Below are 57671 nucleotides of genomic sequence, written 5' to 3'. Positions count from 1 at the left end.
CCAAAGCGGTATTAGTAGGCGTTGATAAAGCTGCCCGTTCTGCTTTGAGTGGCACATTAACGGTATTTATCATTAAACAACTCAAAGGCGCGGGTGTTCACGCTTTAGGGGCAAAATCTCACAACCTCTATCCTCAAGATACCTTAACCGCGCCTCATATTGTCACAGCTTTACAAAAACGCGCTTTACCTGTGGAAGCATGGCAAACAGTCCGCACAAACGCCGAACGTGCCGGAGGTGGCCCCGCAGCGAAAACTGTAGTTACAGAATTTGAATTACCTTTAGCAGACATCGGCGAATTACCATTAGAAGAATATGCAGTTGGCGGAGATCCAAAAGTTTCCACCACCGCAATGGGAAGGTTAGTCGGAATAATCGGAAATAAAGATAAAAACTTCCTCGTCACTAACGCCGATGGTAACGCCGCTTCAGGAATTGGTAATATTAATGAGGCATTAAAAATCATTCACCCCACAGCAGATGAAACCTATCATCAAGCCCCCAGAGGTCAAGTTTACGAACCTTTGAGCGAAGATGCCTGTGCAGGTTTAGCAGTTGGTTTATCCTTAATGGGGGCGAGAAGTTTGTGGTGTTCTTATGAATCTTTTGCCATCAATGGTTTACCAATTTGGCAAACTGTCACCCAAGCAATGGCAGAATTAAGAAGAAAAACACCGTCAACCATTACCTTATTTACTGCCGGTGCATTAGAACAAGGTCGCAACGGTTGGACACACCAAAGACCAGAAATTGAAGCCTATTTTGCTTCGATGATGAGAAATGGAAATGTATTTCCTGTTTTTCCCCCCGATGCTAACAGTATTCAAGTCTGTTATGACTGGGCTTTAGGAACAAAAAATAAAGGAATTGTCATTACTGCAAGTAAGTCACCTTTGCCCATTAGAACAACATTAGAACAAACCAAACAAGGGTTAGAAAAAGGCGCGATTTTATTACATGAAGTTGCGGGAGGAAAGCAAGTTGTATTTGCTGTAATTGGCGATATGACCTTAATTCCCGTGTTTGAAGCCGCCGCATTTTTAGAGACTGAAGGTATTGGGGTAAAGATAATTTCTGTTATTAACCCCCGGCGTTTATATCGTGCTAATGATACAGCTTGGGATACTTGTTCTGAACCTGATGGTGGGTTTTTGAGTGATGCAGAATTTGCTAGTTTGTTTGCTGGTGATGCCTTAATTGGTGTGACTGGTGGTGCTGGTGCGATGTTAGAACCTATTATGTTACGCAGTACCAGCAAGCGGGATATTTTCGCTTGGAAACGTGGGGAAACTACCGCAAGTGCGGGTGAGTTGATGGCGTTTAATGGGTTGACTGCGGAAGCGTTGACTAAGCGGGCTATTGAGTTAGTGCATTAAGCGTTAAATTGCGTTGCTGATATTTATGATGTATGAAAACAATTTTTGACCTTATATCAAAATGTTTGTAGAGACTCTTATCATCCAAGGTGTCTATACCCAAGATTCATCTTTGAGTCAGCAACGCACCCGCTTGCACAGAAGCAGAATATTATCTTGACAGAAAAAGAAACAAGATGCTTAGTTAAGTTATCAAATTGATGTATAATAGTTACAAAATAACCTCGACAAAATACGCAAATATCAAAAATGAATATCAATAACAATGACTTTTGCTTTTGTACTTTAGCGTTAGGTAAAGAATACCGTGATTTAGCATTACTTTTGGCTGAAGATATTTCTGTGTATGCCCCAGGTATTCCCTTTGTGATTCTCACTGATAAACCACATTACTTTAGTCAGTTTGAACAGGTTCAATCCTTTCAACATAGTCAAAAAAGCGTAGGCTGCTACCAAGATAAAGTATATGTCATTTCTAAAGCATTATCTTTGTTCAGTTCCTGTATGTTTATGGATGCAGATATGAGGATATTAAAAGAATTTCCCCAGTTTCAATGGTTGCCAGGTATAACAGCCAGAAGTTGTTCAAGTATTAAAAAACATTTTGCTACTAAAATGACAAATAATGTCAATACAAATAAAAAATACCTAGTTGTAGAAAAGTCTGCTCACCACTTAAATTTGAATTTGCAAGATGAAAATATTCGCTTTGTACATGAATTCTTATTTGTAGTAACCAGAGATGAAGGTAAAGAAATACATTTTTTAAAGCTTTGGGAACAGTTGGGTAGATTTTTTGAACTAAATGGTATGTATGATGGGGAAGGAAATACAATGGGACTAGCAGCAGCTAAAGTTGGACTCACCATAAGACATGACACTATGGAAAACTTGGATTTTTTTAAAGATAAAATTGAGCGTGTCAGAATCAAATATGGACAATCTGAGCCAGAAAAAAATCGTATTTTTTTTGAAAAACGTGAAGAGATATGCCGCAAGAATCATCCCCTGATTAAAAAAATAATTACCAAAATTACTACAAAAATTATGTTTTATTATCGTTATATAAACTTAAGATTAATCACTAGAAACGGATTAGAACTTGAACGATTTAATTAGACAATTTTGAGCAACGAAATTCAACAATAAAACACAAAATTCTAGCATCAATAACGGTAAGGATTCAGGTTGCAGGGGATTGACAAGTGTGATATGTGAGGCAGAAGATAGCAGTTATGGAAACAGACCTGCCCTCAAAACTAGACAGTGAAACATTGAGACAATTCGCAACAGAACAACTGGTAGAGATTATCATTGAGCAGGCAAAAGGTATAGAGCAGCTAAAAACTAGACTAATAGAACTGGAATTGGATAACGATTGATTTCCCTACCAAACCTGAGATTGCAATTGCGAGGATAAACTGTTATTACTCTTTGTAACTGTCGTTACATTATAGTCAGTTCCATTCACAGTAAAAATAGCAGTGAGTAGGTTGGGTTGACGCAAGGAATTCCAATATCACCCAAACCACCCCATCATCAAATATAGCAATCCTAAATGATACGTGAGAGTTCAAAAAGCCTCAAATACTTATAAAACAAGGATTTTTATCTAGGTATTTTCTCAGGATTGAGGTAGGATTGCTATATGTGGGACAGAAATCATCATTATGTAAGCATCTGTTAGAATAGGGAAATTAAAGTTAACAACAAAATTATGATTGAATTACAATAATTACAAGAATAGGTATTAAAATTACCAATCAAAGAAGGTTGGCATCTCATACGAATTATACTAGCATCTATTCAACAAGAAATCCTATCTTCTATTCCTGAAAAACCCACCATAGAAACCTTCTTTGAACTTGCTCTCTGTAATCAAATTTTAATAGGTGTAATTAGCTTAGAATCAGAAAATACAGTATAATGGTAGGAAAAATAACTCAAAGAAGGCAGTAATTATGGATATCAAACTTGCAGAAATATCTCAAGAAATTAACAGCTTACCAGAAGAAGCACAAATCTTACTACTTGATTTTATTCAATTACTAAAAAAACGTTATCTACAACCAGAAAATCATCATCAAGAAAAAACTATCTATGAAAAATTTGATGAAATTGGATTAATTGGTTGTTGTTCTGTAGATGAAAATTTATCAACCACATATAAAGAAGCTTTATCTAATACATTACCCAATAAATATGATCATAGTTGATACAGGATTTTGGTTAGCTCTCATTGACCAAAAAGACACCTACCACGAACAAACAAAACAAACTTTTAAAAAATACAACGAACCATTAATTACAACATGGTGTGTTGTCACCGAAACCTGTTATCTTTTACTAACTCGCAAAGGAGTTCAAGCGCAAATTACTTTTTTAAACAGTCTGCAACAAGAATTATTTACAGTTTTTAATTTAGAAGCTCACCATAATCCGCGAATTATTCAGCTAATGGAACAATATGCTAATTTGCCAATGGATTTAGCTGATGCTTCCTTAGTAATTTTAGCAGAACATTTAGGACATGGGCGCATTTTTTCAGTAGATCAACGTGACTTTAACACCTATCGTTGGAAGCAAAGTTATCCTTTTGAAAATTTGCTATTTTGAGCTAATTAATTTATAGCGAGTAGGTTGGGTTGACACAACAAAACCCTACATCACCCATAACATCTAAACAGTAGTCCCCTCTTGGCAAGGGTGAACGACGCAACCGATGGGTAAACATTTATGCAGCCACACAAAGAAACGGTATAAGACAGTAAAAAATTTATATTAAATTAGTAATATATTATACTAATATATATTTCTGCCTGATACTTACAGCTTTTCACAACTATTCATGTTTGCCAAATTCAATGCCACCTATCAATATCAACCTGGTGGTAGTCTTCCCCCAGATGCACCTACCTATGTGGTGCGTCAAGCTGACACCGAACTTTACCAAGGGTTATTAGCGGGAGAATATTGTTATGTTCTCAATGCTAGGCAAATGGGTAAGTCTAGCTTACGAGTACGGACAATGGAAAGTTTACGTGCCACAGGAATTGCTTGTGCAGAAATTGAGTTGAGTGGCATTGGTAGTCAACAAATTACTCCTTCCCAATGGTATGGGGGCATAATTCAGGAATTAATTAGTGGTTTTAAGTTACAAATTAATCGACGTAGTTGGTTAAAAGAACGGGATGATCTTTCTCCTATCCAATGTTTAAATGAATTTATCGAAACAGTTTTATTAACCCAAATTCAAGAAAAAATAGTTATTTTTATTGATGAAATTGATAATGTATTAGGGCTGAATTTTTCCACAGATGAATTTTTTGGACTGATTCGCCACTGTTATGAAAACCGGGCTTTGAATCCAGCTTATCGAAGGCTTTCATTTGCTCTGTTGGGGGTGGCTGCCCCTTCTGATTTAATTCAAGATAAAAATTTTTCTACACCTTTTAATATTGGTAGAGCGATTGAATTACAAGGATTTAAATTGGCTGAAAGTCAACCTTTAATTCAAGGATTGATAGGCAAGATTATTAACCCAGAAGCGGTGTTAAAAGAAGTTTTGTATTGGACGAATGGACAACCTTTTTTAACTCAAAAGTTGTGTTGGCTAATTGTCAATAACTGCTGCTGCAATTCTAGTACAGAATGTCCTCCACCACCACCAGGGGAAGAAAAGCAGTGGATTGAGCAAATTGTCCATAGTCAAATTCTTCAAAACTGGGAATCTCAAGACGAACCGGAGCATTTAAGAACTATACGCGATCGCTTGGTGCGGAATACACCCAACAGCGAAAAGCTATTAACCTTATACAAACAGATTATTAAACAGGGGAAAATCCCCTCAGATCATATTCCTGAATATTTGCAATTACGGCTTTCAGGACTAGTTACTCAACATCAAAGCAATTTAATAGTCAAAAACCCAATCTACGCCAAAATTTTTAATTTAGACTGGGTTAATCAACAATTAACAGCATCAAAAGTTGATGTCTATTCAGGTGATTCAACAAATGTTGTCTCTGCGGCTAATATACCTGAGTCTGCTAACACGCTTAAAAATACAGACAACCCCATCAATTTACCTTGTTATCCTAGTGGAGCAGTTCCCCTTGGTTCACCTTTTTATATAGAACGCTCAATAGTGGAAACTCAGGTTTGTGATGAAATTAGAAAACCTGGTGCTTTAGTGAGAGTGAAGGCACCGAGAGAAATGGGGAAAACTTCTTTATTGTTGAGGATGTTAGATTATTCACTTAAACAAAATTATCATACAGTCAGCTTAAGTCTAGAACAAATTGACGATGTAATTTTGCGTGATTTACATCGGTTTCTGCGGTGGTTATGTGCCAATATCACCAATCAATTGCAAATGGAATCAAAATTAGATGATTACTGGGATGAAGATATTGGCAGTAAAATTAGTTGCTCTTTATATTTAAAGAATCATATTTTAAAACAATTGAAGAAACCCCTAGTATTAGCAATAGATGAAGTTCAATATATTTTTGAACATCCTGCCGTTGCTAAAGATGTTTTACCTCTGTTTCGTTCTTGGTATGAAGAAGCAAAAAGAGACCAGGTTTGGAGAAATTTACGCCTAATTATTGTCCATTCCACGGAAATTTATGTACCTCTACAATTAAAACAATCTCCTTTTAATGTGGGCTTACCAGTAGAGTTGAGTGATTTTAGTTTAGAACAGGTACAACATTTAGCACAACGCTATGGACTCCACTGGACTAACTATCAAGAAGCCCAGGAATTAATGTCTTTGGTGGAAGGACATCCGGCATTTGTACACATGGCTATTTATCATCTCAGTCAAGGAGAAATTACTTTACCGGAACTTCTAGAAACAGCAGTAACACCAACTGGAGTTTATGCCTATCATTTGCAGCGACATCAAGCAACATTACAAGAACAGCCTGAATTAGCTCAAGCATTATATACTGTGATTAATTCGACCGAACCAATATCATTAGAACCCAGTATGACTTATAAATTAAGCAGCATGGGATTAATTAAACATTTAAAAGATAAAGTAACTCCTAGTTGCGAATTATATCGAAAGTATTTCAAAACAATAAATCATATATAAATATGCTCAATCAACCAACCTTTAAACCCCTTTACTCTGTAGCAACTATAGAACCAGAGCAGATATTTCTTCTCTCTGAGCGAGATACAGTGTTATTGAGCGATCGCTTTTCCTATCGTATTGCAGCTTTACTAGAACAGCAAAGTTATACCGTTGAAGAGATTATTGACATCATTCAACTGGAACTACTACAACACATTTCCCCAGAAAAAACCGAATTTTTTCAAAGTGTTCTTGATGTCAGTGTTAAAACCCAATATGCCCTATTTCAACTAGAACAACAGGGTTATTTAGTAGAACAAGACGACTCACTACCCTCTCAATTAGCGATTTTCTGCCATCATCTTCACCTCACACCCCTAGTTGCTGCCCAAAGGTTACAATCGACAAAGGTAGCAGTCAAAGCCTTGGGATCACTTGCCACCGCAGACTTCACCGACCTCCTAGCATCTGTGCATATTCAAGTAGGTGATGCGGGAGATATCACCGTTATCTTAACCGATGACTATCTACATCCAGATTTAGCAGAATTTAATCACCAAGCATTAGCATCACAATCTCCCTGGATGTTGGTCAACCCTCTGGGAACAATTTTGTGGATAGGCCCCATATTTCAGCCCCAGCAAACCGGTTGTTGGGAATGTTTAGCGAGTCGTTTACGTGATAACAGACCAGTCACTAGATATCTGCAAACACATCAACAAACTTCCCTCTCTCCTCCTCTAGGTTTCCTTCCTTCCACAGTCCAAACAGGCTTAGGAATGGCAGCGACAGAACTGTTTAAATGGATTATTCAAGGGCAAAATCAACGATTAGCGGGGAAAATTATTACCTATGACACCTTGACCCTACAAACCCAAGACCATACCCTCGTCAAGCGGCCCCAATGTCCTAGCTGTGGTGAACTCCAGGGGAAAGAAAACATACCGCGACCAGTGGTTTTAGGACATCGGAAAAAAGCTTTTACTGCTGATGGAGGACATCGCTATTGTTCACCCCAAGAAACTCTCAGAAGATATCAACATCACATTAGCCCCATTACAGGTGTGATTAGAGAACTGAGGAAAATACCAGGCAACGGTTTAACCCACACCTACATTGCTAAACATCATTTTCTCAGCGTTTTTGACAATATCGAGAGTTTACGTCAAAATTTGGGTGGTCGTAGTGGTGGTAAAGGTCGGACGGATACCCAAGCTAGGGCTAGTGGTTTCTGTGAAGGGATTGAAAGATATTCTGGGGTATTTCAAGGCAACGAAATCATCCACAAAGGCAGTTATCAACAACTGGGAGACAAAGCCATTCACCCCAATGCTTGCATGAATTTCAGCCCAGAACAATATCAAAATCGGGAAGAATGGAATGCCCAATGTCAAGGATGGTTTCAAAAAGTCCCAGAACCCTTTGACGAAGAAAGAGAAATTGATTGGACACCTGTGTGGTCTCTCACTCACCAAGAATTCAAATATTTACCCACAGCTTACTGCTATTATGGCTATTCCCCACCCTATAAACCCGATTGTTGGGCTGATTCCAATGGGTGCGCGGCAGGTAATACCATCGAAGAAGCCATTCTCCAAGCATTTATGGAATTAGTGGAGCGAGATAGTGTAGCTTTGTGGTGGTATAACCGCATATCTCGACCAGCGGTAGATTTGGATAGTTTTGATGTACCTTATTTTCAGGAACTCAAACAATATTATCAAAGCCTTGACCGCGAACTTTGGGTACTAGATATTAGCAGTGATTTAAATATTCCTACCTTTGCAGCCATTACACACAGAAAAAATCGGGCAGTAGAAGATATTGTTTTAGGTTATGGCACTCATTTTGACCCAGTTATTGCCATCAGTCGAGCCTTAACGGAAGTAAATCAAATTCTACCCAACGTCTTACCTTGTACACCAGATGGTCGGACTATTTATCCCCAATCAGGCGATCGCTTGGCGATAGAATGGTGGCAGTCTGCAACCGTGGCTAATCAACCATATTTGTTACCAAACCACCAAAGTCACACAAAACTTGATCGCGATTATCCCCAAATAGCCCACGACGACCTCCTCGCAGATGTGCAACTTTGCCAGCAAATCGTAGAACAAAAGGGACTAGAAATGCTAGTGCTTGACCAGACCCGTCCTGATGTGGGACTCAGGGTAGCTAAAGTCATCATACCGGGAATGCGTCATATGTGGAGACGCTTAGGTTCAGGAAGATTGTATGACGTTCCTGTACAGATGGGTTGGTTACAACAGCCCCTCACACAAACCCAACTCAACCCCTATCCTATGTGGATGTAATACCCATTCAAAATTCAACACTTTTTCCTTCCTTCCTATCTCCTCAGTCATCAGCCTTTCACCACAACTCATACAACCATGCTGCATGGATATAAAATCATTGACGCTGATTCCCATGTAATCGAGCCTCAGTACATGTGGGCTAAGTATCTACCCCCAGAATTTCGCCACTTTGCCCCCTCTCCAGATATGAAAATTCAAGGACAATCAATCTTGGGCAAGATATCACAACCTGTCCTAGAAGAGGGCAATAAGCAAATGATGAATGCTCACCCCAATGCTTATTTCCAACGATATGATCCCGAATCCCATCTGCAAAATATGGTACAGATGGGCATTGATATCGCATTTCTGTATCCTACCTACGGACTCTGGATATTCGCCATTGATACCATGCCACCCGAAGTAGTAGGAGCCTTTACCCATGCCTATAACACTTGGTTATATGAGGAATTTTGCAGTTATGCACCAGAACAATTAAAAGGCGTAGGAGCAATTAATCTCCATGACCCAGAGCAAATGGTGTCCGAATTACATCGTATCGCCGAATTTGGCTGTAAAGCCGTCTTTTTACGCCCTAATCCCGTCAAAGGGCGACTTTTAAGCGATCCTGCCTATGAACCATTTTGGACAGCCTGCGAGGAATTAGGCATAGCAATAGGAATTCACGAAGGAACCCACAGCCGTTTACCCACCACAGGTGCAGATCGATTTCATACCCGTTTTGCCATGCACGCCTGTTCCCATCCCCTAGAGCACATGATGGCCTTATTAGCCTTAATTGAAGGTGGGGTACTAGAACGTCATCCACAATTAAAGGTATGTTTTTTCGAGTCTGGTTGTGGCTGGGTTCCTTACTGGTTATGGCGATTAGATGAAGAGTATGAAAATTTACATTGGGAAGTAAAGAGTCATGTAAAAATAAAACCATCGGAGTATTTCCTTCGCCAATGTTTTGTGGCCATTGAGCCGTCGGAACCTTACTTAACCCAAATTATCGACTTGATCGGGACTGACAACTTAATCTTCGGTTCAGATTATCCCCATATGGATCATAAACCTAACATTGTCAACACATTATTAGGACTTGATGGTTTATCTCCAGCCACAATCCAAAAAATAGTTTGGGATAATCCTTGCCGTTTCTACAGTTTGACTTGAACTATTTCCCAACTTGTTAATCAGCAATAAGGTCAAATATTACCATGCGTCAATCAGTTAAGTTGTGTGCTTCCCTAGATCCCCTCAAAACAAGGGATTGGTATAGAGATGATAGCCTTTACCAAATACTATTAGTGACTCCTCGTGCTCAGAATAATTCCCATCAAGTACCACCAGGCCCACATATTGAAACAACAATAGTCACTAAAACCAGAGGAGAATTTAGCTCCTCGGAATATCAGCTTGACTATAGCAGTGTCAGAAAGCTCAAAAAGTTAGAGTATCCACGTGTAGGCGATCCTGAAAAAATAGGTTCATACCTACCATCCCCTGGTTCAGTTTTGGCAAATGGTTTTGTCCAAGCCTTGGCAGCAGAACAATCTAGTGATGAAAATGACTATGCCAGTGTCGAATTAAATAATTTTTATAGCCCTATTCGCAATTTACTTCAGACTCGGCAAATGTCTCAGTTAATTGCTAAAACATGGGATGCCTATTTAGAAGCCAATAAAGACCATCGATACATCTGGAATCAATTCACTAATGGCCAATGGAATAATATCCAATTTGACCTATTAGATGGTTTGGTGGCCAGGGAAATTTTCCTGATTACACCAAATTATCCCCCTGATCATTTAATACCAGACAACCTAGATCCTTACTATCCACTTAAACCCAAACAAGACCCTGATGAAGCATCAAGACTATTAATTTTACCTAGTAGTCTAGCTTGGCAGGGTATAGCTTTGAGTCTCCTCTTAGCGGGACAAGCATACTATAAACTTGGTGAACCTGGCCAAGAACAGTACCACCAAATTTATCCGCCTATTTTGAGTACGGGCGAAATCGTCACAGAGTATAGCTTAGAAGTAAGTTGGAATATCTTTCAGGGAAATGTGAGAGAGATGTCAACTAGTCCAACCAGTAATTCTTTAGCTGCGAGAGTGGTTTTTCCCTATCCTCCCATCCCCTCTGAATTAAATCTACCTGCCCAGCATATTAAAACATGGGCTTATGCCTCGGATAAAGATGGAGACATTCCCTTTTATGATCAGACAGATGATGGAAAATATCTGGTCAATGTTTTATATTATACTCCTCCCTATCCCTACATTCCTTTAAGTAGCTGTTCTTAAACAAGACAAGAGTATTTGCATCTCAAATTTTAACAAAAATACAGGTGATAGAAAGTAGTTAAACTATTCACTATTACCTGTATTTTTTAGTATTATATAAACTTATGAGTTATTTTTATTACCTATTAGATATAATATGGACGAAAATACAATTAACTACCAAATAATTGACAAAATCTATGAAAGTGCTAATTCACTGGTGTTTCGGGGAATATTAGAACCAGATCAACAACCGATTATTTTAAAAATCCTCAAAGAGAATTATCCATCTCCCTCTGAATTAACAAGGTATAAGCAGGAGTATGAAATTACTCGTTCCTTAACTACAGACCGAGTTATTAAAGTTTATGGATTGCAGCGATATAAAAATAGTTTAGTAATGATATTAGAAGATTTTGGCGGTCAATCGCTGAATCTGTTGATGTCTAAACGCCAGTTTAGTTTAGAAGAGTTTTTAACGATTGCCATTAAAACCACTGAAAGTTTAGCAGATATCCATAAAGCTAATATTATTCATAAAGATATCAACCCTGCGAATATAGTTTATAACCAAAAAACTGGACAACTGAAAATAATTGATTTTGGTATTTCTACTCAGTTATTTCAAGAAAACCAGAAAGTCTGTCACATCAATCAACTAGAAGGAACTTTAGCTTATATAGCTCCTGAACAAACAGGGAGAATGAACCAAGGAATAGATTATCGGAGTGATTTTTATGCCTTGGGAGTCACTTTTTATGAAGCGTTGACTCATCAATTACCCTTTACCACTAAAGATCCAATGGAATTAGTCCATTGTCATATTGCCCAACATCCTAAAACTCCTCATGAACAAATTTCATCTATTCCCTTAACTTTATCGAATATTGTCGCCAAACTGTTAGCAAAAACACCAGAGGAAAGATATCAAAGTGCTTGGGGTATCAAAGCCGATTTAGAAAAATGTTTGGAGCAATTAAAGAGCCAGGGTAAAATTTATCAATTTTCTTTAGGTAGCCAAGATATTGCCGATAAATTTAATATCCCACAAAAGTTATATGGTCGAGAGCAGGAAATTGGGCAATTATTAAATACTTTTGAGCGAGTAAGTCAAGGTAATACAGAGATGATACTAGTATCTGGTTATTCAGGTATTGGTAAATCTGCTTTGGTGCATGAAATTCATAAACCAATTACCTATCAACGAGGATATTTTATTCAGGGCAAATTTGATCAGTTACAAAGAGATATTCCCTACGCAGCTATCACTCAAGCATTTCAAGATTTAATTCGTCAACTACTGAGTGAACCAGATATAGTTTTACAAAATTGGCGCAAGAAAATCTTAGAAGCTTTAGGCAGTAATGGTCAAATTATCATTGATGTTATTCCTGAACTAGAGAAAATTATTGGTAAACAGCCAGCTATTGAGCGAATAGGTGCGACTGAATCACAAAATAGGTTTAATTTATTTTTTACTAGATTCATCAATGTTTTTAGTCAAAAAGAACATCCATTAACAATTTTTCTAGATGATTTACAGTGGGCAGATTTACCATCTTTAAATTTAGTGGAAAAGTTAATCACTAATAGTGATATTCAATATTTATTAATTATTGGAGCCTATCGAGATAATGAAGTTAACCCCACTCATCCTTTAATTCAAACTTTAGAGCAAATTCACAAAACAGCAGCAAAGGTAAATCAAATAGTTCTTCAACCGTTGGCAATTCACCATGTTAATCAATTAGTTGCCGACACCTTACATTGTTCTCAAGCATATGCCCAACCTCTAGCAGATTTAGTTTTAGCTAAAACCGGAGGCAATGCTTTTTTCTTAAATCAACTATTGCAAACTTTATATCAAGAAAAATTATTAGTATTTCATAATCCTAGTCACTTAGATAATCAAGAAAATCAAGATTGTTTTTGGCGATGGGATATTGAGCAAATACAAAATATAGGGATAACGGATAATGTAGTTGATTTAATGGTCAGGAAAATTGCTAAACTTGACCAAACTACTCAAAATCTTTTAAAATTAGCTGCTTGTATAGGGAATGAATTTAATTTAGAAATTCTGGCGGTTGTTAATAAGAAATCTCCAATCATTACTTCACAACAATTACAACCAGCCCTAAAGGAAGGCTTAATTATACCCTTAAGCAATGACTATAAACTCCCTCTGCTGTGGTCTCAGGACGAAATAGCCAGTGATACTGAAGAAATTTCCCCTTCTTTCATTCCTCAATATCCTCAGATTATCCCCTATAAATTTTTGCATGACCGAGTACAGCAAGCAGCTTATAGTTTGATGGGAGCAGAAGAGAAAAAAGCTCTACATCTACAAATAGGTCGTCTTCTGCTCAAGAACACTCCAGTCAATGCCTGGGAAGAAAACATTTTTAAACTTGTTAATCACCTGAATGAGGGAACTCAGTTAATCAAGAAACAGTCAGAAAAGAATCAATTAGCTCAATTAAATCTACAAGCAGGGAAAAAAGCTAAAGCATCTACCGCTTATCAATCTGCATTAAATTATTTACAAACTGGTATCAAGCTATTAGGGAAGAATAACTGGAAGAAATATTATCAGTTGACCTGGGAATTGCAGATAGAAAATTTAGAAATGCTGTATTTTAATCAGGAATTTAAACAATTTGAACAGCTATCAGCAATGCTTTTAGAACAAGCTCAAGAGGTACTGGATAAAGCCAAGGTCAATCAATTAAAAATTTCCTATTATTATACAGCATTTAAACCTGAGCAGGCAATAGATACAGCTATGTCTGCTGTGAAAGAACTTGGTTTAAATATTGCTCAACCCTCTAGTGATGTGGCTGATAAAATTCAACAACAACAAGAGGCAATTCAACTATTTTTACAAACCAACAATTTAGCGGATATTGAAGATTTGGTGAATTTGCCTGTCATGAGTGATCAAGCACACACAGCTATCATTCTCATGTTACAGCAGACATTAACCGCGATTACTACCACTAATTTTCCTTTATCTATAGAAGTATTATTAACATTAATTAATCTATCTCTTAAATATGGGAATTCGCCACCAATAGTCTGTATTTATGGCATGTATGGGACATTATTATGTAGTTTAACCCAAGATATTAATAGTGGAGATAAGTTTGGGAAGTTAGCGATTAAGTTGCTAGAAAAATTTAATCTTAGAAAATTAGAACCTCCTGTTTTACATATATATTATGGGAATATTTGGCATTGGAAAGGATTTCTGAGAAATCCTCTAGCCTTTCAACAATTAATTTATGGTTTTAAAACGAGTATAGACACGGGAGATAATGAGTTTGCTAGTTATTTGGCAATTGATTATTGCTGGCTGAAATTTTTAAGTGGATATAATTTAGAGGAATTGCATGAAGATTGCCATAAATATTCTACATTTATTCAAAAAACAGCCATTGCTTATTCCCAATATTGCATAGAAATATTACAAAATTTAGTCATTAATTTATTCAGATATGATCCTGAATATGAATATGGAGTTATGGTTGGTGCTACTCCAGAAGAGGAAGCAGGATATTTAAAAAATTGGGAAGAAAGTAGTAGTGCCTGGTTACTCTTTTTTGCTTATTTTGGCAAAACTGTTTACTTCTATATTTGCAAAGATTACCTTGCTGCTGCTACCACTGCTAGGAATGCAGAAAAATACGTAGCTGCTGCTGGCTCCTTTTTAACTGCTCCTCAACATACTTTTTATGCTTGTTTAACGTTGCTGGCCTATAGTCAGATTTGTGGTGAAACCAACCCGCAACAAGAATTAATGGAGCAAGTAGATAAAAATTTAGAAAATATCAAAATCTGGGCAGAATATTGTCCAGAAAACTTCCAGCATAAGTATGACTTGTTGGCAGCAGAAAAAGCCAAAATCATGGGTCAAAATTGGCAAGCTCAAGAACTTTATGAAAGGGCGATTCAAGGAGCAAAAAAATCCGAATTTCTCCATGAAGAAGCTATAGCCTATGAACGAACAGCGGAGTTTTATTTGGCTTTAGGTAGGGAAGAAATCGGTCAATTATATTTGCGGAATGCCCATCATTGCTATACTCGCTGGGGAGCGATAGTTAAAGTCAAACAATTAGAAACCGAATATCCTCAATTATTAATTGGTCTTGGTCAGGAAAGAACAGTTCAAAGTTTGAGCACTACGGTGTCTACCACCGGTAAAAGTGGAGATTTGCTTGACTTAGCAACAGTCATGAAAGCGTCTTATGCACTTGCGGAAGAAATCATTCTCAGCAACTTGCTAGCTAAATTAATGAAAATCATGATTGAGAATGCAGGGGCACAAAAAGGGGTTCTGCTGTTATATTCCCATGAACAGTGGTTGATTGAAGCGATCGCATCTGTGGATTGTGAGGACATGACTATTCTTCAATCCCTACCCTTGGATTCTCTAGATCCTGTTCGTCAAACTCCTCTCCTCTCCTCTGCCATTATCCACTACGTGGCCCGTAGTCAGGAAAGCGTGATTCTCCATGATGCTGGTCAAGAGGGACAATATACCCGTGACCCCTACATTGTTGCTACCCAACCGAAATCAATTCTCTGCACTCCCCTCCTTAATCAAGGGAAATTAAGTGGCATTTTATATTTAGAAAATAATCTCACCACCGGGGCTTTTACTCCTAATCGAGTGGAAGTTTTAAATATTCTTTCTAGTCAAGCAGCAATATCTATTGAAAACTCTCGCTTATATGCCACTCTCGAACAAAAAGTAGAAGAACGAACCCAAGAACTCACACAAACTTTAGAAGTTCTCAAAGCTACTCAAGCCAAATTAGAATTTGAAAATGCCCTTCTCAAAAGTGACGAACAAGCCGCAGAATATGATTATCAAGTTGGGGGAAGTTTACCTATTGATGCTCCTACCTATGTGGTGCGATCAGCAGATCGTTATCTCTACAAAGCTTTAACCAAAGGCGATTTTTGTTATATCCTCAACACTCGACAAATGGGTAAATCCAGTTTGATGGTGCGGATGATGCACCACCTACAGCAAGAAGAATTGTGTTGTGCTGCTATTGATATGACTCGTATTGGTAATGAAAACATTACCCCAGAACAATGGTATAAGGGTTTAATTGTGGAACTATGGCAAAGTTTTGACCTGTTCGGTAAGGTGAATTTAAAAGCTTGGTGGCAAGAACATCTCAATCTTTCTCCTGTACAACAATTAAGTAAATTTTTAGAAAATGTACTGTTAAAAGAAGTGACATCTACTGATAGCGATGTTCCCCCCAAAATCATTATCTTCTTTGATGAAATTGATAGTGTTTTAGGCTTAGATTTTCCCGTTAATGATTTCTTTGCCTTGATTCGTTCTTGTTATAACCAACGCAGTATTAATCCCGAATATAAGCGATTGTGCTTCGCGCTATTTGGGGTAGCAACTCCTAGCGATTTAATTACCGATTATCGACGCACACCATTTAATATTGGTCAAGCAATTCAATTACATGGTTTTCAACCCCATGAAGCTCAACCACTGCTGGTAGGATTAGCAGATAAAGTTAGTAACCCCCAAGCTGTCCTGAAGGAAGTGTTATTCTGGACTAATGGCCAGCCATTCTTGACTCAAAAGATTTGCCAGATGATCCGCTCCTGTGGTGCTACTGTGCCGGAAAAAAGTGAAAAAGACTGGATTGAAAACTTGATTCGCACCAACATTATAGAATATTGGGAGGCCCAGGACGAACCAGAGCATTTAAGGACAATCCGCGATCGCGTCCTCAAAGGTGAACGGCCCCCTCAACCAATGCTGGAACTATATCAACGAGTTTTAGAGGAGGGACAAGTGCCTGCGGTTGATAGTCTGGATGAGAAAGAGTTGCTACTATCAGGTTTACTAATTAAAGAACAAGGTTTTTTAAAAATACATAATCGAATTTATGAATTAATTTTTACTAATAGCTGGATTGAGCAGCATACATGCTAAATTTTATGCAAAACTTCACTCCAGAGCATCATGGCTTTTAACTTAGAAGAGGCAATTAAAAGCGCCAACCAAGCAGTTTTCGCAAAATTTTATAGAAGCTTAACTGATGTTGAAATAATTGTGCTTAAAGGTGCTTGGGAGCGAGAAGACTACGACCAAATTGCGGCTAAACACCAATACGCAACTAGTTACATTAGTCAAGATGTAGCGCCTAAGTTATGGAAAGTCTTGACAGATGCCTTAGGAGAAAAAGTCAAAAAAAGTAATTTTAAAGAAGCTCTAAAACGACGTTGGGAAAAACAGTGTTGGGAACGACAATTTGCTCATGAATCTCTGGTATTGAACGTGCAATCAATCAATGGTAATCATCAGAAGAATAATGGTTCATCTAGCAAAAATAATTTTGTACCAGATGTCATGCCATCACCATTAAAATTGAGCGAATCACAATTTTATGTGGAACGCGATCCCATAGAATCACTATGTTATGAAACCTTGTTACAGCCTGGTTCCTTGATGCGAATCAAAGCACCAAAACTCATGGGTAAAACTGCGCTGATGGAAAAAATTTTAGCGAAAGTAGCCCAGCATGGGTATCGCACCGTCAGTTTAAGTCTGGAAATGGCAGATCGGAAAACTCATCTCACTAACCTCAATAAATTTTTGCGTTGGTTCTGTCTGAATCTCAGTCGGGAAATGAACTTGACGAATCAATTAGAAGACTATTGGGATGAAGAAGGAATTGGGGCCAAGGTTAGTTGCACCACTTATTTGGAAGAATATTTATTAGCAGAAGCAGACAGACCCCTGGTGCTGTGCCTAGATGATGTGGATTTGCTATTTCCCTATCCTGAAGTGTACGAAGACTTTTTTGGACTCTTGCGTTCTTGGTATGAGAAAGCCAGAAGTAGGGAGAATTGGAAAAAACTGCGATTAGCGATCGCTCATTCTACCGATGTTTATATCCGCCTGAATATTAACCAGTCCCCTTTTAATGTAGGATTGCCCATAGAGCTACCAGAATTAACTAGAGAACAGGTACAGACATTAGCCAGGCAATATGAGTTATCCACAGATTCTAACCTCATAGACCCCCTAATGGAATTGGTAGGTGGTCATCCTTACCTGTTGCAACAGGCATTTTCTCACCTGAAAAGTTTTCCCCATATCACCCTAGAAGAATTATTAGCAGAAGCTGCCACAGATGCAGGTATTTATCGTCATCATTTACGAGAGCATTGGTTGAGTTTACAACAAGAACCAAAACTGATGACAGCCTTTCAACTGGTCATTACTTGTAATGCACCAGTGAGATTAGAAACAATCTCTGCATATCAGTTACAGAGTATGGGTTTAGTCAAACTGACAGGTAATGAAGTGGAACCGCGATGTCAGTTATATCGCTACTACTTTAGTGATGTGATGAGAAACTAATTGAAATTATGGACTATGGTTGCAATGGTGACAGTGGAAAAGAGACATCTGGGGAAAACGAATGTAGAGACTTTCCGTGGAACGCCTCTACACAGGTGATGTCATATTTAAATCAAGACTCTGCCGATTTAAGATGCGGTTGTGCCTACAAGTTGAACGATTTTCATCGATTTGGATCTGGAAAATCTCTGTTTTTGTTCTACCGTTGGATTAAAAGCGATCGCCTCGCCCTTGTTTGTCTTAAATTCCAGCGGCACAGTTTTGGACTTTCCTGCTTGACCATCTTGGCTATTCTCCCCCAGAAAATATGCCTCTAACTGGTCTCGCAGTATAGCCCGTGCTTGGGAAATGCGCTTGCAGACATTTGGGTAAGAAATATCTTGACGTTCAGCAATCTCTTGATAGGATAGCTCGTGATAGAAATGCAGGATGAAGGTTTCACGCAACCGATTCGGTAAATTAGCGATCGCTTCTTGAATAACAATCTTTTTCTCGTCTCTCTCCAAGGCATTTCCTGGTGTATCTAGCTGAAATACCTTTCCTTGCTCCTCTTGAGACGTATAAACTTCTATATCTTCTACCCGCTTAGCACTGCGATTGCGCTCACGATGAATATCTACGCATAAATTGTGAGTCAGTCTTGTCAACCAAGCTTTAAAGTTGGTGATGTCCTCTCCATAATGTTGCACCTTTTCCCAGGCTTTGATCATAGCCATGCTCAAGGCATCCTCAGCATCAGCAGAGTTACCATTCATCCATTTTAGACAGCAATAATATAAATAATCTTGGTTTTGGTGCCATAAATGCCAAAATACAGAACCAACGTGGTCAGGGCGATCGCACAACTTTGAGGTAACACTTGCTTGAGAGTGGAACATAACTTTTGATTTGATAATGCAATCAAAACTCCTGACTTCAGCCCTTGGGTTGAGGCTGTCTGGTCAGTCTCAAACTTCCAATCCAGAGTGGATTACTATGCATTATCCTTGGCTGACTCAATCAATAGTTGAGTTAAACTCAGCACTACTCACCATCAGTTAAATTCAGCTTGCCACCTCAAAATTCAGTTAATTTCAGGTTTTTTTGAAACTAGTCCTTGGACATCATAAAACAAGCATAATAGCACTTATCTTCAGATTGTCAATGTTTTGGTAACAGCCTCTATAGATAGTGAATAGGAACTACCTATCTGTGTAACCTTTAAATTTCCCCACTTCTGGCTTTTTTCTTAGCACGTTTTTGTTTGTACATCAGTTCATCTGCCATTGTAATCAGATGATCTAAACAAACAGGTTGGCTATGGTCGTAATTCACCACACCTATACTCATGGAAATATCAAAGGGGTGATGGGACAACCGATTGTAATCCTCAATAGAAGTTTGCATTCTCTGAATCATCGCTTCTTCACTAGAGTTATTAGCTTGCAGCAATACGACAAATTCATCACCACCTAATCTCGCCAAAGTATCGGAATCACGAAAATTTTGCTTAATCAAATTGGCGGCTGTGACGATGGCAACATCACCTAATTCATGTCCCCAATTATCATTGATTTTTTTCAATCCATCTAAATCAATAAACATTAAACAAGTGGAAATATGACTAAGATGGGCTAACTTTAATTGTTGTTCAGCTACTGCAAAAAATCCCCGGCGATTATAGAGTCCTGTTAATTCATCAGTCAATGAAAGCCGATGTATTTCAGCTTCAGCAGCTTTTCTTTCTTCAATTTCCTGTTGTAAAGCAATAGTCCGTTCTCTAACACGATGTTCTAATTCAGAATATACTTCTACATTCTCAATAGCCACAGATGTAACATCTGCTAAAGCTTGTAATATCTTAACTTCTTCTAAGGTAGGTTGATGATAATCTGCCCAGTAAGTACCAATAGCACCAATTGGTTCTTGGGTGCGAATTGGTACCATAACCATGCTTTTTACAAAAGTCGATTGGTAAGCCACATAAGGAACACGTTCATCAACACTGACATCTTCAATAATTGCAGGTTGACGATTCAGCATAGCCCAACCACCAATGCAAATATTCATGGGAAATCGCTGGCCTTTCCAAAGAGGAGCAATGGCATTCTCATCAGCATAGTAACAATAACCACGATCGCGCAGTACAAAGCTAGCACCCTCTGATGCCGTGAGTTCTCGTGCCGCTACTCTGACAATTTCCATAATTCTGTCTAAACTACGAGCAAGAGAAAGGTCTTGAACTACCAGCAATAAACGTTCCATTGCCCGTAGATATTGCTCAATGGCATTGTTGCTTAAATCTAACCAGATGGGATAATTCAGTGATGAAGAAATATTTGTTACCATTATATACCCTGAAAATAAGAAGTCAAAAGATGGTAATGTAATCCAGTATATATTTGATTTCGTCGAAATATTTATGTAAAAATATCTCAGTAAGCACTCTCCAATTTAAGCTATAATCTTGACTGGCTTACAGAGGCATACTTAACGTGTAAATTTATTTTTTTCTGAATTGAGAATCTTTTACAAAGTATGAACAGGACTTACCCAACAGATCCCTAAAACCCTCTTGAATCGTGGCTTATGCGTAAGTCCTAATAAAATTGAATCTGTAGTTAAGAGAAGAGGGAGGGAAGGATAGAGTTGCTAAGAAGCATTGCCACTCGATACTTGATGAGAGTTTGAACTCCTTCCCTATAGCCTATTCTCCCTGATTATTTACAGCTTGTTCAATAACTCCTGGGTCAATTGCATAAATGCTTTAGATCCTGCTGAACTGGGACTCATTAACACCACTGGCATAAAACTATCAACAGCTTTTGCAACATTAACATCAACAGGAATTTGTGCCTGACAAATAGTTTCTACACCAAAATCCTCAACAACACGGTGCATAACTTGTTTGTAATATCTGCCAGTTAGCAAATTAGTATTGCACATACTAAAGACAATGCCTAACATTTTAATATTGATCTTCGCTTCATGTTCATGGCTGTCTTTTAATTGGGCAATTCTCCTTTCTAAAAGTTGAATTCCCACCACAGATAAAGGCTCTGGTTTTGCTGGGAGAATATAAAAATCGCTAGTAGCTAATGCACTACGAGTCATGAGATTATAGCCAGGGGCACAATCTAGCATAATAAAATCATACTCATCGCGTACTGGTCGCAAAATGTTATTAATTAGTACCCTTTCAAACCGATTCCAAATGGCTTCAAAATCTTGCTCACCTAAAGCTACAGATTGATTATGCAGCATTTCGGAAACGACAAATTCATCATATAAATCAATATCTCCCGGTAACAAATCTAGCCCAGGTAGATTACAGACCTTTGATTGAATAATATCGTGAATATTGATTTGGGAATTGGGATCAGGGTTAATTACCTCATCAATCAAATATCTAAAGGTTTTTCTTTGTTTACGACGTTTGGCAAACTCCAAAGGAGACATTAAACTGAGCGTGGCACTAATTTGGCTATCTAAATCCAGGACAAGTACCCGCTTACCATAATTTTTCGCTAAACAGGTTGCGAGATTGACGGTGAGTGTAGTTTTCCCCACTCCACCTTTCATATTGGCTGTGGCAATTACATATCCCATTGCTTTATTCCTTGGCTGACACGTTCCCATCTGGTAGGGTACATATTATCTGATCGATTTAGACTTTGACTATTTTCGACTGATGGGAATTTTTCAAGCTAAATTCATTTCCACACCCAAATGCTGCCAAGCACCATAATTAACATGGTGTATCTAATCAACGTTTTACCCCTCATCAACCCATGACCCAGTCTTGCCTTTGAATTTGATACTATGATCCAAGGGGTTGAAAACAACAAAATACCTAAAACCACTATGGCAAAGCGTAAGAAAAGCAATCTCCAGTGGATTAAAGAAACCCTGGAATTAAAACCAGACCATCATTGGCAAGGTACTCCTGGTTATAAAATTTTTGTAGCTGGTAGGGGAGCAGTTCGCTTCAATGTTCCCGATAATTGGGTGTTTGAACCACAGGAAAAATCATTCAAGTTTCGTGACAAACAACCTCCTGATGATGATTGCTGCCTAGAATTATCTTATAATCACCTCCCTCCCAATGACTGGACTTTGTTTCCTCTCAAACCAACTTTGAAAAAAATCATGGAAAATGATAAACGCAACGTGATTGAAAGGGGAGAAGTGATAACGGTCAAGCGTCAAACTGCCAGAATCATGTGGTGTGAGATTAAGTTTATTGATACGCAAGCTGAACCAAGGGAAGCATTTTCAAGAACTTGCGTCGGTTTAGGCTCGAATATTCAGTGTTTAATTACTTTTGATTATTGGGCAGATCAAGCCGAACAACTGACACCTATTTGGGATGAAATAATGCGTAGTCTTACCCTGGGGCTATATATTCGTGACCCAAGAACTGGTTTAGCTTTCCCTGATTAGATTTAAATTATGATGTGAGCTTATGATTGCGAACCAAATAGATAAATGTGCAGAAATTATTAGCCAGCAGCGAACATTTTTCGCTACAGGCAAAACCAAAGATATAACGTTTCGCTTAGAGCAATTAAAAAAGCTTGAGCGAATGATTATTGAAAATAAATCAGCTATTATTCAAGCTTTATATGCTGATTTACATAAATCAGAGTTTGAAGCTTATTCGTCCGAATTGTTTGTCATTAAAGAAATCCGCAAGGTAATTAAAAATCTAGCTAGTTGGGCTAAACCACGCAAAGCACCTGTGGAAGTAGAATTATTTCCTTATCGCGCTCAGATTTATCCTGAGCCTTTGGGGGTAGTATTAATTATTGGTGCTTGGAATTATCCATTTCAGTTAATTATTTCACCTTTAATTGGTGCCATTGCAGCGGGAAACTGTGCTGTCATTAAACCTTCTGAACTTGCTCCCCATACATCCCAATTATTAGCTGAAATTATCAGTAAATATTTTCCATCTGAATATCTGGCTGTAGTTGCAGGTGGTGTAGAAGTTAGCCAAAAACTGTTAGCAGAAAAATTTGATCACATCTTTTTTACTGGTGGTACAGCCGTGGGTAAGATTGTCATGGCTGCCGCTGCTAAAAATCTTACCCCTGTTACTCTAGAATTAGGTGGTAAAAGTCCTTGTATTGTTGATAGCGATATTCACTTAGAACATACAGCTAAAAGGATTATTTGGGGTAAATTTATTAATGCTGGACAAACTTGTATAGCTCCTGATTATCTGTTAGTAGATAAAAAAATAAAACCGAATTTAGTGCAGGAATTACAAAAATGTCTCCAAGCATTTTATGGAGAAAATCCTAGCCAGAGTCCTGATTATCCCAGAATTATTAGCCAGAAACACTTTCAAAGATTAGTTAACTTACTATCATCAGGCAAAATTATTCTCGGTGGAGAAACCAAATCAGAGGAACTATATATAGCACCGACCTTAATTGATGACATTTCTGTCAATGCTCCTATTATGGAAGAAGAGATATTTGGCCCGATTTTACCAATAATTGAATATACCAATATCCAGGAGGCTATTGATTTCATCAATTCTAGACCCAAACCTTTAGCGTTATATTTATTTTCACAAAACCAAAATTTGCAGCAATATATCTTAAATACAACTTCTTCTGGAGGAGTTTGTATTAATGATACTGTGATGCATTGTGCTGTTTCCTCCTTACCATTTGGAGGTATAGGTGATAGCGGTATAGGTAGCTATCATGGCAAACATAGCTTTGATACTTTTTCCCATTACAAAAGTGTCCTCAAAAACACATTTAGCTTGGATTTGAATTGGCGTTATGCGCCATATAAAGGTAAACTATCTTTTCTGAGGAAAATTATTGGGATTTAATCAATTAGTTAGGTTGGGTTAATCAACCCTACTTAATTGCAGCCGTGCAACCATTTCCGCTCTTGCAGATACATCCAGCTTCCGAAAAATACGTTTTAAAGTCTGCTTGACCGTATTTTGGCTAATCCATAACTCGGTGGCAATTTCTGCATTTGTCAAACCTTTGGCTACCAAAGCAGCTATTTGCAATTCTCGTGCAGTTAAAAATATTTCCGGTTTGGGCAGAAATAACTCATCTTGACAGCGTAAAAGTGCTAATTTGGCAGAAATATGGGCGCAGATAGCACTCAATTTTAACAAGTCTTGCGTATTATAAGCTGGATTGCCACTGGTGCGAGCAAATTGAACTGTACCAATTAACCTTCCTTCTCCAACAATCGGCCCAGTCATAATATGTTCGTGGTCATATATTTTGCCACAACCAATTTGATACAGTTCACTTTGCTTCCAAGTGGCTTCCGTGAACATGATTTGTTCGTGAGCGGGTGCATGATGGTAAACAACATACTCCATCACTTTATCTAAAGCTGCACCAACCGTAGAGTAGTAATCAATAAAGCTATCTGGTAAACCTTTGAGATAAATAGTGCCTTGTTGTCCGGCTTTACCATGTATATAAATACCCCAGTGTTGACTACCAAACAACTCTCCTGCTGCATCCATGTAATGTCCACATAGTTGATTCACTGATGAAGCATTTGTGACTTTTTGAATCAACGATGGTAAAGTCTCAGACATTAGCAAAAATGTACTCAACTGGGTAATTGGCAGCCAACATATTCAATTCTAGGATCACTGTAATCATTACAGCAACTGGAATTTAAGTATGGAAAGTCAGCCTCAACATACAATTGGTTTAGTTATTTACCCTGATATGACCCAACTAGATATTACTGGGCCACATCAAGTATTTGCATCTATGCCCAATACTCAAGTTTTACTATTGTGGAAAACACTCCAACCAGTGGTGAGTAATGGTGGACTCACGATTTTACCGACTACTACCTTTTATGAATGTCCCCAACTTGATGTATTGTGTGTCCCTGGTGGTGTCTTTGGGGCCGTAGAAATGATGCAAGATGCCCACATATTAGCATTTTTACAAAAGCAAGCACAGTCAGCTAAGTATGTGACTGCTGTGTGTACTGGTTCTTTAATTTTGGCAGCTGCGGGATTACTAAAAGGATACCGTGCAGCTTGTCATTGGGCGTTTCGAGAACAGCTGACATTCATGGGTGTAGAAGTAAGTAACGAAAGAGTAGTAGTGGACACTAACCGGATCACTGGTGGTGGGGTAACAGCAGGAATTGATTTTGCTTTAACTATTGCGGCTATGTTGTGTGGAGAAGATACAGCCAAATTTATAGAATTGATGTTAGAGTATAATCCAGCACCTCCTTTTGGGGTTGGTTCACCAGAAAAAGCCCCCTCTAGTCTGGTAGAAGCTGTGTTCCAGGTTGCTAAACCTTTGATTGAAGCATCACATACAGCTAGCCAACAAGCAGGTTTTGGTTTAGATATAGAAAACTAAGACGTTACGCACTGTACAAATTTACCATTTCTTCCTTCGTGCTCTTCGCATCTATCCCTGCGGGACTCTACGCGAATGTGGTTCGTTTATTTTATGGCTTGTATAAGCTAAAATACAGATAAAAATAAACTTACACATTTGGGATGCTCCCTCCCCTGCGGAGGGGTCATCAAACTTATGGGAAGGTCGTAATACAGATTTTCGACCCTATCGAAACTGTATTTATTAGCTATTCCCCAGAAACTTGTAATAACAAATTTCTTTTCCGCGGCCCATCTAATTCAAAGAATAAAATACTTTGCCATGTTCCCAAACCTAATTTACTATCAATAATTGGGATAACTTCGCTGGTACTTAACATCATCGCCATCAGGTGAGAATGGGCATTTATTGGTTCATCTTCTGGTACATCTCGCAAATGTAGGTCGTTATGTAAATATTTATCTGTTTCTGGTGCAAGTTTGCGTAAAAATACTTTTATATCTTCTAATAACCGCACTTCATTTTCATTAATAGCTAAAGCCGTTGTCGTGTGGCGAGAAAATACTAAAACTTGACCATTGTGAATACCTGTTGAATCTATAAATTCTTGTACTTGAGGAGTAATATTATGAATATTGATTCCTTGATCAGTGGTAATTTCTAGAAAGTGATGAATTATTTTCATTGTTGTTAAATAGATTCAGGTAAAGTGAAGTTTTTAATTATTAATTATTAATCCTTTCAGTCCGGTCACTAATCTTTCTATCCCTGCTTTAGCTGCATCTTGTTGTAAAGCACCATAAGCTACGCGCAAATAACACCCTTTTTCCATGCCAAAGGTGTTACCTGGGATGACTGCTACTTTATATTCCTGAATGAGTTTTTTCACTAATTCCAAATCATTCATGTCAGTATTGACCTTCAGGAAAAAGTAAAATGCACCATTAGCAGGGGTAATAGTACAGATATCTTGCAGTTCGTTAAGTGCATCGAGAACGACTTGCCGAACTTGAGCGATCGCTCTAATATGGTCTGTGAGGTAGTCTGCTGTTGCTGATAATGCCCCTACGGCAGCATATTGAGAGATTACAGGTGGACAAATCAAAATCGTATCTTGCACTTTTTTGACTGCACCTAACAGATGTTGGGGAATGACCATATACCCAATACGCCAACTAGCAAAACCATAAGCTTTTGATAAGCTAAACAAAGAAATAGTATGTTGGCTGCTGTCAGGAAATGCACCAGGGGAAATGTGCTTTACTCCTGCATAGGTAAAATATTCATAAGCTTCATCACTGATATGATAAATACCATGATTTCTGCATATTTCATTGACTTGTTGTAATGCAGTTTGTGAATAAACTACCCCTGTAGGATTGTTGGGAGAAATTGTGATGACTGCACGGGTTTTGGGGGTAATTGCTTGGGCTATGGCTTCAGGAAGTAATTGATAATTAACATCAGTTTCTACCAAAATCGGCTGACATCCAGCCATTTTAATTGCCATTTCATGATTGAAATAATAGGGCGTATTTAAAATAATTTCATCGCCCAGAGATGTAATGGCTAAAATAGCATTCATAAATCCCATGTTGCTACCTGCGGTAACAACAATACAATTTTCTTCGTTAATTTCGATATTGTTAAATGTTGATAATTTGGTAGTTAATGCTGTTAATAATTGGGGAATACCGACAACTGCTTTGTAGAGATGATTAGTGGCATCATTGAGGAATTTTGGCAGAATTTCTATAGCTTCTGGTGGTGGGCTATAGTGAACTACACCTTGTCCCAAGGAAATAGTGCCAGGTGAATTTTTAATGAGTTCGCCAACAACGGGAATAATTGGCGATTGTACCGCCTCCATCCGAGAAATTAAGTTGTTATACATATAATTAATGAGAATATATTTTTAATTATTTATTTAATTACTGAGTGGGGGAGGAAAGCGAATATCGGTATTAAATTGAGCAATATTGGCACTATGATAAATCGGTAAAACATATTCTAAATTCTCATGGGGACGGGGAATAATATGATGGGAAAGTATTTCCCCTCCATTTACTTTCACAACTGATTTTAGTCCTTGATTGACTGCTACATTCACCTCACCTACTTCACCCCGAATAAGTATGGTAATTCTCCCCAAATCTGTATTTTCATAACCAACAAAGGTGATACGGGCCGCTTTACACATTGCATCTGCGGCTTCCACTGCGGCAGGAATTCCATATACTTCAATCATCCCCAATGCTAGTGTCAAACTGACTTCACTCCCATGAAAAGTTAATCAAAATATCCACCAATCAAAAATCACTAACTGGACCTTTGGGAATGCCCACAGGTGATAAACCAGCGATCGCTCTCAAGTTCTGACAGCGAATTAATTCGCTAAAATCTAAAGTAGAGCGTCCTTCTATTTTCGCTACTGTCTCAATTGCCGTTAACAAATGTTGGGCGGCTTCTGACTCTGAATAACCGCGACGCTGTGCCACTCGAATAGCCACTGTATCAGCATTTAAGGCAGCATCATTGGATTTATTTCTACGCCAAATTTGCCATGATGCGATCGCACTTAATCCTCCCGCAATTGCTATCCCCACTACATCTGATTGGACAGCTTCCACCACTCCACCTAACAAACCTGCCAAGACTACACCTTGATAAATATCCACCTGTAACCACTTCACCCCTGTCACCCAGCTAACCATCTGTAGCAACAATAAATCCCGTTGTGGTTTCGTTAACCGTCGCCACAAATCAAAATTAATATAAATTGGTCTATCTTGGCTCAATGGCAGGGGAAAGGCTGCATCAATGACTTTATTTTGCTCTGGTTTACTGACGATTTTGGTCATCATTCGTCCAGAAGCTGGCATCACATCTAATAACCGACGAATTTCAACACTAGGCTCCATAATTTCTATTATTAGCCATAATGTATGTATCTTAAATAACTAGACTAAAATTCCTAAATTACATGGACGCTTTCGCTCCCATCCCACCAGAATGGACAAATCAAGCTATTCATGCCTATGAATTTTGTTGTCCCAAATGCCGATCCAGTAGTCTAGATGCTTTACGAGTATGGATCAATAGGCGATCGCCTGTCAGCACCCCAGAGCATCGTCGCAAATGGCAGGAATTCTACCATTGTCAATGTGGTTGTGCTTGGTGGGCTTGGAGTAGCGATCGGCCGCCAACGGATTTGAAAAGAGAAGGTGACAGAAAGAGTAGAGGAGAGGGGGAGTAGAGGAGAGGGGAAGGAAAAAGAAAATATTCTTTTCTTCCTTGTCCCCCTTGTCTTCCTTATCCCCCTTGTCTTTCTTGTCTCCCTATCACCCCTTGTCATTGATTATGCCTACAACTTAGTCCCACACTCAGAACAGAAATTATGCTTGGGTGAGTTTTCTGTGCCACAGTGACTGCAATAAATGGGTTCAACCGCGGTTTTTGGTTCTTGCTTAGGCAAACCTAGCATTTGAGCATTACTCTTACCAGGTGCAACCATGGGATAGCAGTTTTCATCCCTGGTGACGCGAACATCGACAATCACAGGCCCCTGGTGTGCCAGCATTTCGGCAATCTTCTCTTTCAACTCATCCCGATGGCGAATCACTATACCCTTGATACCATAGGCCTGAGCCAATAACTCAATATCTGGCATCCCTACTTCCATATTTGAGCATGAATAACGCTCACCATAAAAGGCTTGTTGCCATTGCCGTACCATGCCTTGCCAACCGTTATTGATAATTACGGTTTTGACACTGATGCCATATTGTGAAAGGGTGCCTAGTTCCTGTAGACACATTTGGAAACTAGCGTCACCACTAATACAGATCACCTCTTCATCTGGGAAGGCAACTTTCGCACCCATAGCCGCAGGGACACCAAAGCCCATTGTCCCTAACCCGGCGCTAGAAATCCAACGTCTGGGGCCATTTTTGAGAAACTGTGCTGCCCACATTTGGTGTTGACCCACATCTGTGGTGTAGAAAGCGTTGGGTGCTTGACTGCCAACTTCCACAATCACTTCTTGGGGAGAAATACTATCGGGATGTTGAGGTACAACCAAGGGGTACTCTTGCCGCCAACGGTTAATCAAGTTTAGCCACTCTTGATTTTGCTTCGGTGTGGCTTTGGTATTGGCATCTTGACAGCGACGCAGCAAATCTTTGAGCACGTTCTTCACGTCACCGACAATGGGAACGTCAGGAATACGATTTTTACCAACTTCTGCGGGATCAATGTCAATATGAATTACTTTAGCGCGGGAGGCAAATTCATCTAACTTACCTGTTACCCGGTCATCAAATCTGGCACCGACGCAAATTAATAAATCGCAGTCTGTCACGGCAAAGTTAGCATAGGCGGTACCGTGCATTCCCAACATACCCAAGGACAGGGGATGATGCTCATCAAACGCACCAATACCCATTAATGTTGTGGTGACGGGGATATTGAATAATTCTGCCAGTGCTTTAATTTCTTCGTGGGCTGAGGAGGCGATCGCACCTCCACCTACATATAGTAGTGGTCTTCTGCTTTCTTGAATTAACTGAATTGCCGCGTTAATTTGTCTGGGGTTACCTTTGACTGTGGGACGATAACCAGGCAACTTCACCGATCCCGGTTCCACAGGTGTATATTCAAATTCTTCTAAGGCCACATCTTTCGGCACATCAATTAAAACTGGCCCTGGTCTACCTGTGCTAGCAATGTGGAATGCTTCCGCCACAATACGCGCCATATCTCTAGGGTCACGTACTACATAGGAATGCTTAACAATCGGTAGTGTAATTCCATAAATATCTGTTTCCTGGAAGGCATCTGTACCAATAGCTGCCCTTGGTACTTGTCCTGTCACCACAATCATGGGAATGGAATCCATGTAGGCGGTGGCAATACCTGTAACTAAATTGGTTGCCCCTGGGCCTGATGTTCCGAAGCACACACCCACTTTGCCAGTGGCACGGGCATAACCATCAGCCGCGTGAGATGCCCCTTGTTCATGTCTGACCAGAATATGCTTAATCGTACCAGTTTCTTCTACTTTATATAGGTCATCGTAGATTGGCAAAATTGCCCCACCTGGATAGCCAAAAATATACTCAACGCCATGTTTTAGCAAGCTGTCTAGTAAGGCAAAGCCACCTGTAACTCGTTGCGGAGTAGCTGTTGCAGCACCAGAGTTAGGGGAATGGGATTGATTTTCAGATTGGGGGATACTGGTTTGGGAAGGCGATGGCACGGTTAACCTCTGACTATAGCAAAACTTAAGAATTATTTATGTAGTTAAAAGTTCATTTTAGTTTAAATCTTAGTATCTATGGTGATAAAGTCTTGATTTCTCAACCATAGAAATGATCATAACTTGCTTTTAAATCACATCCTGCAAAACTCGCCGTGTATTTTTCCAAGCCCAAATACCTACAGCTACCACCACAAAACTCATTCCTACTAAAACCACCCGTAGTCCCAACATATCAGTCAATGGTCCGGTAATAGCTAGAGGTAAGGACAGGGCTATATTTACAGCATGATTTTGGAAACCAAACACTTTTCCGTGCATAGTTGGTGGTGTTTGCTGTTGAATTAAAGTTTGCATTGGTACTCCAATTAAGGATGCACCTATTCCTAGTAATGCACAAAGCAGCAAAGCTAGGGAAAGTTGATGAATAAAAGTAAATATAGCTAATACCAAAGCCATGATTAAAAATCCCAACAAAGGTAAAGGCTTGCCATGGAACTTTTCACCCCAATGGCCTAAAATTGCTGCTCCCATTACCATGCCCACACCTGCTGCTGCTAAGAAAAACCCAAATTGCTTTTCCTTTAAGCCAAATTCTGCGGCTAATCTAATCGCTAGTACGGTCAGGGCTGCGAATACACAATACAAAGTCACCAATTGCAGCATGGCATTTAATACTAGTCGATGTCGTTTGATGTAACGCAAACTTTCGGTAAATTCAGCCCATAGGTGATTATGTGTTGGTTGTTCGCTCTGAGAGTTGTGCTCTGTGAATTGAATAGGCTGCATAATCACAGCCGATAACATATATAATACGCCAACTACAAATTCTTGGCCAAAATCTTCTCCCAATGAGTGTTTAGCAAAACTCAACATTGGTTCACCAATGGCAAAGCCCACAATTAATGCTCCCATCATAGTGCTGCTGAAGAGGGCATTGGCAGCCATTAAGTTTTCCTTTTTGACTATCAAAGGAATGGCAGCTTGTTCTGCTGGGGCGAAAAATTGCGTGACTGTGGAAATACAAAAGGTAATGATTAATAAAATTAAAAACTCTCTGGGGAGGAGGGGAATCAATAGTGTCAATATACCCCTGACCACATCTGAGCCAATCATAATCAACTTTTTTGGCAAGCGGTCTACAAAGATGCCACCGGCAGAACCAAATAAAACGGCGGGAACGGTAAAAGCCACCATTAAAGTTGAATACATGGAGTTGGCTGCTAGCCCTGGTGGTGGATTATAGTTTTCTAATAAAGCTACCATCAAGACAAAAAATACCTTATCTGCTAACTGGGACACCAGTTGCCCTATCCACAACAGCAGAAAACCACGATTTTTTAATAGTGCGCCAAAGCCGTTATTTACAGCAGCAGGTTCAGTAGGAAACATCAGATAATTAGGTATTTTGGTTAGGGTAGACGATGTAAACTAGTGGAAGCGAGGAAGGGCAACTGGAATATAATCACCAATCACCAATTCCCGTTGACTCCATAGATAGTCAGGACTGTTTTTCTTCATAACTTTGTAACAGTAAATACAGAAATTGTGCAGCATTTAAGGAAATTTGGGAAGAATTTAAGTCTGTTGATGGATCTACCCAATAACCTTGTACTACTTGCGGCGAGTGCCACAGGGATAGGTGGTCAACTGGGGGATGGGCATAGAAATTATTGTGCCCACTACCCAGCAGTGATGAACTCCAATGAGTAAAATAATCATGGCTGAGACGGTGAATGGGAAAATTAGCCCAGAGAGGTACACCCCATCCATCCACCGCAATAAATGCTTGAACTTGACCACCTAAGAGTTGCCAGTCAATAGCGGCTCCTATGGCTCCCACCACACCAGCACTAAAGCTAATGAATATAACAGGGGATTCTAACTTACCTTGCAGGCGATCGCCCAAAAACTCCAATATATGAAATTTAGATAAAGCTAAAATACCCTCTCCCGGAAACACTAGTATATTTGATGCACTGACACTTTTTCTTTGTTCTCGCCATGTATTGAAGCAGTTGGCAATAAAGCTTTTCGTCAGTTCAGGTTCATGAATTCCTGCACAAATAATAATGTTCATTGACGCTATATTTACCCATGAGTGTAGTTCATGATTGTTGCTAGTGATAAACACTGATGTTCTTAATATTTATAAATCTCTATAAATCTCTATCAATATCCATAAATATCCATCAATTGACTATTCAATATTTTGGTTCATTAGATATAAACATTTCTTTAAAATTTATGTGGAAATATAGTGAATTATGACACATATTTCTACTTGACTCCAACAAAATATTAACTTTGTATAATTAAATTCACGTACTATACCATTAGATGTATATTTTTATGTTTGTGTTTATCCCTTCCAGGGGGATGGCATAATAATTGACTTAAAGACGGTTGAGCAAAATGAGTTTCTGAGACTTGCCACCAAAAGTATTGTTTTAAGATTCTCGGCAAAAGCTGAAGGGTAGAGGGAAATATCCCCCCTCAGTCCTCACTCAACTTGCTTTTTTAATTCTGGTTATATTGAGGAACACATTGTGGTTGCCACACCGGAAAAACTGGAACACAGCCAGGCGCATTTATCAGGACAAAATCGTGTAGCTGTATTACTAATGGGTTACGGCGAAGTCGAAAGTTACGAGGATTTTGCCAACTATAACGAACAAGCTTTAAATCTACTGACAGCTAAATTTGCACCAGTTCCCACTTGGATTTATCCCCCTTTAGCCAAAGTCTTAGCATTATTTGACCGCCATGAATGGGGACACCAACACCATGATTTCATTTCCCCCCATAATGCCATATTTGAAAAACAACGAGCAGGTATTGAACATCAGCTTCAACATCAATGGGGTGAAAATGTTCAAGTTTTTAAAGCCTTTAATTTTTGCGCTCCTTTCTTACCCAAACAAGTTTTAGCCGAAATTCAACAACAAGGTTTTCAAAAAATATTAGTTTATCCTTTGTTAGTGGTAGACTCGATTTTCACAAGTGGAATTGCTATCGAACAGGTGAATAAAGCATTGTCCACAATGGCAGAAGGAGATGAACACTGGCTAAAAGCTTTGCGTTATATACCTTCCTTCTACAATGAACCAGCATATATTAATCTCATGGCCCATTTGGTAGAGGAAAAAATCACCACTGATTTAGCCAATGCTCACCTACCATCACAAATTGGCATTGTCTTGATGAATCATGGTTGTCCCCATAAAGCTAAAGGATTCACATCAGGCATTGATGAAAGTCAAGCCCTGTATGAACTAGTGAGAGAAAAATTAATTAATCGTTATCCTTTAATTTCTGTTGGCTGGTTAAATCACGATACACCCCTAATTGAATGGACACAACCTAACGCTACCCAAGCGGCTCAAAATTTGATTCAATTAGGGGCAAAAGTAATCATGTTTATGCCCATTGGTTTTGCAACAGAAAACCATGAAACGTTGTTAGATGTTCACCACATTATTCATGATTTAGAGAAACAACATCCTGATGTGGATTATTTACAAATGCCTTGTGTCAATGACCATCCACAATTTTTATCCATGGTTGCTGAATGGGCAAATAATCACATTGCAGACTTGATGCAGGAGGAAGGAAAGGAAGTTAATTTACATCTAGCTATACATCATCATCACCATCACCATTAGACTTCTCCTCTCAAGACTGTAGAGACGTTAAATGTAACGTCTCTACAATAGTTAAAATATTTAACTAAAATATTATTTGGTAGGTTGTTGGCCTTTTTCTCAAGCTTGTTGAACTAAATCATCACTGACACTGATTATGTTATTGGTCAAAAATACTATTTATCTCCTTTCTGATGTGGGAAGTGTAATGTCTAATCTGGTTGTCGATTTTTTTCAGTATTCTTAAAATATGGATTCAGTCAATTATTGGTTAATGAAATCAGAACCGGAAGTTTATAGTATCACTGACTTACAAAAACAGCGTGAAACTATTTGGGATGGGGTACGAAATTATCAGGCTCGCAATTTTTTGCGCCAAATGCAGATAGGTGACTTAGCTTTCTTTTACCATTCCAATACTAATCCCCCTGGTATTGTGGGATTGATGCGTATAGTGAAAACAGGTATTGCAGACCCAACACAATTTGAACCGACAAGTAAATATTATGACCCTAAATCTAGTTCTGATTCTCCCCGTTGGCAAACAGTAGTAGTGGAATATATGGAAACTTTTTCACACCCCATTTTATTACCAACACTCAAAGAAAAATTTAGCTCTGATGAATTACTTCTGGTCAGACCAGGCAATAGGTTATCGGTGATGCCTGTAACATCAGCAGTAGCGAAAAAAATTCTAGCTGAATTATCGTAGCTTGCTATCGATAACTCAGTCAACAGGTTGAAGAAAGTTATTTAATCATCTTTCTTGTGTTATTGTAGAGACTTAAAAACGACGAAAATATACGGTTAATAAGTTAAAAATATGGTTATTCTTCAGCTAATCCAAGCTACTTGAAAAAAGTCATGTTCACAGAACATAGCATATCTGTATGTGGAGTGAAGTGCTGAATAATTAGAAGAATTAATAGCATAATTATCAACTACATTTTCTAACTGTTGTGCTAATAGTTGAAATTCGGCACTGCTGTAAGTCCGAATCCACTCTGTATATCGATGATGAGGAATACCATTCACGGCTAAACTGGTTCCCAAAAAAGCATATAAACGCATACATGGAGACATAGCCGCCGCAGTTAAACCAATATCTCCAGTCCAAGCTGTAGCTAACAAAAAATCAGTGTAGCGACGGGTAGCGGAACCTGGTTCTACATGACGCAAATCAACTCCCCACTCAACAGCATAAGTTTCATGAAGCTTGAGTTCTTCTATTACTCCGCTAGCTAAGTGATGAAATGTCATGAATTCTGGCCATTTTGGTGCTTTAGCTGCGGCAATACTGTAAGCACGGGCAAAGGATTCTAGGAAAAAAGCGTCTTGCCCTACATAATAGGCAAAGCTCTCTGGCTTGAGTGTACCATCCCCTATTCCTTGTACAAAAGGATGTTGTAGGCAAGCTTGGGCTAAGTCGTGATTTGCAGCCCATAATTCACTCGATACATTCATGGTTTTACTCCCTGGTTAAAAATTGTTTTACTATACCGCCTAGCTTGAGCGTCACTGTGACAACTGCAAGTATGCTCATATTTCTGAACATATTGATATTAGACGTATTCGTTAATTAAAGGTGAGTGTTTTAAAACCTTTGTAGAGACGTTCCGGTGGAAAGTCTCTACATTCATTTTCGCTTTTTTTGGTATAAATACGCCATATTTTTTATCCATAATTCACCTGAATATGGCAGCTAATCTAGTTAATTTTACGTGATTAGAGACAAAATTCAGTAGTTTTATTTAGACAAAAAACTATAAATAAGGCTATCAGCCTGATGTTATTCGTTTTATTCCCTAATCTTAATTATTAAGAGCCAAAAAAAGTTACAACCTAGATTACTTGGCTATTTGTTTGCTTTAAGAATAATTTTTATATTTCTATATAAGCTGAACTCTTTTCTTGACAATGACTTCATATCAAAAAAGGTATAAGTACAGTTTTTTTCATCTCTAAGAAAAGTTACAAAAGTATAACTAACAGAAAAACATTCAAAGCAAGAAATACTATGACGACAATTTCTAACTTCAATAACGGCATTTTTACCGTCGGTTCTACTGGAAAAGTTAGCGTTGATTTTCTATATGATGGGGGATTGAATAAGGGAGAACTAGCCATCTTCAGTCTCCAAGGGATGGAAGGACTGGAGGTTGGTTCTACAGCCTTTATTCTCGAAGCTGCTAGACGTGCTTTGAGTAATTCTCAAAATGGTTACGTAGTTGTTCGGGATGAAAGCGATCGCGCTCGGTTTAGCGATTTGAAGGGTGAATTGTCCTGGGAAAAGGACTTTAACGGTGGTGTATACAAAGGGCCACAGCAATTCCAAATGGCAGCAGGTGGTACCTTTGCCATGATGTTAATTAGCGATAGTACCGTAGCTAGCATTGCTCAGAGCAGCACTATTAATACAGACAAAGTGCAGTTTTCCTTTGGTAGAGTAAATCCCACCACGGGAACAGTTTCACCGCAAATAGCAGATATTACAGGTAAGGGAAATACCTTTGGTTGGGAAGATATCAACACCTTAAAATCGAGCGATCGCGATTTCAACGATATGGTCGTTCAGGTTTCCGGTGCAACCGCAACTGCTCCTACCCTACAGGATTCTGTGTACAGTAACCGGAATTGGTTAAATACCCAGGTAGGACAAGAATTAACACAATATACTAACCGTCCTCGGTTTGAATCAGGTACTTTTATCGTTGATGGTACTGGTCAAGTTAAATTTGACTATCTCTCTGATGGTGGTTGGTATCAGGGACAAATGGGGATGTTTAGCCTCAAAGGCATGGAAACTTACCAACAAGGCTCCCTAGAATTTATTCGCGAAGCCACACGTCGTGCCCTAAGTAACTCCACAGAAGGCCGTCTGCTGATGAGCGACAGCACAGAAGGAGCAAGGTTTAATGGCAATGTGAGTTGGGAACCTAACTTTAATGCTGGTAATTACCAAGGAATCAAATCCTTTCAAATGAATGCTGGGGACGAGGTGGCATTCATATTAGTACAAAATACCACCTTAGAAGAGATTTACCGCCAACCCTACGCTACTGCTCAAGCTGGTAAACAAGTGATTCTCTCTACTGATCAAAACCAGATAGTGGCAGTAGACAAGAATGGCACCCTAGCCTTTGAAGATATCAGTGTGAGTTCTGGTTTTGCTGACAAAGACTTCAATGATATAGTTTTCCAAGTTCAAGGACTCAGCGGTAATAACATTGCCACCATGGATGCCCAGGTGAATCCTAATCGAGATTGGCGAATTACCTCTACCGGACAAGACTTACTCAATTATGCTAATCGCTCTACATATACCGAAGGTGTGTTTAGTGTTGGTGAAACTGGCAAAGTAACTTTTGACTTTCTTTACGATGGTGGTTGGTATCAAGGAGAGTTTGCTGTCTTTAGTCTCCAAGGTATGGACAATTATCAACCTGGTTCCGAAGCTTTTATCAAGGAAGCAGCAAGACGCGCTCTCAGTAATACTACATTAGGATACGTCTTAGCTAACGACCCCACTGAAGCTGCGCGATTTACAGAGAAAATGCCTTGGGAACCCAATTTCAACTCTGGTTCCTATCTAGGAGTCAAAACCTTTGAGATGAATCCAGGTGATAAATTTGCCGTGATGTTTGTACCTAATACCACTGTTGCGGACATTAGCAAAGCTAAGGGTATCAATAGTAGCAGTTCCATGTGGCAATATGGTAAACTGCCCCTCTTCTCCATCCCCCAAGCTAATCCCAGTACAGCACGTGGGCAGATTGTAAATGTAGACGGTAACGGCACATTTGCTTTTGAAGATATTCCTACCGGTTCTTCTAGCTCTGATCGAGATTACAACGATTTTATTTTCCAATTCAAAGGAGCTAAAGGTACGGCTCAGTCAATGGATAATTTTTCTAACTCTGACCGGAACTGGCGTACAACAAATGTAGGACAACAATTACTCGAATATTCTAATCGGGCAACTTTCGATGAAGGAGTTTTCGTTGTTAATAAATCTGGCCAAGTGACCATTGACTTTCTCTATGATGGTGGTGAGTATAAACAGGGAGAAGTTGGTATCTTTAGCCTCAAAGGCATGGATATGTATGAAACTGGTTCGGCAGCTTTTATCCAAGAAGCAGTTCGACGTGCCACCAGCAATTCTAAAAATGGCTATGTTGTCGTTCAAGATGCTAACGATGGGGGTCTTTACAGCGATAATACCGGCATTCTCAACTGGGAACCCAACTTTAATGGTGGAGTATATCAAGGAGAGAAAATTTATGAAATGAATGCAGGAGATGCTTTTGGTTTCGTTCTTGCTCCCAATGGGACTCTGAATGAAATTTTAAGCGGAGCAAGTTTGTCAAATAGCCACAAACCTGTATTCTCTATGTCAGCGGCTAACCTCAACGATACTATACAAGTAGCAGAAGTGCTGACAGGCTCTAACAAAACCATGATTGGTTTTGAAGATGTCACGTTAAATAGTTCTTCGGATCGAGACTACAACGATTTTGTCCTTTCCCTCAAAGGAGTTCAAAGTATTGGTATCACTGATATCAAAGATGTGATGGTTCACTATCATAATTGGGTAGATACTTCAATCGGTGCTGATTTGACCAATTACTTCAACACTGGTGTCATCTAATCCTACTGTATCAAGTTGCTTGAGGTGGGTTGATTTGGATCTTTGTTAAGGAATCAAAGTATACTGACTTTTCCAACAATTAAATGTGCTTTGAAACCCTTGTAGAGACGTTCGGTTGGAACGTCTCTACTAATATGTAATTGCAGAATATCCTGGAGATGTAGCGATCGCTTTTTGAGAGAAAATCCCATATACTGGCGGTGCTGGACTCCCAGACAATCAGCTTTGGTACTTACAGTCAATACCTAAACTCTAATATTTTTCCAAACCCTTTAGATTACCATATATGAGTACAGCAATCATTTATAACAGTCATCAAATCAATGGGATTATTTGGATTTAGTAAAAAACTGACGATGGTGAAGCCTGAACATGCTTTGCCAGGACGAGCAGAAAAAATGCCCGTGCCAACACACCACTATGTCAATGGTAACTCTCTGGTACCTCCTTTTCCAGCCGGTCTAGAAACAGCGATGTTTGGCTTGGGTTGTTTTTGGGGTGCAGAACGGAAGTTTTGGCAATTGGAAGGAGTTTACACCACTGCGGTTGGTTACGCTGCTGGTTATACCCCCAACCCAACTTATAGGGAAGTCTGTACAGGTTTAACTGGTCATAATGAAGTGGTTTTAGTGGTGTTTGACCCGAAAGTGGTGAGCTATTCTCGACTGCTGCAAGTGTTCTGGGAAAGCCATAACCCCACCCAAGGAATGCGTCAAGGTAATGATACTGGGACTCAGTACCGTTCAGGTATTTATGTTTATTCACCTCAACAAAAACAGTTAGCAGAGGCTGCTAAAGATGCTTATCAGGAAGCACTCAGCAAAGCTGGATATGGGGAAATTACCACAGAAATTATAGATGCACCTGAGTTTTACTATGCTGAGGAATATCATCAGCAGTATTTAGCCAAAAATCCTGGTGGATATTGCGGTTTAGGTGGGACTAATGTGGCTTGTCCTGTGGGTTTGATTGAGGCGTAAATCAGAGATGGAAGGGACGTTCTGAAGAACGTCTCTTTTGAACTTTAAAACCAGTGACCTAGTAACATGATTGCTAAGTACCACATGAGAATACTTAAGGGTGCACCAATCATCATCCCAGCGATCGCCCAACCTCTCTGATGGGCTTTAAAATGTTCTATACTGCGCCATTCTCTACTCCTCCAGGCCCATTCATTGCCGTTAGCTCCGAGAGCGATCGCCATTCCCCAGCCAATGTGGGGTATAAGAGAAAATAACCCTATCCAGACATTATTTGTCCACGACCACAGCCAAGGTAGGAGAAACGCACCCCAATTCCAACCCAGGATTTCTTCTGGTACTTTTTCGTTAGTGTTTCTAATTCCACAGCCAGAATTATTGACAAATTCTTTGACTTTTAAAAATTTATTCTCATGTGACAATTGAATAGCTTTACCAGCTTTTAAGGCATCAAAAGCTACTCGCGCACTAGTAAACCGTTCCTCTGGGGAAGGTTCTGTCAGTTTTTGCAACCAATTAACAAAAACCTGGCTGGTATGAACTTTATCTACAAATTGCCATCTTAAATCTTTTTGAGGTAAATCTGCGGGGGCAATTCCTGTGAGTAAATGAATTAAAGTCGCTCCCAAAGCATAAAGGTCTGATGCTGGAACAGCCCTACCACCAAACTGTTCCATCGGTGCGTAACCATAAGTACCTACTACGGTAAAAGTCGCACCTTCTTTCGCTGCTCTATCTTGCACAGCGCCAAAATCAACTAAATAAATTTTATTATCTTCTCCCCAAATTAAATTACTTGGTTTAATATCTCGGTGTAAAACTCCTGGATTTAATTCATGGAGATATATGAGAATTTTCAGTACATCAACTGCGATTTTGCGAGTTTGATTTTCTGTAAACCTGGTGCCATTTTGCAGTTTTTCTTTGAGAGATTCACCAGCAATATATTCTTGAACTAAACCAAACCACAATGTCCGTTCATCAATACAGAAATAATCAAGATATTGGGGAATGCGGGGATGGTCTAACTGTTTGAGAATTTGGGCTTCTCTCTCAAACAATTTTAAATCATCCCACTGGACAGCACCACCAAAGGCTAGAAGTTTCAAGACAACTAAAGACTGTGCTGCTTCAGTTGCTTGTAAATCTTGCGCTAACCAAGTTTGGCGAATGCCATTATTACCCAATTGGCGTTCTAATTGATATCTTTCTTGTAAAATCTCTTTTACTTGCAGCATCTAGCACCTGCTGACAATATTTACTCAGTTGATTCCCCGACTCTTCTAGGATAATCAATGAAAGTAGTAATTGTGTAGTGCTGATGGAATTTTACGTTTTAATTGTCGAAGCAACGTAATTTTGCCAATAATAAGCTTGATATTCCTCAGATAGAAGTGGTTCCCACCAATCACGATTTTGCAGATACCATTCCACAGTCAAACGTAAACCTGTGGTGATGGTGACAGATGGTGTCCAACCTAATTCTGTTGTTAATTTATTGGCATTAATTGCATAGCGTCGGTCGTGCCCTGGTCTATCTTTGACAAAGGTAATTAAATTTGCGGCTGGACTCACTGGTAAATTAGGTGATAATTCATCCATGATTTGGCATAAATTCTGCACCAAACTAATATTTTCAACTTCGTTATTACCACCAATATTATAAGTTTCTCCTGGTGTTCCCCGATTAATTACCACATCTAAAGCACGACAATGGTCGTTAACATATAGCCAATCTCTGACGTTTTTGCCATCACCATAAACAGGCAATTGTTTACCCATTAAAATATGAATACACATCAAGGGAATTAATTTTTCTGGAAACTGATAAGCACCGTAATTATTAGAGCAATTGGTGATAATTGTGGGTAATTGATAGGTATGATAATAGGCACGAACTAAATGGTCGCTGCCAGCTTTGGAAGCAGAATAGGGACTGTTGGGAGCATAGGGTGTGGTTTCAGAAAAAGATGGGTCATTGGGGCCAAGACTGCCGTAAACTTCATCGGTAGATACATGAAGAAAACGATATGCTTCTGGTTTGCCTGCATTTTGCCAATGTTGACGAAAGGCTTCTAGGAGGGTGAAAGTTCCTACCACATTGGTTTGGACAAATGCACCAGGACCAAGAATGGAACGGTCTACGTGGGACTCAGCCGCGAAATGAGCGATCGCATCAATTTCTTCTGCTGCTAGGATATGATCCACAAGGGAGCGATCGCATATATCCCCATATATAAACTGAAAATTTTCTCTTGACTCCACCGCAGCCAAATTCTCACGATTACCAGCGTAGGTCAGCGCATCTAATACCACAATCCGATCTTCAGGATATGTCTGACACCAGTGATGCACGAAATTAGCACCAATAAAACCTGCACCCCCAGTCACTAATAATCGCCTACTCATGCCTCTTTTTAACCACCCTGCAAATATTTCTTTTTCAGTTTAGCAAATATTGTTTGTGTAAAGAGTTTAGCTAATCGAATAGTTGTCAATTCAGGCAGATTTGCTGGAAATTTTTTCTGGTGGTCAAAAAATTCGTTTATCTCCGTCAAAATTACTCTCAATCGTTTGATGATATTCTCTTGTCGATATTCTGCTAATACTGTCTCTGGTAACGTTAAGCATAAGGGAGATTGGAGAACCTTTAAAATTCTTTGTACATCATATTCTAAAGAATAACCTGCAATTTTATAACAATTAAAGCCAGGGTCTAAATAATCAGACAACCCACCATTCACACTGGAAAATACTTGACAACCGCAAGCTAGTGCTTCCATTGGCTGTAAACCAAACCCTTCTGTTACTCTTTGTTGTGCCCAATATTCAGCGGAATCATAAAGATAGATTTTGGCGCGATTAAATAAACCCGGTAAATCCTCTACATAGGAACTGACTACGCAGACTTGACATTGTTTTTCCAAAGCGGGAATTAATAATTTCATTAGATATTCAGAAGATTTCCGCACCTGAATCAATACATCAATATCTCTTTCTTGATGAAAATTTTGAAATTCCTCACCAATTTGATTTGGTAAATAATAAAGTAGAGAATTTGGTGCTTTTTGTCCCCAATATCCTAAGGTGTTACGACTAACAGTAATAATCGGAACCCTAGAAGGCATCTGGAAATTATACCCAGCACTGTGGGCATGATAAACAACATGATATTTATGCAGTTTCTTCGCCAGTTTTCCGCAATCAAAACCCCAACTAATGACAAAGATAACATCATCTAAATCTTGATTTTTCAGCAAATCATCTAAAAACAATTTATCTTGTTCTCTTTGCCGATAGGTGACAACCTCTGCGGCACAAAGTTGTTGTGCTAATGCCACCGTTTTTAACTCTGCCCACAAACCACCACAAGCAAATTTACCAGTTGTTCCCGGCAATAAAAAATAAAGTTTCCTCATTAATTTGTTTTGACTAAATCAATTTTGAATTTTTAATTGTTTTCTCGCCAACTCACCTTGACAAAATGCCCTGGTCTTCCCCATATATCACGAGCAATAGTAATATTTTCAATGACTAAATTAAAGGGAATCGCTGTAGTTAAATAACGCTGGGCTAAGGAACCTACATCAGGTGCTATTTCTGCGGCTGTGGTTGCAGCTAACCCTAAACCAATCAATTGTTCAATCGGTCTAAATGGAAACATGAGATGGACACTCACCGCTAAACCAGCCGTTAACAGCATAGCGACTGATAAATTAGTACCACATCGAGGATGAACAGCTAAATCCCATTCTCCACTGGTCAGGCGATTTTGGGCAACTACCACAGCCCGTCTTAAATCACTAATATTCACTTCTCCATATAAGTAAAAACCATTTTCTGTTGATAAACCGCCTAAAAGTTCATTGTCTAATTGGACAGTTGTAGGACGGATATGGGGTGAATTAATATTTCTAGTTTCGCTGAGAATCCATACTGTAGCATGTTCTAAGGCGTGAACTTGTCGCAGCATGAGGATTTCCTTTAACCCAGGAATAAAGGATAACTGTTGGAGTAAATCAGCATCTTGACCAGGATGGGGTGCAGGAAAGTCAAAGTTTAAAAAGTTAAAGGAAGATGAATCACCTGAAAAACCAGCGAAATTATTCATAGTTATACCAATTTGCCAAATAATGAGATGTATCCCTGTAGGAATGGATAATGAATAAACCTTTTTAGGAGTGGATATCCTCACCACTCTGTCCAGTTAGATAAAATCCAGATCCAGAAACAGACTCCCAATCTCAAATCCAAAATCTCAAATCCAAAATTTAAATAGGTTTCCTTCAAATGTAACCCTTGTGCCAGTAGATAGTTGCTAATTTTTGTTATTAATTTCGATGAAGAGGTGGGATAAACCCACCTCAACCAAATCCAAAAAATCTGCCTTTGGGTAGATTGTGAGGATGACTTTCATCTTGGACGCTTTATGTATAATCCTGCTCTTGGTTCTTTGTACTGCTGAATCAAGAGGGGAATTTTCGTTCCTGGGTTCTGATAGCGACAAACAGAACTAATGGTAGAGGTTCACACTGATAAAAAGGCGTGAGGAGAAGAACAATCAGTCAACCTCGAATTTGACTTCCTTGCATACCAGAACAGGTGAGTAGCAATTGACTAGTGCGTGGTGTCTTCACCTTGGTTTGGAAGAGGACAGCAATTAACGTCATTTAAGCAAACTTTACCCCACTGTAAAGCCCAACGAACTAAAGCCACGCGGTTATCAGTTTTGGTCTTGGTGAGAATGTTGCTGATATGGTTATCAACTGTACGTTTGCTGATTTCCAGTTTTGCTGCAATATCTTGGTTAGTTAAGCCAGCGGCCACTAAGTCAATTATTTGCAGTTCACGGTCTGACAGACTAACGGGGGTCTGAGACTCACTAGCAGCCATGACTTATTTTTTCCTCCCTTGGTATATGTACTTATGGTTATTTCTCATTCTAGAAGATTCTTTTAGATGTAGGGGTTGCAAATGCTCCCAATATCATCTAGATCACAAATGTACTTGGGAAGGTTGAGTGTGGGATGTGGGGTGTAGGGTGTGAGGGAAAAATAGAAAGAGAGGGGGGGTAGAGGAGAGGAGGAGTAGAGGAGAGGGGGTGTAGAGAAGAGGAGGAGTAGAGGAGAGGGGAAGGAAAAAGAAAATATTCTTTTCCCCCTTGTCTCCCTTGTCTCCCTTGTCCCCCTTGTCCCCCTTGCTATACAAAGCAAATTGCTCACAGATTAGTTGGCAAAAAATAAGCAAAATGTTTTATTTATCACTAAAATATGAAATCAAGTACAGAATATACTGATACCTGATGATAAATATATTAAGAGCGTATATGACTGATTTTAGTAGCAAAGATTGCTATTGCATTGTGTGAAGGACTGGCGACAGATACAAGAGTTTATTGTATTTTTATACTTAAGTTCACAAGTTCTGCTGCCAAATCTAAAATTGAAAATGCAATGACTAATCCTCGTGTTTTATGCCTTGGCGAAATTCTGTTTGACTGTTTAGCTGATCAGTTGGGGTTAAAACTGGAAGATGTACAGTCTTGGACTCCCTACCCAGGAGGGGCACCTGCAAATGTGGCTTGTGCTGTGGTGAAATTAGGGACACCAGCAGGATTTATTGGTGCAGTGGGCGAGGATGAGTCAGGAAATGGACTGGTAAAGTTATTAGAAGAAGTGGGAGTGAATACCACTGGTGTACAGCGTCATCCTACTGCACCCACAAGACAAGTATATGTGGTCAGGGATTTGGGGGGCGATCGCTCTTTTGCAGGATTTGGGAATTATCAGACCTCAGAATTTGCTGATACTAAGCTGCAAGCCCAACTCATACCACCAGATTTATTTACAGATGCAGATTTTTTGATTTTAGGTACTTTGGAGTTAGCTTATCCTGAAAGTGAGCAGGCGATTTTGCGTGCTTTAGATTTGGCGGAACAATACGACTTGAAAATTGTTTTGGATGTAAATTGGCGACCTGTATTTTGGCAAGATGAACAGGTGGCACGGCAAAAAATTCAGGGGTTATTAAAACGGTGTGATTTTTTAAAGCTAACGAAGGAAGAAGCTGAATGGCTATTTGATACTGCTGACCCTGGCGCAATTACTTATCGACTCAACACAGTGGAAGGAGTTTTAGTCACAGATGGTGAACATGGTTGTGCTTATTGTTTAAGTGAAAATGAAGGTAAATTACCCGCTTTCCCTATATCTGTGGTGGATACAACCGGTGCAGGAGATAGTTTTTTAGCTGGGTTTATCCACCAGTTGGGTCAATTAGGTATTCACAGCTTGAGTGATGGGGAGACAGCCAAACAAATTGTGACCTATGCCAGTGCCGTAGGGGCGCTGACTACCCTGAAACCAGGTGCGATCGCATCTCAACCCACTGGGGCTGAAGTAGATGATTTTCTGACCAATAATCAGCTATAGAACTAGGCAAGTTAAATCATAAGAATACTTTAGTGGCGCACCGTAATGATGACACAGCAACGGTGCGTTAAATTTTAGCATCGTCCCAATTATTTCTCACGAAAATTCGTATTTTATACCAATTCGCCAAAAGCAACCAACACATTGAGCAAACCCCTCCCCAACCCTCCCCGCAAGCGGGGAGGGTGCACGATAGTGCGAGTGGGGTAATCATGTGTTGCCAATATTATTCGATTTGGTATGATTACAGCCTCAAAATTGATTATTTTATCAATACCTAAACATCCTGATTTAAATTATTGGCTTTGAGCACATACCATCACACACTGTTTATTTCCAATTTAAAGTCAAAGCGGCTAGATAGATTGTTGGTCTGGGCACAAATTATTTATTTTTATTTTTAATTCCTTACTTTATCTAGAAATAATGACATTTATATTGCTGCAAAATCTTCTATCTAAAGTCACTTGACTAATTAAAAAGTTCATCTATTAACATCAAAAAAATATTTATAAATAATGACATTTGCCAAAAATAAAATTAGCAAATGTTTTTTATTTACAGAATCTTCATATCAAACAAACTAAAACTTTATATTAATTACTCATAACAACAGACCATGATTGAAAACAATTCATCAGCTTCTGGATTATCTTTAAATACATCTGCATTTGGCGCTTCTTCTCTGAAAACATCACAATCTTTGACAACATCTCTAGATTCTTCATTTGTCAGCAAAAGTTCAGCAGGAAGCTTTGAAGAAGGTTCTACATCTCCATTAGATGCCCTACCCTCAATTCCTACAGGCAGCGTTAACCCTAACCCCAATCCCTATTTGACTAGTGCGGCTATTGTGCCTGACTTTAACGGCGATGGAAGAGTGGACAAACTGTGGGTAAACGTGCAAACAGGCGAAATTTTAATTCGCTTGATGAACGGTACACAAGTTCTTGAACAATCATCTCTAGGTCAATATGATTTGACCACTTGGAACTACAACGTTGCTGATTTTAACGGTGATAACAAAACCGATTTCTTATTAAGAAATAAAAGCACAGGTGAAAACGTTTTGGTACTAATGGATGGGACAAAGGTATCTAACGTTGTAGCTTTAGATCGAGTTGATGCTGGCTGGAATGCGAATATCGGTGATTTTAATGGCGATCGCAAAACCGATATTTTCTGGCGCAATACTCAAACTGGTCAAAACGCCATCTGGCAAATGGATGGAATCAATGTTGTTAATGCCACAGTTCTAGATTCTACAGACGCATCATTGACTGCTACCATCGTTGATTTTGATGGTAATGGTAAGAGTGACATCTTCTGGCGCAACAGTATTACAGGTGAAAATGCTGTTTGGTTCATGGATGGTGGTCAAGCTAATCCATATGCCCTGCAAACCCAAGATACCAATTGGACTTATAACTTGGGCGACTTTAACGGCGACTTCAAAACAGATGTTCTCTGGACTAACTCAGCCACCGGTGAAAACAAAGTGTGGACAATGAACGGTATCTTCGTAACTGAAGGTGCGCTAAATACCTTGGGTACTGGTTGGACTGCTAAAGTGGCTGATTTGAATGGTGATGGCAAAACTGATGTATTCTGGCATAACTCTCAATCAGGCGCTAACACTGCTTGGTTGATGGATGGCATAAATATTAATGAAGAAGCCTTCCTCCCCAGTAATGCAGCTAATTTAACCTTCTCCCTTGGTGACTTTGATGGTAATGGCACCACTGATGTATACTGGCGTGACCAGCAGACAGGTGGAGATTTCATTTGGAATATGAAGGGAACCATAGCTTCCGAATCTGCTATTTCTGAAGCAGATAAGCTAACACCAGAATGGTATACCGCCTAATTTAATTTCTCTAAATATAACTTCTAACTAAATAGCGATCGCTCCTTTCACTTCTCGGAGGGCGATCGCTTTCAACATATATCAGAACTTGATATAACTTTGCATCTTTGCTCCTTTGCGTCTTAGCGCGAAACTGCCATTAAAATGTGGTTTATCAACCTGAACATAGTTGTCAGTCATCACCAACCAACTCAAAACTTATAACTCAAAACCTGAATAGTAGCTTTTTCTGGCAAATTCTTGGGACTAAGCACCACATTATCGACGTTACTGCGTTGAATTCCTGTACCTGACATGATATTGAGAAATTCATCAAGGGGGGCAATGTCACAGGCCGCAGGGTCAGCGGCTTGGGTACGGTAATGGGTGGGAATAATTAACTTGGGATTTAAAACTGCGATCGCTTGTTTTGCTTCTTCTGCATTATAAGCCTTACCACTACCACCCACAGGAATCAGCAGCACATCAGGACGACCCATGAGAATTTTTTGTTCAATGGAAATTGGTGCAGCTGCCCCTCCTAAATGTAAAAAATTCACTCCCCCTTGTTGCCACTTCCAAGCAATGTTTTTACCAAATTGTTTACCACCCTTGCGATCGTGGTCTATACTAATTCCCTGTAATTTAATTCCTTTAAACTCATACACCCCCGGTTCATAAACTAGTTTGGGGTTTCCCGGTAGTCCATCAACTGCACCTTCATCCAAAAGTTGACTGCTAATGAGTACCAAATCTGCGTTCACCTTGGGAGGACGATATTTAGCTGTGCAACCCACAGTCCGAAATGGGTTGACGAGAATTTTTGTCCCCCCACTTGTAAATAGAAAGCAGGTATGACCCAACCACTGAACAGATACACCGCTAGATTGGGCATTAGCTGGTAAGTAGGAAACAATATTTGTGGCCACAGCCGTTACTAAACCTGTTCCTACATAACCGATTAATTGTCGTCGTTTCATGAACTACTCTCTCACCTGTAATTGTGCCAGGAAATTCCGCAGCAATTGCTTACCCGAAGATGTCAAAACACTCTCTGGATGAAACTGGACTCCTTGAATGTGAGGATAGTTCCGGTGTCTTACTCCCATAATTGTGCCGTCTTCCACCCAAGCAGTAATTTCTAAGACATCTGGGCAAGTTGCGCGGTCAATCACCAAACTATGATATCTGGTTGCAGTGAAAGGATTTTCTAGGTCTTGAAAAACTCCAATCCCAGTATGAGCTACTGGGGAGGTTTTACCGTGCATCAATTCTGGGGCAGAAACAATATTACCGCCAAACACTTGACCAATACTTTGATGCCCTAAACAAACTCCTAAAATTGGTAAAGTGCTTCCTAGCTGGGCAATGAGATTGAGGGAAATACCGGCATCTTCGGGACGGCCAGGCCCAGGAGAAATGACGACAGCATCAGGATTTAATTCTCTAATTTCATCAATGGTAATTTTATCGTTGCGAAAAACTTTTAAATCAGCAGCTACAGGAAAATCTACTGCCAGTTCACCTAGATACTGTACTAAGTTATATGTAAAGCTGTCATAGTTATCGATAACTATAATCATTTAGTGAAAACTCCGTCGTTAACTGGTCTAATAATCCTAATTTTCTCTGGGCAAATTTCTACACTATCATTTTTCTAGAAATGCAGGTGAGATTATATCCGGTTAAATACAGATGTTGATAGTTGACATAGTGTAGGTATAGGCAATAGAGAACAGATTACCAGGGTAGTGTTGTTTGGATCTCTACGAGATACTGCTACCTGAAAGATAGGAATTTTATTTTTTTCCAGATATAATTTAGACAAATATAGCAAATATATATGCAATTTTCATTAAAAATACATAGGATGATGCTAAATCCTTGAAAAATGATACATAATATGCAATTTGCCTAATTCAGCGATGGTGAATATTCAACTATGGTTGCTCGATAATGCGAATAAATGCTTAACTACCTTATAATTGAGTGTTAACTAATGATTAAATCATGGAATTATCTTTAACTAAAGATGAAGCCTTATCATCATCTTGACCTGATTTGTTGTTTATTTGCTTAGGCATAATTACGGTTTTTAGATTTATAGCGATCGCCCGTGTTAGGACATCCATTGATGATAAAACCCAGAACACAAAAGACTTTTCACGGTATTACCTGTTATATCTACTCGTTTACTAATGTTTCTTTATCCGTCCTTGATGAAGTTTTAGTTAAGACACAACAGAAAACTAAGTTAGCTATATCTCAAGTTTCCTATGCCTGAAATTGTCTTTGTGAGTTACGAACCTATTTTAGTGGCTTGTTCATTTCTCATTATAGTTCTTGCCTCCTACACGGCCTTAGATTTAGCTGGCAAAGTTACATCTAATACCACAAAGCGATCACCCTGGATTATAGGTGGTGCGGTAGCTATGGGTACGGGAATTTGGGCTATGCACTTTATTGCTATGTCAGCTTTGAAGCTACCTTTAGCTATGGATTATGACTTCACTATCACCGTTATCTCTTGGTTAGATGCCATTATCGCTTCTGGACTAGCATTAATGCTATTCACATTACCAGAATTGAATTGGCTAGTCTTAACTGGGGGTGGTGTGATGCTGGGATTAGCCATCACTTCTATGCACTATCTGGGAATGTTGGGGTTGAAAATCACAGGGGGAACAATTAGCTACAACTTGTGGTTGGTGGGTTTATCCATAGTAGTAGCGATCGCTTCGGCTATTTTAGCTTTGTGGCTAGCTTTTCGATTTCACCGTTCTCATCAGCCAGGATTTAATTTGCAAAAACTCTACAGTGCGATCGTCATGGGAATAGGTATTACCGCGATGCACTATACTGGTATGTGGGCTAGCCTGTTTCAAACGTTACCAGATTTACCCCAGGTGAATCACATCCCTGAGCGATCGCTCAATTCTTGGCTAGGTCTAGAAATTGCTATCGCTAGTCTCTTCATCTTAATTGGCACTTTAGCAACGGTATTCTTAGACCGACGTTATGCAGAAAAATTGCTGCGACAAGAAGCATTAGAAGCCAGTGAAAAACGTTTTCGTTCCCTGATTAGGGATATGCCTGTAGGAGTATTACTCCTAGAACCAAATGGTAAAATTATCTTCCATAACCCCGTTGCTAGTCAACTGTTATCACTGCCAGAAACAGGGGCGGAAAATCAAAATATTCAGGAAATGAATTGGCATTTTATCAACGAAAATGGTCAACCATTTCCACCCCAGGCAGACCCTATCCAACTGGCATTAACTAATCATGAATCTCTCCATAATTGCATTGTTGGCATCTACAATAATTCTCCAACAGATGTAGTTTGGTTATTGTTTAATATTGAACCCCAGTTAGCTGAAGATAATACATTAGAAAGATTAGTTTGTACCTTTATTAACGTCACTACAGAAAAAAAAGCAAAGGAAGCCTTACAAGAAAGTGAAACTAGATTTGCCTTAGCCATCGAAGGCACAGCCGTTGGTATTTGGGATTGGGATCTAGTTACCAATCAAGTCTATTTATCATCCAGTTGGAAAAGTATTTTAGGCTATACCAATGAAGAACTACCCAACTCTTGGAAAACATGGATACAATCCATTCACCCAGACGATAGAGAACAGGTCATGTCTGCTTTACATGACTATCTCAACAACCAAATTCCTATCTATGAAGTAGAATTTCGCGCTCGACATCAAGATGGTTCCTATCGCTGGATATCTGCAAGGGGTGCTGCTTTACGCACTGAGTTAGGCATACCCTATCGTCTCAGTGGTTCCCATATTGATATTACTGAACGGAAAAAATTAGAGGAAGAATTAAGAGAATCTCGCCAATTTCTCAATAGTATTATTGATAATATTCCTTTGGCTCTTTATGTGCAGGAAGTAGCAGATGATTGTAACTTTGTTCTCTGCAATCCCGCTTTTCAAGACATATTTGGCTGTCAACAACAGCAAATAGTTGGCTTAAATATGTGTGATTTATTGCCAAAATCCCAAGCGGAAATATTTCATGGACAAGCCCTCAAGGTACTATCAGAAAATCAAACAGTAGAAATTCCCGAAATACAAATGAATCGTCCGGGAAGATCCGAAATTTGGCTCAGAACTTTGCAAATACCGATTACCAATCAGGGCAAAATTACCCACTTGATGTGTATTTCTGAAGATATCACAGCCCGCAAACACACAGCAGTAGCCTTGCAAGAAAGTGCAGAACGAGAAAAAGCACTTGCCAAAGCTATTCGCAGAATGCGACAAACACTAAATATAGAAGCTATTTTCACGGCTACAACTTCAGAACTGCGACAAGCCATTAATTGCGATCGCGTCGTTGTTTATCGCTTTAATGCCGATTGGAGTGGAGAATTTGTGGCAGAATCCGTAGGGAGACAATGGATTTCTCTATGGGAAGAACAAAATAATAATCCTAAATTTCAAGAAAATGTCCTTGCGAATGACCGCTGTACAGTCAAAAACTTTGATAGTGCAGCTGAAGATGACCAGTCAAATTGGACTACTAATTTAGTCGAAGATACCTATCTCAAAGAAACAAGAGGTGGAGTTTATAGTCAAGGAGTTAGTTACCGAGTTGTTGATGATATTTATCAAGCTGGATTTGATGACTGCTATATTCAATTACTAGAACAATTTGAAGCTAGAGCTTATATTATTGTTCCCATTTTTTCTAATAACCTTCTCTGGGGATTACTGGCAGTTTATCAAAATTCGGCCCCACGGCAATGGAAAACTACAGAAGTAAATATTGCCGTGCAAATTGGTAATCAATTAGGCATTGCTTTACAGCAAGTGGAATTACTAGACCGCACTCAAAAACAATCTGTAGAACTGCAAAAAGCTTTATTAGCTGCGGATACTGCCAATCGTGCTAAATCAGAGTTTTTAGCCAACATGAGTCATGAACTGAGAACACCACTCAATGCTATTATTGGATTTACACAAATTTTGAGTGCTGACAAATCCCTGTCATCGGAAAATAGGGAATATATTAATATTATTAATCGTGCTGGAGAACATTTGTTAGCACTGATTAATGAAATCTTGGAAATGTCCAAAATCGAAGCTGGTAGAACTACCATCAATAATAGTGAATTTGATTTATTATACTTTCTGTCTGGCTTACAGCAAATGCTGCAATTAAAAGCAGAATCGAAAGGTTTGAAATTAAAATTTGAATATAACAATGGCTTACCTAATCATATCTGTACAGATGAAGGTAAACTGCGACAAATCTTATTGAATTTATTGGGAAATGCCATCAAATTTACAGAAACTGGGACAGTGACATTAAGGGTAAAAACCCAAAGTAATGAACCAGCAATTAATCAATATAAACTGATTTTTGAAATTGAAGATACTGGGCATGGTATCGCTCCAGAAGATATTAGTTTAATTTTTGAACCTTTTAAACAAACAGCTAATGGTAGTCAAGTTTCCCAAGGAACGGGTTTGGGTTTAGCTATTAGTCGGAAATATGCTCAATTGATGGGAGGTGATATCCAGGTCAGTAGCAATTTAGGAGTAGGGAGTTTATTTACTTTTGATGTCACTATTACAGAAGTTACAAATAGCGAATTCAAAACACCAAAATCACAACTGCAAATTGTTGCCTTACAACAACAACAGCCACAACCCAAAATTTTAGTCGCTGATGATATGGCCGATAGTCGTCTGTTACTCATTCGTATATTGACAGACATGGGATTTTCAGTCTACTCTGCAACCAATGGACAAGAAGCAGTAAATCTATCCCAAAGTTGGCAACCAGATTTAATTCTCATGGATATGAGAATGCCTGTCATGGATGGTCTAGCAGCAACAAAAAAAATTAAATCTATACTAGGAAAAGAAACAAAAGTAATTGCTTTAACAGCTAGTGCTTTTGAAGAAAATCGCCAAGCCATCTTAGCTTCCGGTTGTGACGACTTTTTAGCTAAACCTATCACCAGAGATATTTTGTTAAAAAAGATTAGCCAACATTTAGATGTAGAATATATTTATCAATCTCAAATTAGTAATGAATTAAACCCCAGTCAGAAGCAAGACAATAAAAATATTAATGAAGAAGAAATTCAGAAACTATTATTGCAAACTTCTTCAGATTGGCGGCAAAAAGTTAACCAATCTGCCACTGAATGCAATGACGATATTATTTTAGAACTAATTGCTCAAATTAAAGATGAGTATCCACAATTAGCCCAAGCGATTGAAGATTTAACTATAAATTTTCAATTTAAAAAAATCATGCACTTAACACAAAATCATGATTAATAATTTAAATTCTAATCAAAAGGATATTTTGATTGTTGATGATACTCCTGACAACTTAAGATTATTAGCAAAAATTTTAACGGAACAGGGCTATAAGGTCAGGAAAGCTTTAGATGGTCATGTAGCTATCACTGCTTGCCATAGTCTCGTACCAGACTTAATTTTGCTAGATATAATGATGCCAGATTTAGATGGATATTCTGTCTGTCAGCAATTAAAAAATCATCAAAATACCCAAGATATTCCTGTTATTTTTCTCAGTGCCATAGATGATATTCCTGATAAAGTTAAAGCCTTTGAAGTAGGTGGAGTGGATTATATTACTAAGCCATTTCAGCCAGAAGAGGTATTGATTCGAGTTAAAAATCAATTAGCTCTAAAAGAAGCGGAAATAAAAATTAAAAATTTAAATATAGAATTAGAAAAAAGAGTACAAGAACGGACATTACAGTTAGAGTTGGCCAATCAAGAACTCAAACGAGAATTACAAGAAAGAGAGTTATTAGAAAATAAACTTTTATATAAAGCCTTACATGACCCCCTAACAAATTTGTTTAATCGCACCTTTTTCATGGAGAAATTAAACGAGAGTATTCAACTGATTCCCCTTAACCCTGATTATCGGTTTGCTGTTTTATATTTAGATTGTGATCGCTTTAAAGTTATTAACGATTCTTTAGGTCATTTGGTCGGGGATGAATTATTAATTGCTATAGGGAAAAGACTACAACTTTTAATTAAAGATTCTGACACCATCGCTAGATTAGGTGGTGATGAATTTGCTATCTTATTAGATAAAATTGTAGATTCTAGCTATCCACAATTAATTGCTGACAGGATTCTCAAAGAGCTTTCTGTACCTTTTCAATTATCACGAGCAGAAGTATTTATTAGTGCTAGCATTGGCATTGTTTTTAGTAATAATCTTTATCAAAATCCCCAAGAAATGCTCCGAGATGCAGATACAGCTATGTATCGGGCTAAATCTAAAGGCAGAGATATCTATTGTATATTTACTCCAGATATGTATCAGCAGGCTCTCAAACTGCTGCAATTAGAAAATGATTTAAAAAGGGCAATTGAAAGACAAGAATTTCTCGTTTATTATCAACCAATAGTTTGTTTTGAAACAGGGAAAATTAGTGGATTTGAAGCTTTAGTCCGCTGGCAACATCCCTCATTAGGAATGGTAGCCCCAGCCGATTTTATTCCTGTGGCTGAAGAGACAGGATTAATTGCCATTATAGATACATGGGTGTTACAAACAGCATGTCAACAACTGCGGAGTTGGCAACAACAGGCAGTAATTGATCCGCAAATATCAATTGGTGTAAATATTTCGGTGCGGTTATTTTCCCATCCCAATTTGTTAGAAATAATTGATCAAGCATGGCGAGATGTTAACTTAAATCCGCGAAACTTAAAATTAGAAATTACTGAAAGTGCTATTATGGATAACAGTGAAGCTGCGACTACAATTTTGCAAATATTACGAGAGTCTAATATTCAATTATCCATTGATGATTTTGGCACAGGGTATTCTTCTTTAAGTTATTTGCACAGATTCCCAGTCAATACCTTAAAAATAGATAAGTCCTTTGTTAATTGTTTGGAACAAAGCCCTAGAAATATCGGTTTAATTTCCAGTATAATTAGCCTGGCGCATAAAATGGAGATGAAAGCGATCGCTGAAGGGATAGAAACATCAGAACAACTAACGGTTTTGAGAGAATTAGGGTGTGATTTTGGTCAAGGTTATTACTTTTCGCAACCCTTGGATGCTAACTCTGCTTTAGAGTTACTGGCTTTAAACCACAAATGGTAATATTCTATTCGTAGTGTTGGTGCAAATGCGATCTCTTTGCGGTTGTCTTAACCTGCTAACTTTGATAAATCTGATTGCTGGCTTTTATATAAATCGAAACCATCCCAATTTGCCGAGGGGATACTATGAAAGTTATGTTTACTGATGATTAAATCAATAAATTCCTTTGCTTCATCAATGGCAAATTCCTCCTTAAACCAGCACCGCAGAGAAATTTGTGAATAGTCAAGTTTATTCCCACCAGGAGTATAGCAAATCACTTCAAATCTATTTTTAGCAAAAAACTGATATATTTCTATTTTCCATCCTTGATAATGAATCGTTTTCATTAGATATTTATTCATTGCTCATCAACCCTTAAACCTATATTTCAAATGAATTTATTTATGAGAGATCAATACTGAGGAACCCAATATACCAGTATTTTCCTTGCTTATGTTTCCCATAATAAAATATTATTTCCCATGGCATTAAAAAAAGTTTATGTTTTTTAACACCAGCGTTAATATTTCTTTACCTTCACTACCTGAACATGAGTGATTGGAAAATGTAACAAAATTCAGGAGTGGAAGAAGCAGTTTTTACCCCGTTCACTTGCTTGCAATCTGCTATATTCTAACCCTCTTTATGTCGGAAGCGAAAGATATGATTAATAGAATTACTACACAACTAAGATTAGATAGTCTTATGATTTTTGGTGCTTGCGTAGATTTTATGGTCATTGAGGATTGATTACCACAAAACCCTTACGGGGCAAAGCTTATAAACTATTATGCCGAATATTTTCAATGAAATGCCTACACAATAAGGCTTTCAATCCCACCTTCCGCCCCCTAACTGTCACAGAGGGAAATTACGGAGAGAAAACATCTAATTGAGAATAAAAACAGACATATTGAGTGTAAAAAGACATTTGAATAACAGT

45 protein-coding genes (1 of these 45 running past the window's edge) are annotated in these 57671 nt (G+C 38.8%); 23 read left to right on the top strand and 22 right to left on the bottom strand.

Annotated elements, in window-relative coordinates; genetic code table 11:
• From H6G73_RS13910 to H6G73_RS13860, 11 genes are all read left to right on the top strand, one after another.
• Nucleotides 1-1376, top strand: partial view of a phosphoketolase family protein gene (locus tag H6G73_RS13910; protein WP_190605401.1) — the 3' portion only. 838 nt of this gene lie to the left of the window's left edge; 1376 of the gene's 2214 nt are visible here — the last part of the coding sequence; its start codon lies off the left edge, out of view; it ends in the stop codon at nucleotides 1374-1376.
• Nucleotides 1377-1625: 249 nt separating this feature from the next.
• On the top strand, nucleotides 1626-2495 hold the full coding sequence (locus H6G73_RS13905; RefSeq protein WP_190605399.1) for a hypothetical protein: 870 nt from the start codon (nucleotides 1626-1628) through the stop codon (nucleotides 2493-2495).
• A gap of 116 nt (nucleotides 2496-2611) precedes the next feature.
• Entirely contained in the window at nucleotides 2612-2758 is a 147-nt protein-coding gene (locus tag H6G73_RS13900; RefSeq protein WP_190605397.1) for a hypothetical protein, read from the top strand.
• A 579-nt stretch (nucleotides 2759-3337) separates the two neighbouring features.
• Nucleotides 3338-3592, top strand: a complete 255-nt coding sequence (locus tag H6G73_RS13895; protein ID WP_190605395.1) for a DUF2281 domain-containing protein — start codon at nucleotides 3338-3340, stop codon at nucleotides 3590-3592.
• The gene (locus tag H6G73_RS13890; protein ID WP_190605393.1) at nucleotides 3579-3992 is read left to right on the top strand and encodes a type II toxin-antitoxin system VapC family toxin; all 414 of its coding nucleotides are present in this window, start codon (nucleotides 3579-3581) and stop codon (nucleotides 3990-3992) included. Before H6G73_RS13895 ends, H6G73_RS13890 begins: the two co-directional genes overlap by 14 nt.
• A gap of 232 nt (nucleotides 3993-4224) precedes the next feature.
• Entirely contained in the window at nucleotides 4225-6480 is a 2256-nt protein-coding gene (locus H6G73_RS13885) for an AAA-like domain-containing protein (RefSeq protein ID WP_190605391.1), read from the top strand.
• A gap of 2 nt (nucleotides 6481-6482) precedes the next feature.
• The gene (locus H6G73_RS13880; RefSeq protein WP_190605389.1) at nucleotides 6483-8777 is read left to right on the top strand and encodes a TOMM precursor leader peptide-binding protein; all 2295 of its coding nucleotides are present in this window, start codon (nucleotides 6483-6485) and stop codon (nucleotides 8775-8777) included.
• Between the two features lie 78 nt (nucleotides 8778-8855).
• Entirely contained in the window at nucleotides 8856-9938 is a 1083-nt protein-coding gene (locus tag H6G73_RS13875; RefSeq protein ID WP_190605387.1) for an amidohydrolase family protein, read from the top strand.
• A 44-nt stretch (nucleotides 9939-9982) separates the two neighbouring features.
• The gene (locus H6G73_RS13870; RefSeq protein WP_190605385.1) at nucleotides 9983-11074 is read left to right on the top strand and encodes a hypothetical protein; all 1092 of its coding nucleotides are present in this window, start codon (nucleotides 9983-9985) and stop codon (nucleotides 11072-11074) included.
• Nucleotides 11075-11210: 136 nt separating this feature from the next.
• Nucleotides 11211-17027 carry an AAA family ATPase gene (locus H6G73_RS13865; protein WP_190605383.1) on the top strand — a complete coding sequence of 1939 codons (5817 nt, stop codon included), beginning with the start codon at nucleotides 11211-11213 and terminating at the stop codon, nucleotides 17025-17027.
• A 30-nt stretch (nucleotides 17028-17057) separates the two neighbouring features.
• Nucleotides 17058-18461, top strand: coding sequence for an AAA-like domain-containing protein (locus H6G73_RS13860; protein WP_190605382.1), 1404 nt, complete (start codon nucleotides 17058-17060; stop codon nucleotides 18459-18461).
• A 128-nt stretch (nucleotides 18462-18589) separates the two neighbouring features.
• Here H6G73_RS13860 and H6G73_RS13855 read toward each other — a convergent pair whose 3' ends face one another.
• The 3 genes from H6G73_RS13855 to H6G73_RS13845 form a co-directional block, all read right to left on the bottom strand.
• Entirely contained in the window at nucleotides 18590-19339 is a 750-nt protein-coding gene (locus H6G73_RS13855; protein WP_190605380.1) for an RNA polymerase sigma factor, read from the bottom strand.
• A 322-nt stretch (nucleotides 19340-19661) separates the two neighbouring features.
• Nucleotides 19662-20789 carry a sensor domain-containing diguanylate cyclase gene (locus H6G73_RS13850; protein ID WP_190605378.1) on the bottom strand — a complete coding sequence of 376 codons (1128 nt, stop codon included), beginning with the start codon at nucleotides 20787-20789 and terminating at the stop codon, nucleotides 19662-19664.
• Between the two features lie 375 nt (nucleotides 20790-21164).
• On the bottom strand, nucleotides 21165-22049 hold the full coding sequence (locus H6G73_RS13845; protein WP_190605375.1) for a ParA family protein: 885 nt from the start codon (nucleotides 22047-22049) through the stop codon (nucleotides 21165-21167).
• A 255-nt stretch (nucleotides 22050-22304) separates the two neighbouring features.
• On the opposite strand from H6G73_RS13845, the gene H6G73_RS13840 reads away from it, so the two are divergent.
• Complete coding sequence (locus H6G73_RS13840; RefSeq protein ID WP_190605373.1) at nucleotides 22305-22883, top strand: hypothetical protein; 579 nt, start codon at nucleotides 22305-22307, stop codon at nucleotides 22881-22883.
• 22 nt (nucleotides 22884-22905) lie between these two features.
• Nucleotides 22906-24291 carry an aldehyde dehydrogenase gene (locus tag H6G73_RS13835; protein WP_190605371.1) on the top strand — a complete coding sequence of 462 codons (1386 nt, stop codon included), beginning with the start codon at nucleotides 22906-22908 and terminating at the stop codon, nucleotides 24289-24291.
• 18 nt (nucleotides 24292-24309) lie between these two features.
• Here H6G73_RS13835 and H6G73_RS13830 read toward each other — a convergent pair whose 3' ends face one another.
• Nucleotides 24310-25029 carry a LuxR C-terminal-related transcriptional regulator gene (locus tag H6G73_RS13830; RefSeq protein ID WP_190605369.1) on the bottom strand — a complete coding sequence of 240 codons (720 nt, stop codon included), beginning with the start codon at nucleotides 25027-25029 and terminating at the stop codon, nucleotides 24310-24312.
• Nucleotides 25030-25117: 88 nt separating this feature from the next.
• On the opposite strand from H6G73_RS13830, the gene H6G73_RS13825 reads away from it, so the two are divergent.
• A complete protein-coding gene (locus H6G73_RS13825) occupies nucleotides 25118-25822 on the top strand; it encodes a DJ-1/PfpI family protein (protein ID WP_190605367.1) in 705 nt (234 codons plus the stop codon).
• 229 nt (nucleotides 25823-26051) lie between these two features.
• Here H6G73_RS13825 and H6G73_RS13820 read toward each other — a convergent pair whose 3' ends face one another.
• From H6G73_RS13820 to H6G73_RS13805, 4 genes are read right to left on the bottom strand one after another with little or no spacing between them, the layout of a single operon-like run.
• Complete coding sequence (locus tag H6G73_RS13820) at nucleotides 26052-26489, bottom strand: secondary thiamine-phosphate synthase enzyme YjbQ (RefSeq protein ID WP_190605365.1); 438 nt, start codon at nucleotides 26487-26489, stop codon at nucleotides 26052-26054.
• A 33-nt stretch (nucleotides 26490-26522) separates the two neighbouring features.
• Nucleotides 26523-27698 carry a pyridoxal phosphate-dependent aminotransferase gene (locus tag H6G73_RS13815; protein ID WP_190605363.1) on the bottom strand — a complete coding sequence of 392 codons (1176 nt, stop codon included), beginning with the start codon at nucleotides 27696-27698 and terminating at the stop codon, nucleotides 26523-26525.
• 33 nt (nucleotides 27699-27731) lie between these two features.
• A complete protein-coding gene (locus tag H6G73_RS13810) occupies nucleotides 27732-28070 on the bottom strand; it encodes a carbon dioxide-concentrating mechanism protein CcmK (RefSeq protein WP_190605361.1) in 339 nt (112 codons plus the stop codon).
• A 43-nt stretch (nucleotides 28071-28113) separates the two neighbouring features.
• Nucleotides 28114-28725, bottom strand: coding sequence for a DUF3318 domain-containing protein (locus H6G73_RS13805; RefSeq protein ID WP_190605359.1), 612 nt, complete (start codon nucleotides 28723-28725; stop codon nucleotides 28114-28116).
• Between the two features lie 62 nt (nucleotides 28726-28787).
• Here H6G73_RS13805 and H6G73_RS13800 point away from each other — a divergent pair, with 62 nt between their 5' ends.
• Nucleotides 28788-29060, top strand: a complete 273-nt coding sequence (locus tag H6G73_RS13800; protein ID WP_190605357.1) for a hypothetical protein — start codon at nucleotides 28788-28790, stop codon at nucleotides 29058-29060.
• A 108-nt stretch (nucleotides 29061-29168) separates the two neighbouring features.
• On the opposite strand, the gene ilvB is transcribed toward H6G73_RS13800, so the two are convergent.
• The 3 genes from ilvB to H6G73_RS13785 all read right to left on the bottom strand — a co-directional run bounded on the left by ilvB (nucleotide 29169) and on the right by H6G73_RS13785 (nucleotide 33141).
• On the bottom strand, nucleotides 29169-31061 hold the full coding sequence (gene ilvB / locus H6G73_RS13795) for a biosynthetic-type acetolactate synthase large subunit (protein WP_190605355.1): 1893 nt from the start codon (nucleotides 31059-31061) through the stop codon (nucleotides 29169-29171).
• Nucleotides 31062-31190: 129 nt separating this feature from the next.
• Nucleotides 31191-32453 (bottom strand): MFS transporter, encoded by a 1263-nt coding sequence (locus tag H6G73_RS13790; RefSeq protein ID WP_190605353.1) that lies wholly within the window; start codon nucleotides 32451-32453, stop codon nucleotides 31191-31193.
• A gap of 109 nt (nucleotides 32454-32562) precedes the next feature.
• Nucleotides 32563-33141, bottom strand: coding sequence for a hypothetical protein (locus H6G73_RS13785; RefSeq protein WP_190605350.1), 579 nt, complete (start codon nucleotides 33139-33141; stop codon nucleotides 32563-32565).
• A gap of 469 nt (nucleotides 33142-33610) precedes the next feature.
• Here H6G73_RS13785 and H6G73_RS13780 point away from each other — a divergent pair, with 469 nt between their 5' ends.
• The gene (locus H6G73_RS13780; RefSeq protein WP_190605348.1) at nucleotides 33611-34726 is read left to right on the top strand and encodes a ferrochelatase; all 1116 of its coding nucleotides are present in this window, start codon (nucleotides 33611-33613) and stop codon (nucleotides 34724-34726) included.
• 229 nt (nucleotides 34727-34955) lie between these two features.
• The gene (locus H6G73_RS13775; RefSeq protein WP_272491507.1) at nucleotides 34956-35417 is read left to right on the top strand and encodes an EVE domain-containing protein; all 462 of its coding nucleotides are present in this window, start codon (nucleotides 34956-34958) and stop codon (nucleotides 35415-35417) included.
• A 122-nt stretch (nucleotides 35418-35539) separates the two neighbouring features.
• On the opposite strand, the gene H6G73_RS13770 is transcribed toward H6G73_RS13775, so the two are convergent.
• A complete protein-coding gene (locus H6G73_RS13770) occupies nucleotides 35540-36169 on the bottom strand; it encodes a TenA family protein (RefSeq protein WP_190605345.1) in 630 nt (209 codons plus the stop codon).
• Between the two features lie 553 nt (nucleotides 36170-36722).
• On the opposite strand from H6G73_RS13770, the gene H6G73_RS13765 reads away from it, so the two are divergent.
• Nucleotides 36723-39353 (top strand): DUF4114 domain-containing protein, encoded by a 2631-nt coding sequence (locus H6G73_RS13765; RefSeq protein WP_190605343.1) that lies wholly within the window; start codon nucleotides 36723-36725, stop codon nucleotides 39351-39353.
• Between the two features lie 53 nt (nucleotides 39354-39406).
• Here H6G73_RS13765 and H6G73_RS13760 read toward each other — a convergent pair whose 3' ends face one another.
• Nucleotides 39407-39595: a hypothetical protein gene (locus tag H6G73_RS13760; protein WP_190605341.1), complete on the bottom strand. Its 189-nt coding sequence runs from the start codon at nucleotides 39593-39595 to the stop codon at nucleotides 39407-39409.
• Between the two features lie 81 nt (nucleotides 39596-39676).
• On the opposite strand from H6G73_RS13760, the gene msrA reads away from it, so the two are divergent.
• Nucleotides 39677-40333, top strand: coding sequence for a peptide-methionine (S)-S-oxide reductase MsrA (gene msrA, locus H6G73_RS13755; RefSeq protein ID WP_190605339.1), 657 nt, complete (start codon nucleotides 39677-39679; stop codon nucleotides 40331-40333).
• Nucleotides 40334-40377: 44 nt separating this feature from the next.
• On the opposite strand, the gene H6G73_RS13750 is transcribed toward msrA, so the two are convergent.
• From H6G73_RS13750 to pedR, 5 genes are all read right to left on the bottom strand, one after another.
• Entirely contained in the window at nucleotides 40378-41571 is a 1194-nt protein-coding gene (locus tag H6G73_RS13750) for a serine/threonine protein kinase (RefSeq protein ID WP_190605338.1), read from the bottom strand.
• A gap of 91 nt (nucleotides 41572-41662) precedes the next feature.
• Nucleotides 41663-42742, bottom strand: coding sequence for a dTDP-glucose 4,6-dehydratase (rfbB, locus tag H6G73_RS13745; protein ID WP_190605335.1), 1080 nt, complete (start codon nucleotides 42740-42742; stop codon nucleotides 41663-41665).
• Between the two features lie 8 nt (nucleotides 42743-42750).
• Nucleotides 42751-43752 (bottom strand): glycosyltransferase, encoded by a 1002-nt coding sequence (locus H6G73_RS13740; protein WP_190605333.1) that lies wholly within the window; start codon nucleotides 43750-43752, stop codon nucleotides 42751-42753.
• Between the two features lie 32 nt (nucleotides 43753-43784).
• Nucleotides 43785-44444 carry a DUF6391 domain-containing protein gene (locus tag H6G73_RS13735; RefSeq protein WP_190605330.1) on the bottom strand — a complete coding sequence of 220 codons (660 nt, stop codon included), beginning with the start codon at nucleotides 44442-44444 and terminating at the stop codon, nucleotides 43785-43787.
• 506 nt (nucleotides 44445-44950) lie between these two features.
• Nucleotides 44951-45226: a photosynthetic electron transport-dependent transcriptional regulator PedR gene (gene pedR / locus H6G73_RS13730; RefSeq protein ID WP_190605328.1), complete on the bottom strand. Its 276-nt coding sequence runs from the start codon at nucleotides 45224-45226 to the stop codon at nucleotides 44951-44953.
• A 560-nt stretch (nucleotides 45227-45786) separates the two neighbouring features.
• On the opposite strand from pedR, the gene H6G73_RS13725 reads away from it, so the two are divergent.
• Complete coding sequence (locus tag H6G73_RS13725; RefSeq protein WP_190605326.1) at nucleotides 45787-46764, top strand: carbohydrate kinase family protein; 978 nt, start codon at nucleotides 45787-45789, stop codon at nucleotides 46762-46764.
• A 619-nt stretch (nucleotides 46765-47383) separates the two neighbouring features.
• Nucleotides 47384-48631, top strand: coding sequence for an FG-GAP repeat domain-containing protein (locus H6G73_RS13720; RefSeq protein ID WP_190605323.1), 1248 nt, complete (start codon nucleotides 47384-47386; stop codon nucleotides 48629-48631).
• Nucleotides 48632-48822: 191 nt separating this feature from the next.
• Here the strand turns inward: H6G73_RS13720 and H6G73_RS13715 are convergent, their stop codons facing one another.
• From H6G73_RS13715 to H6G73_RS24845, 3 genes are all read right to left on the bottom strand, one after another.
• Complete coding sequence (locus tag H6G73_RS13715) at nucleotides 48823-49590, bottom strand: MBL fold metallo-hydrolase (RefSeq protein WP_190605321.1); 768 nt, start codon at nucleotides 49588-49590, stop codon at nucleotides 48823-48825.
• A 3-nt stretch (nucleotides 49591-49593) separates the two neighbouring features.
• A complete protein-coding gene (locus H6G73_RS13710) occupies nucleotides 49594-50193 on the bottom strand; it encodes an anthranilate synthase component II (protein ID WP_190605319.1) in 600 nt (199 codons plus the stop codon).
• A gap of 420 nt (nucleotides 50194-50613) precedes the next feature.
• A complete protein-coding gene (locus tag H6G73_RS24845; protein WP_256443783.1) occupies nucleotides 50614-50742 on the bottom strand; it encodes a hypothetical protein in 129 nt (42 codons plus the stop codon).
• Nucleotides 50743-50886: 144 nt separating this feature from the next.
• Here H6G73_RS24845 and H6G73_RS13705 point away from each other — a divergent pair, with 144 nt between their 5' ends.
• Nucleotides 50887-54921: a PAS domain S-box protein gene (locus tag H6G73_RS13705; RefSeq protein ID WP_190605317.1), complete on the top strand. Its 4035-nt coding sequence runs from the start codon at nucleotides 50887-50889 to the stop codon at nucleotides 54919-54921.
• Nucleotides 54914-56746, top strand: a complete 1833-nt coding sequence (locus H6G73_RS13700; RefSeq protein ID WP_190605315.1) for a two-component system response regulator — start codon at nucleotides 54914-54916, stop codon at nucleotides 56744-56746. The genes H6G73_RS13705 and H6G73_RS13700 overlap by 8 nt, the downstream gene beginning before the upstream one ends.
• A gap of 47 nt (nucleotides 56747-56793) precedes the next feature.
• On the opposite strand, the gene H6G73_RS13695 is transcribed toward H6G73_RS13700, so the two are convergent.
• The gene (locus H6G73_RS13695) at nucleotides 56794-57090 is read right to left on the bottom strand and encodes a hypothetical protein (RefSeq protein ID WP_190605313.1); all 297 of its coding nucleotides are present in this window, start codon (nucleotides 57088-57090) and stop codon (nucleotides 56794-56796) included.
• Nucleotides 57091-57671 lie beyond the last annotated feature (581 nt).

It is taken from the genome of Richelia sinica FACHB-800 (genome assembly GCF_014698825.1).
GTDB lineage: Bacteria > Cyanobacteriota > Cyanobacteriia > Cyanobacteriales > Nostocaceae > FACHB-800.
The sequence above is the reverse complement of the archived record's forward strand: the minus strand, read 5'-3'. Positions and strand labels throughout refer to the sequence as shown.

Excerpts from the sequence above, each read along its gene's own strand:
- H6G73_RS13735 (WP_190605330.1), bottom strand. The coding sequence starts at position 44,444 with ATGAATAATTTCGCTGGTTTTTCAGGTGATTCATCTTCCTTTAACTTT.
- H6G73_RS13855 (WP_190605380.1), bottom strand. The coding sequence starts at position 19,339 with ATGTTCCACTCTCAAGCAAGTGTTACCTCAAAGTTGTGCGATCGCCCT.
- H6G73_RS13870 (WP_190605385.1), top strand. The coding sequence starts at position 9,983 with ATGCGTCAATCAGTTAAGTTGTGTGCTTCCCTAGATCCCCTCAAAACA.
- H6G73_RS13715 (WP_190605321.1), bottom strand. The coding sequence starts at position 49,590 with ATGAAACGACGACAATTAATCGGTTATGTAGGAACAGGTTTAGTAACG.
- H6G73_RS13865 (WP_190605383.1), top strand. The coding sequence starts at position 11,211 with ATGGACGAAAATACAATTAACTACCAAATAATTGACAAAATCTATGAA.
- H6G73_RS13750 (WP_190605338.1), bottom strand. The coding sequence starts at position 41,571 with ATGCTGCAAGTAAAAGAGATTTTACAAGAAAGATATCAATTAGAACGC.
- H6G73_RS13815 (WP_190605363.1), bottom strand. The coding sequence starts at position 27,698 with ATGTATAACAACTTAATTTCTCGGATGGAGGCGGTACAATCGCCAATT.
- H6G73_RS13725 (WP_190605326.1), top strand. The coding sequence starts at position 45,787 with ATGACTAATCCTCGTGTTTTATGCCTTGGCGAAATTCTGTTTGACTGT.
- H6G73_RS13765 (WP_190605343.1), top strand. The coding sequence starts at position 36,723 with ATGACGACAATTTCTAACTTCAATAACGGCATTTTTACCGTCGGTTCT.
- H6G73_RS13805 (WP_190605359.1), bottom strand. The coding sequence starts at position 28,725 with ATGGAGCCTAGTGTTGAAATTCGTCGGTTATTAGATGTGATGCCAGCT.
- H6G73_RS13890 (WP_190605393.1), top strand. The coding sequence starts at position 3,579 with ATGATCATAGTTGATACAGGATTTTGGTTAGCTCTCATTGACCAAAAA.
- H6G73_RS13895 (WP_190605395.1), top strand. The coding sequence starts at position 3,338 with ATGGATATCAAACTTGCAGAAATATCTCAAGAAATTAACAGCTTACCA.
- H6G73_RS13705 (WP_190605317.1), top strand. The coding sequence starts at position 50,887 with ATGCCTGAAATTGTCTTTGTGAGTTACGAACCTATTTTAGTGGCTTGT.
- H6G73_RS13850 (WP_190605378.1), bottom strand. The coding sequence starts at position 20,789 with ATGGTAACAAATATTTCTTCATCACTGAATTATCCCATCTGGTTAGAT.
- H6G73_RS13830 (WP_190605369.1), bottom strand. The coding sequence starts at position 25,029 with ATGTCTGAGACTTTACCATCGTTGATTCAAAAAGTCACAAATGCTTCA.
- H6G73_RS13720 (WP_190605323.1), top strand. The coding sequence starts at position 47,384 with ATGATTGAAAACAATTCATCAGCTTCTGGATTATCTTTAAATACATCT.
- rfbB (WP_190605335.1), bottom strand. The coding sequence starts at position 42,742 with ATGAGTAGGCGATTATTAGTGACTGGGGGTGCAGGTTTTATTGGTGCT.
- H6G73_RS13785 (WP_190605350.1), bottom strand. The coding sequence starts at position 33,141 with ATGAACATTATTATTTGTGCAGGAATTCATGAACCTGAACTGACGAAA.
- H6G73_RS13875 (WP_190605387.1), top strand. The coding sequence starts at position 8,856 with ATGCTGCATGGATATAAAATCATTGACGCTGATTCCCATGTAATCGAG.
- H6G73_RS13880 (WP_190605389.1), top strand. The coding sequence starts at position 6,483 with ATGCTCAATCAACCAACCTTTAAACCCCTTTACTCTGTAGCAACTATA.
- msrA (WP_190605339.1), top strand. The coding sequence starts at position 39,677 with ATGGGATTATTTGGATTTAGTAAAAAACTGACGATGGTGAAGCCTGAA.
- H6G73_RS13860 (WP_190605382.1), top strand. The coding sequence starts at position 17,058 with ATGGCTTTTAACTTAGAAGAGGCAATTAAAAGCGCCAACCAAGCAGTT.
- H6G73_RS13820 (WP_190605365.1), bottom strand. The coding sequence starts at position 26,489 with ATGAAAATAATTCATCACTTTCTAGAAATTACCACTGATCAAGGAATC.
- H6G73_RS13770 (WP_190605345.1), bottom strand. The coding sequence starts at position 36,169 with ATGAATGTATCGAGTGAATTATGGGCTGCAAATCACGACTTAGCCCAA.
- H6G73_RS13840 (WP_190605373.1), top strand. The coding sequence starts at position 22,305 with ATGGCAAAGCGTAAGAAAAGCAATCTCCAGTGGATTAAAGAAACCCTG.
- H6G73_RS13700 (WP_190605315.1), top strand. The coding sequence starts at position 54,914 with ATGATTAATAATTTAAATTCTAATCAAAAGGATATTTTGATTGTTGAT.
- H6G73_RS13835 (WP_190605371.1), top strand. The coding sequence starts at position 22,906 with ATGATTGCGAACCAAATAGATAAATGTGCAGAAATTATTAGCCAGCAG.
- H6G73_RS13790 (WP_190605353.1), bottom strand. The coding sequence starts at position 32,453 with ATGTTTCCTACTGAACCTGCTGCTGTAAATAACGGCTTTGGCGCACTA.
- H6G73_RS13800 (WP_190605357.1), top strand. The coding sequence starts at position 28,788 with ATGGACGCTTTCGCTCCCATCCCACCAGAATGGACAAATCAAGCTATT.
- H6G73_RS13825 (WP_190605367.1), top strand. The coding sequence starts at position 25,118 with ATGGAAAGTCAGCCTCAACATACAATTGGTTTAGTTATTTACCCTGAT.
- H6G73_RS13775 (WP_272491507.1), top strand. The coding sequence starts at position 34,956 with ATGGATTCAGTCAATTATTGGTTAATGAAATCAGAACCGGAAGTTTAT.
- H6G73_RS13905 (WP_190605399.1), top strand. The coding sequence starts at position 1,626 with ATGAATATCAATAACAATGACTTTTGCTTTTGTACTTTAGCGTTAGGT.
- H6G73_RS13710 (WP_190605319.1), bottom strand. The coding sequence starts at position 50,193 with ATGATTATAGTTATCGATAACTATGACAGCTTTACATATAACTTAGTA.
- H6G73_RS13740 (WP_190605333.1), bottom strand. The coding sequence starts at position 43,752 with ATGAGGAAACTTTATTTTTTATTGCCGGGAACAACTGGTAAATTTGCT.
- H6G73_RS13885 (WP_190605391.1), top strand. The coding sequence starts at position 4,225 with ATGTTTGCCAAATTCAATGCCACCTATCAATATCAACCTGGTGGTAGT.
- pedR (WP_190605328.1), bottom strand. The coding sequence starts at position 45,226 with ATGGCTGCTAGTGAGTCTCAGACCCCCGTTAGTCTGTCAGACCGTGAA.
- H6G73_RS24845 (WP_256443783.1), bottom strand. The coding sequence starts at position 50,742 with ATGGATGTCCTAACACGGGCGATCGCTATAAATCTAAAAACCGTAATT.
- H6G73_RS13900 (WP_190605397.1), top strand. The coding sequence starts at position 2,612 with ATGGAAACAGACCTGCCCTCAAAACTAGACAGTGAAACATTGAGACAA.
- H6G73_RS13845 (WP_190605375.1), bottom strand. The coding sequence starts at position 22,049 with ATGGGATATGTAATTGCCACAGCCAATATGAAAGGTGGAGTGGGGAAA.
- H6G73_RS13695 (WP_190605313.1), bottom strand. The coding sequence starts at position 57,090 with ATGAATAAATATCTAATGAAAACGATTCATTATCAAGGATGGAAAATA.